Below are 44,930 nucleotides of genomic sequence, written 5' to 3' on the forward strand. Positions count from 1 at the left end.
CGACCTCCGCCATTTGCCAGGTCTCTTCCTGCTGCTTGCGTCCGAACTTTGAGCCTTTTTGCATCGCGCGGTTATTACGCGAATTGCGGACTTTACGCCCTTCCTGATACTGCACGGCCTGCTTAAAGCTGCGCTGTGCCGCCTCTTTATACACTTTGGCGCATTGGATCTTATCACCGCATAAAACAGTGTAAACGTCGGCTTCTTTACCGCTTTTCAGCCGTTGAAGCACTTCGTCTATCAGGCCGTCATCGACCAGAGGTTGGATTCTGTTTGGGATTTTCATGCGGCTTTATACCTTATTTCAGACGCTTTTCGTACTGATAATACGGGACAGTCATCGTGTTCCATCCGGGTCAAAATCATGACATAGCTCAGTAAGTGCGATGTTTTCTGGAATGGGTAACAAGGTTAACTGGAATCAGGGAAATTGTCCCGCAGGAATGCAGGTACAAAACAGCTGCAGGGCATGTGCGGTGCGGGCTCTTAGGGATTCACCTAATGACGCCGGTCGTTCCCGATGGCGCATTTAAGGCGGGCTGGCGCCGAAAGATGCGCCGCCGGGGCGCTATGGGGGCGGTAAAGCCAGAAAAAACAACGAGCCTTAACAAATGGTCATACTTCACCTCCGCGAATAGCACATAAAGTGCAACAATTATTCTTGCACTTAATTTAGCGCCTCCCTACAATCCCCGCGATAGTGTACTCGTAATTGATACATATTTTGTGGCGATGAGCGACACAAATGGCCTTCAGCCAGCCCGGACAAAGGAAGTGGCGCAGCGTCCCCCGCAGCGTCTTGTTCGGCGGCAACAACAACCAGCGGAATAAAAATAATGAGCCTGCAAAAACCTTGGGTTAACTTTCATCGGCGTTTGTTGGGGACGGCGCTGCTCGCGGCGCTGCTTGCCGGATGCGACAACGGCATCGCGCAAAATGCCGCCCCTCAGGCGCCTGCCGTCAGCGCAGCCGACGTGGTGGTCAAACCCGTCAGCCAGTGGGATAGCTTTAACGGCCGAATCGAAGCGGTAGAGAGCGTCCAGCTGCGTCCGCGCGTCTCCGGCTATATCGATAAAGTGAACTACACCGATGGCCAGGAAGTGAAAAAAGGCGAGGTGCTGTTCACCATCGACGACAGAACCTACCGCGCCGCGCTCGAACAGGCGCAGGCGGAGCTCTCGCGCAGCAAAACCCAGGCCAGCCTGGCCCGCAGCGAAGCCGGCCGTACCGACAAGCTGGTGAACACCAACGTGGTCTCCCGAGAAGAGTGGGAGCAGCGGCGTTCGGCCGCCGTTCAGGCGCAGGCCGATATGCGGGCGGCGCAGGCGGCGGTTGACGCGGCGCAGCTGAATCTTGATTTTACCAAAGTGACCGCGCCTATCGACGGCCGCGCCAGCCGCGCGCTGATCACCAGCGGCAACCTCGTCACCGCAGGCGACAGCGCCAGCGTGCTCACTACTCTGGTGTCGCAGAAGACGGTTTACGTCTACTTTGACGTGGATGAATCAACCTATCTCCACTACCAAAACCTTGCCCGCAGCGGGCAGGGGGCGTCCAGCAGTCATCTGGCCCTGCCGGTGGAAATTGGCCTGGTCGGAGAGGAGGGCTATCCCCATCAGGGCAAGGTGGATTTCCTCGACAATCAGCTCACCCCGAGTACCGGTACGATCCGCATGCGCGCGGTGCTGGATAACGCCCAGCGCCTGTTTACGCCGGGACTGTTCGCCCGTGTGCGCCTGCCGGGCAGCGCCGAATTCAACGCCATGCTGATTGACGACAAGGCGGTATTAACCGATCAGGATCGAAAATACGTTTATATCGTTGATAAAGATGGTAAAGCGCAGCGTCGGGATATCACGCCTGGCCGCCTGGCGGCGGGCCTGCGCATCGTGCAGCAGGGGCTCAACCCCGGCGATAAAGTCATCGTAGACGGCTTACAAAAAGTGTTTATGCCGGGCATGCCGGTTAACGCGAAAACCGTCGCCATGACCGCCAGCACCGCCCTTAACTGATCCCTTACCAGAGAATCCGTCGTATGGACTTTTCCCGCTTTTTTATCGACAGGCCGATTTTTGCCGCGGTGCTGTCGATTTTGATTTTCGTCACCGGATTGATCGCGATTCCGCTGCTACCGGTCAGCGAATATCCTGACGTCGTGCCGCCGAGCGTGCAGGTGCGCGCGGAGTATCCGGGCGCCAACCCGAAGGTTATCGCGGAAACCGTGGCCACGCCGCTGGAAGAAGCGATCAACGGCGTTGAAAACATGATGTACATGAAATCCGTCGCCGGTTCCGACGGCGTGCTGGTCACCACCGTGACCTTCCGCCCGGGCACCGATCCCGACCAGGCGCAGGTTCAGGTGCAAAACCGGGTATCGCAGGCCGAAGCCCGCCTGCCTGAGGACGTACGCCGCCTCGGGATCACCACCCAGAAGCAGTCCCCTACGCTAACGCTGGTGGTGCATCTGTTCTCGCCCGGTGGCAAGTACGATTCGCTGTATATGCGCAACTACGCCACGCTGAAGGTGAAGGATGAGCTGGCGCGCCTGCCCGGCGTCGGGCAGATTCAGATTTTTGGCTCCGGCGAATACGCCATGCGCGTCTGGCTGGACCCCAATAAGGTGGCGGCGCGCGGCCTGACCGCTTCTGACGTCGTCGCGGCGATGCAGGAGCAAAACGTACAGGTTTCCGCCGGCCAGCTCGGCGCCGAGCCGCTGCCGAAAGAGAGCGATTTCCTGATCTCGATTAACGCCCAGGGGCGCCTGCATACCGAGGAGGAGTTCGGCAATATCATCCTCAAAACGGCCCAGGACGGATCGGTGGTGCGCCTGCACGACGTGGCGCGCGTTGAGATGGGCTCCGGCAGCTACGCCCTGCGCTCGCAGCTGAATAATAAAGACGCGGTCGGGATTGGTATCTTCCAGTCGCCGGGGGCGAACGCCATCGACCTCTCTAACGCCGTACGCGCGAAGATGAGCGAGCTGTCGACGCGCTTCCCGGAGGATATGAAGTGGGCGGCGCCGTACGACCCAACGGTCTTCGTGCGCGACTCGATCCGCGCGGTGGTGCAAACCCTGCTGGAAGCGGTGGTGCTGGTCGTGCTGGTGGTGATTCTGTTCCTGCAAACCTGGCGCGCGTCGATCATCCCGCTGATTGCCGTGCCGGTGTCGGTGGTGGGGACGTTCAGCATCCTCTACCTGCTTGGTTTCTCGCTGAATACCCTGAGCCTGTTCGGGCTGGTGCTCGCCATCGGGATCGTGGTGGATGACGCCATCGTGGTGGTGGAGAACGTCGAGCGTAATATTGAAGAGGGGCTGGCTCCTCTGCAGGCGGCGCATCAGGCGATGCGCGAGGTTTCCGGGCCGATTATTGCTATCGCCCTGGTGCTGTGCGCGGTATTCGTACCGATGGCCTTCCTCTCCGGCGTCACCGGGCAGTTCTACAAGCAGTTTGCGGTAACTATCGCTATTTCGACGGTGATCTCGGCGATTAACTCGCTGACGCTCTCTCCGGCGCTGGCGGCGCTGCTGCTGAAGCCGCACGGCGCGCCGAAAGATATGCCGACCCGGCTTATCGACAGACTGTTCGGCTGGCTGTTCCGACCGTTTAACCGCTTCTTCAACCGCAGCTCCCACGGCTATCAGGGACTGGTAGCGAAAACCCTGGGCCGACGCGGGGCGGTGTTCCTGGTTTATGTGCTGCTGCTTTGCGCCGCCGGGGTGATGTTTAAAGCCGTGCCCGGTGGATTTATTCCGACCCAGGATAAGCTGTATCTGATTGGCGGCGTGAAGATGCCGGAAGGCGCTTCGCTGGCGCGAACCGACGCGATGATCCGCAAAATGAGCGAAATCGGCATGAACACCGAAGGCGTGGATTATGCGGTGGCGTTCCCGGGACTCAACGCGTTGCAGTTTACCAATACGCCGAACACAGGTACGGTCTTCTTCGGCCTGAAGCCGTTCGATCAGCGTACGCATACCGCGGCGGAAATTAACGCCGAGATTAACGCTAAAATCGCGCAGCTCCAGCAGGGGTTCGGCTTCTCGATCCTGCCGCCGCCGATTCTGGGACTGGGCCAGGGTTCCGGCTACTCGCTTTATATCCAGGACCGGGCCGGGCTGGGCTACGGCGCGCTGCAAACTGCGGTTAATACCATGTCGGGGGCGATTATGCAGACGCCGGGAATGCACTTCCCGATCTCCACCTATCAGGCCAACGTTCCGCAGCTGGATGTGCAGGTGGATCGCGATAAGGCCAAGGCTCAGGGCGTGTCGCTGACCGATCTGTTCGGGACGCTGCAGACCTATCTGGGATCGTCCTACGTGAACGATTTTAACCAGTTTGGCCGCACCTGGCGCGTGATGGCCCAGGCCGACGGGCCGTTCCGCGACAGCGTGGAGGATATCGGTAATTTACGCACCCGTAACAACCAGGGCGAGATGGTGCCGATCGGCAGCATGGTGAATATCACCACCACCTACGGGCCCGATCCGGTGATCCGCTACAACGGCTATCCGGCGGCGGATCTTATCGGTGATGCCGATCCCCGCGTGCTGTCGTCCGCTCAGGCAATGACGACGCTGGCCGGGATGTCTAAGCAGGTGCTGCCGAACGGGATGAATATTGAATGGACGGACCTCAGCTACCAGCAGGCCACTCAGGGCAACACGGCCATGATCGTCTTCCCGGTCGCGGTGCTGCTGGCGTTCCTGGTGCTGGCGGCGCTGTATGAAAGCTGGACGCTGCCGCTGGCGGTGATCCTGATCGTGCCGATGACCCTGCTATCCGCTCTGTTCGGGGTCTGGTTAACCGGCGGCGATAATAACGTGTTCGTGCAGGTGGGGCTGGTGGTGCTGATGGGGCTGGCCTGTAAGAACGCCATCCTGATCGTCGAGTTCGCCCGCGAGCTGGAGATGCAGGGGAAAGGGATTATCGAGGCCGCGCTGGAGGCCTGCCGCCTGCGTCTGCGCCCGATTGTGATGACCTCGATTGCCTTTATCGCCGGGACTATCCCGCTGATTCTGGGCCACGGAGCGGGGGCTGAGGTTCGCGGCGTTACCGGGATCACGGTGTTCTCCGGGATGCTAGGGGTGACGCTGTTCGGCCTGTTCCTGACGCCGGTGTTTTACGTTACGCTGCGTAAGTTCGTGACGCGCGGCAAGCCGGTAGCGGAGGTTCAGCCCTCCTGACCCAACCTTCATAGCATAAAAAAACCGCCTTCACTGAAGGCGGTTTTTTACTATTTAAGGGAGCCGGAGCGCCGGATTTAGTGCGCTTTTTTGGCGAGAGCGTCAGCTTCGGGCAGCGGCAGGCAGCCGCTGATATCGCCTTTTTTGACCTTTTCCAGCGCGCTCGCCACGGTATGGCGAGCCAGCACGTTCAGCGATGCCTGTTCGGCTTCGTCGGCGATGGACTTGAAGTACCAGCAGGCGTTGGCGCTGACCACGCAGCGGGCCGGGACGTCAGGGCGCGAAGCCCACAGCTTTTTGTCTTCAATCACGGAGACGTAGATATCGCGCAGGGTAATTTTATCAGCCGGGCGGCCAAGGTGGATGGATCCGTTGCGCCCCAGCGTCGAGACGATAATGCCGTCGCGCGTGAGGGGAACCATCAGTTTACGGATAAAGCTCGGATTGGCTTCCAGGCCATAGGCGAGGATCGCGCTGGTCGAACGTTCACCCAACTGCTCCGCCATCGCTACGCTGAGAACCATCTGCAAAGCTGTCGGGAAGCGGTAATCTAGCATTTCATCTTCCTGGGTCGCGGTGAATATTATTCTTTTTGGCACCGCAGAGGTGAGTGATCAATAAGCACAATATAACAAATAAGGCGACTTTTTAGAAGGAATCCCCGTCGGGGAGGGCACGTAAAGTCCATTTTCACCGTGGGCCTTTAGCGGGTGGGGTGTGTAAGCACACCCACTTTAGTTCCACGCACTTTTTGAGAGTTCCGGTTTATCAGCCATCAGCCGGTACTCTTCCGGCGTCAGGTTATTCAGGGACTCATGAGGTCGCTCGCTGTTATATTCCATCAACCAGCGCTCAGTAATTTCCCGTGCTTCATTCAGTGTTCTGAACAGATAAAAATCCAGGATTTCTGTCCGGTACGTCCGGTTAAAACGCTCGATAAAGGCATTCTGCGTTGGTTTTCCCGGCTTGATAAATTCCAGCATCACGCCATGCTCCTCTGCCCACTGTGCCAGTGCCAGAGAGACCAGTTCTGGTCCATTATCCATCCGCATCTTCAGTGGATAACCGCGGTTTGCCACTATCCTGTCCAGCACTCTGATCACCCGCTTCGCCGGGATATTCAGGTCGATTTCTATCGCCAGTGTTTCACGGTTAAAGTCATCCACTACATTAGAAGGTCCGGAAGCGTCTGCCGCAAATCAGCGCATCATGCATAAAATCGATGGACCAGCTCTGGTTTAACGTCTCCGGCGTGGCCAGTGGTGCCGGGTTACGCACTGGCAGACGCTGCTTTCCCCTGCGACGAAAATTCAGTTTCAGCAGGCAGTAAATCCGGTGAACGCGTTTATAGTTCCAGGTGTGCCCCTGCCTGCGCAGAAGCTGGAACAGCTTCTTAAAACCGTATCGCGGATAGCGCTCCGCCAGCTCAGTCAGTGCCTAGATCACCCGTTCATTGTGCCAGGTATCGGGCTCGTAAAAATAAACCGTCCTGCTCAGCGATAACGTCCTGCATGCCTGACGTACACTCATCGAAAACACCTCTTTCAGATAGCTGGCGAGTTCACGCTTTATCGCTGGTTTTAAAGCTTTTTTCGATGACATCTTTTAGTGCGCGATTTTCCAGACTCAGGTCGGCAAACATCTGTTTGAGGCGGCGGTTTTCGTCCCCAAGATCTTTTATCTTTTTGATATCAGAGGCTTCCATCCCACCGTACTTTGCTTTCCAGTTGTAGTACGAGGCTTCAGAAATTCCTGCTTCGCGGCAGACATCCTTGACGGCACGTCCGGCTTCAACAGACTTCAGGACAGCGATGATCTGGTGCTCAGTGAATCGGGCTTTACGCATGGCGATCTCCTCAGGGGACATAATCAGTATGTCGGAAGATCTCTAAAAGTGAATGGTTCGTTTAAGCGGGATACTTACAGCGGGGAAAGCATTGCGCGCAGTGGTGGCAAATAAAAAAATTTTGTTATCGTAAATATGCGCAAGAGACTAGTTTCTACAACTCGGGGTTGATATCTTACATGTCAAAAGGATATCAGATGAGGAGTGTATAAATGGCCAGGCCGTTACCACTGAGTAAAGATTTAATAGTGTGTGTTCCTAGCAATTACTCTAATACCTTGAGAGGCAAGTTTTTCGAGAACTTTTGTGCGGACATACTCCGCCGACAATCGTATAGAATTGATGGCATGGAAGTCAGAAAGTCTGGTATGGAAATTGATATTCAGGCTACTCATACGCCATCAAATGAAAAGTTGTATGTAGAGTGTAAGTTCATGCAGCAAAAAGTTGATTCATCAGTGGTTGATTTGGCGTTTTCTCAATCATTTAGATTGAAAGTTAAAAAGATCGCACTTTTTTCAATTTCTGATTTGGGTAAAGATGCTCAGTCAACGCTTGAGGATTATAGACTTGATGAACGCATAGATTATTCTTTTTTTGATAAAAAAGAAATTCTTTTATCTATACTTGCAACAGGTAAAATAGAGGATGTTCCAACTGATGATATTCCGGCAAAATATACAAGTGCAACTCTTTTAGTTCATCCTGAAATAGAAATGACTTGGCTATTGCAAGAAGTTGAAAATGGCAGCCCTATAAGATTAGTTCCATTCGTTATAAACAAAAACAATAAAATGCCAAGTGTTATCCGCATAAGTGATATAATAAAGGAACAAGGGCTTTTTGAAGGGTTGGAAGTAACTGATTTTTATATATTAACTGAGCCAGAACAAAAAAAAACGACTTCAAAATTATCTGAGGGCTATGAAAGGGAAATAGTAAGTGAAATAATACTTGCTGACGATTTTATGGATTATAAACCATGCCAGCCGAAAGACTTTGTTGGAAGGGAATATATACAGAAAGAAGTTTGGGATTACCTCGAGAGTGTTAGAGGTAATAGCTCACAAAGTAGAGTTCTGTCGCTTATAGGTGGTTCAGGAAACGGAAAGTCATCTTTAATAGCAAGGCTATCTTCCAGATTTAAAAACCAAAAATGGAAAAATAAATTCTTCCTTACTCCTGTCGATGTTCGCTCTGCTAGAGGCGGACGTTTTGTTGCAGAAGCAGTTGTAAAAGCTTTCAACAGTGCAATCAAAGAAGGTTTTATAGAATATGAAAAATCATTCATAATTGAAAGTGTGACAGATATTATAGGGTCTGAGAGCGTTCAGGAATGTTTAAAATATCTTTCTGAACATGATAAGGTACTGACCATTTTCTTTGACCAGTTCGAAGAAGTTTTTATGAAAGAGGAACTATTCGGCTTATTTAAAGAGTTTGAACGATTTGCACTCGATGTCTCTGCGTTACAAAGCAATTTAGTAGTCGGGTTTTCATGGAGGAATGGTATTACCTTAGGGGATGAAAATCCAGCATATTCAATGTGGAATCGTCTCAAAGACTATCGGGTTGAAAAGAAATTAGAGCCTTTCGATCTCAAAGACTCATCTAAATTAATTAGCAGTTTCGAGTTAAATACAGGGTTTAAATTAAATAAGCCTTTGCGTACGCGTCTTATTCAGCAGGCTCAAGGTTATCCATGGTTATTGAAGAAGCTTTGTATCCATGTATTTAAAAAGCTAAAAGGTGGTATCTCGCAGGATCAAATGCTTGTAAGTCAACTACAGATCTCAAATTTATTCCATGAGGATTTAGATAGGCCTGAAAAACAAAATTCATGTTTAAAATTTGTGGCAAAAAATTCTCCTGTTAGTCAATATGAAGTAACTAAAGAATTTGGGAGTGATACTGTTTTAGAGCTAATTTCAGATAGAATGGTGATTAAAACAGGTGAGAAGTTATCAGTGTACTGGGACGTTTTTCGAGATTATTTGAAAGGAAATGATCTTCCTGTTATTCCATGGTCATATATGCCATCAACCTCTCCGAAAATGATTTTATTAATTCTTGATGTTGTAAATTCATTCAAAACTCTTAGCTTGGATGAGTTGCAAACTAAGCTCGATTATAGTCGAGGAACATTAATAAATGTTTTAATGGACTTACAATATTTTGTTCTTATAGACAGAGATTCAAATGGCAATATAGTTTGCAGGCAGGCTATTACAAATGTGCCAGAGTTTCTTCGTGAACATTTTAAAAGTCATAGTGTTTTATTGGAATTGGCAGAGGGTATTGTTGATGCCGATTTAAGACGAGTTCCTCTCGATAAGTATGAATCCATAATATCCCAGACATATAAGAATAAAGATGGTGGCTATCCAAGATCTTATAGTTCACGATTACTGGCTTGGTTGCAATATACGGGGCTGATATCAGTTATCGGGCAATCTGCAGTTATATATGATGGTGAGTTGTTTTCCCCTGCTTTTGGAGTGATTGATCTCGCTAAAAGAGGTGCTCGTAATAGAAGAGGATCACTTTTCTTAGCTGCTACTACGCCGGAAAAAACACTCGAAGTTGCCGAGTATCTGTGTGCCAATAAAAAAATGAGCCATTCTTTTATCCAAGAGAATAAACATAGAAATGCAGTGCAGGATTTAATTGCCTTAGGGTTTTGTTCTCGACAAGATGATGGTGTAGTGATAAGTAATAAAATAGAAGTTATATTGGAAAATATCAGTCTCAAAAGGGCTTTGGCTAGGTTAGTCACTGAAGCTCCAGCTATTAAAATATTAAATGTCTATGTGAATAAATTTGGTGTTGATGATAAGAAAATGATGGGAGTAGCACTAGCAAAAGAGCTTGAGAGGAAGTGGACACCTGCATCTACTACTAGGTATACTTATGCATTAATGAGATACCGAAATTTCTCATTAGAAACTTTATAATTATAAGGTCATAGGGCGAAAGCCCTATGACCTTACTTTTACCCCCCACCATGACATCAATTCTCTGCGTTGTTCTAAATAAATAGAACGATTGTAAGCCCTCCGTACTTCATTTTTATCTATATGCGCTAAAGCAGATTCTATAATGTCTGAATTAAAACCAGCCTCGTTCAATGCTGTGCTAGATATAGAATGAAGTCCATGAGCAACAAGTTTCCCACCATAACCCATTCGCTTTAAAGCCGCATTAGCAGTCTGGCTATTCATTGGTTGTTTAGGGGCATTTCTGCTTGGGAATATATGCTCACGATGTGCACTAATAGGTTTCATTACCTCTAGAATATCTAATGCTTGAGGGGATAAAGGAACAATGTGCTCTCGCTTAGCCTTCATCCGTTCGGCAGGAATCGTCCAGAGCTTCGTATCGAGATCGATCTCTATCCATCGAGCACCAGAAGCCTCCGATGGCCACACAAGAGTAAGGAGCTGCCATTCAATCAGGCAACGAGTCGGAACAGAGAGATTCGACATCACCAGAGAACGCATTAGCTTTGGCAATTCTTCTGGCCGAAGAGTAGGCATGTTCTGCTTTTTGGGTTTATCAAAAGCCATACCAACACCTGATGCCGGATTAGCATCAATCAGGCCTGTGTTAACTGCATAAATCATTATTTCATTTATACGCTGCACCAGTCGGCGAACTGTCTCCAGAGCACCGCGCGCTTTTATGGACTCCAGTGCTTCAACAATCGTTCTGGCTTTAACATCCTGTACTGGTATTGCGCCGATCGCCGGGAACACGTCTTTATCTAATGATCGCCAAATGTCTTTCGCATAATCCTCTGTGACGCTCTTCCTTTTAATCTGGAACCAGTTGGCGGCCACAGTTGAGAAAATGCTATCCATCTCTATCTGACGTTGTTCTGACGCTTGCTCCTGCTGATGCTGTGGATCAATGTGGACTGACCCCACCCTGGTAGACGATCCTGCCCTATATACGCCGGTTTAATAAAAAACATATAACCTCAATGTATATGGCATTTAAAACAATGTGTTATGTCAATGTAAATTAAGCATCCTTACTGCGACAAAGACACCCGTTACATAACTAACGGTCTTCGCCACAATAATCTGGGTAGCTAGCTGCTACACATTACACACTGAATAGATATTATGAAATCACCTTATGAATTAACCGAAAAAGAATTTGAGTCTTTGGTACATATAGCCGAAAAGAAATATAGATCCCGAATTGAGAATTATATCCTTCGTCGCTCACTTGCAGTGGTATATGATTTCTTGGAAAAGTATAATCGTATATTCGCTTTGTTTGTTGTCCTGAGATTTGCTCAGTCTCATGCTCCCGGTGAACCTGATTTGCCACGGTGCTTTCAGAAAGATGACGAGAAGCTATCACCCGTGCCTTAGATTCCCTGAAAAGCCAGTTGAGAGCAGTACACAAACGCTCAGGTAGGGCTGGTGAGCCTGCACGATTTGCTTATGTCTGGGCCAGAGAACGTGATACCAGTGAACATCACCACTACCATGTTGTTTTGCTGTTCGACAGAGATATCTACGGCTATCTGGGGGATTATACTAAGAGTGTTGCAGATAATATGGGTACCCGGATACAGAAAGCCTGGTGTAGTGCGATTGGGCTTGATTATTTCGACTATGCTTATCTCCCGCACTTTCCGAAGAACCATAGCGCTTGGTTTTCCCGATCTGATACCTTGGCATTACGTCCTGATTATCATAACTTTCTGCTACGATTGGCATACTTGGCAAAAGAGTATAGTAAAGATTTCCATGATGGTAATCGAAACTTTGGTACAAGCTAGCACATAGTTTAACTATTTTATAAAAAAAGTAAGGAGCTTAAAGCTCCTTACTTTATCTGCACTTTAGTGCATGTCCGACATGACGCAGATGTGGCACAAAACTTCCCCTAATCAGCCGCGCGGATACCTTATACACCATTGATGTGGAACCTATAGACGTTTAGCAATTAGTACATTGGAGGCACATCATTATTATGTGTATCTATTATTTTCTTAATTCATTCATAGCCTATGTGAAAGATAATTTTCAACAAGACCACAATAAGCTCTCAAGTGCCCTTGAGCATTAACAATCATATATTCATCTAATAATCGTCTAATTTCAGCCTTAGTACGACGCCTTCCTGATTTGCATGAAAGTTTTGAACGCAACCACTTTATAACTTGCAATCTATTGCCTACATGCCGGGCCTTGTTAAGGTTGAGTACTGTATTTAGTTGTACCGAAAAAACTGCATCAGTTGAATATATTTTTCCTTGCCCACCGTACTGTATTATTGTGCTAATTCTATCCTGTGGGCAACTAGGGTTAAATTTCAGGGGGCTATTCCCTTTACGGCTATCGCAGGTCTGATTAACCCCTTTCTCCCCTTCATCTCCCTTGCAACAACCTAGCAAATTTGAATAATCAAGCTGAAGTGCTGGGTTGTCGGATTGGCATGCCCAATGTTCAACTTTCATATTATCTATTGCAATTCGACTCATGCAGTAAGCGCAAAGATGCCCCTGCTCCTTCAAAAGGGATAATTTTATCGCATGCTTTACCGGGGTAAAATCATGCCCGTCGTATACTCCACCTGCTGCACGATACATGGTAAGTGAACGAGGCTCATTTCCTTTATTTATACCTCTCATTCTTCATCCCACCCCTGAATTTCTATATCGAGTTTAGCACCAATAAATTCTGGGATCTCTCCATTGAGCTCTATTTCCATTTCAGAAATATTTGATTTCGCTTCTTCAAATTTTCCATTAGCTATTAGCAAAAATATTTTATCAATTCTTTCCTGAACTTCTGGAGAGCGATCTAAATCAGTAATCCCAGTTTTCATTATTTCATTGAGAACTTGGTTTGATGTCAGACCATAGGACTGTTTAGGTGATGAACAGTTGAATTTATTATTGTCATCTCTGCCGAGCATGAATATTTTATCGTATGTAACCTCACTAATAATTTGAGGTGAGTGTGTTGATACAATAAATTGACAGTTTGGAAAAACATTGCTTAACTTACTCAATATACTTCTTTGCCATTCCGGATGAAGGTGTAGATCTATTTCATCAATCAAGATGATCCCGGAAGAAAGTAAAGGGTTTTCTGATAAAGGGTTAAGTATTATCATTCTTCTACAGATGTCAAGAACCAATGCGAGTAAAGATTTTTCACCCTGAGATAGTTGAAGCACATTGATTTTTATATTATTTTTTTCAACTGAAATATGTAATGTTGGTTTTAGCTCAATTCTTAAGTATCTGAAATCACCCATGAAAATTGACACTGCATTATTTATTATTTGTTGTGTCCTTTTTGCACTGCTACTTTCTTTTCCTCCTTGACGAGCCTTGTTAATTAAATCATTCAATAAATCTCGAGGATCTTCATCCGATTCTGCTAGTTTTTCAAGAGAGTCAAGCATTGACAGATGAGCATGAGTAATGTTTTTATCTTCGTGCTTAACTAAATCATCGAGACGTTTATACCAGCGGAAGAATCCTTTAAAATCAGCTTTACCTGCAAGAGCATTAGTATAACCATCGAAACGATTAGGAATCTCTATAGAAGATGTTTCATCAAATTCCGCCACATCTTTTGAATGTATATCAGTCGCACGTGTTACACCATAGTAAGCTAAGATTGGTAGTTCGAATTGCTCATCTTTCTCGCAAGCTAGTTTGTATAAATTACCTAATTTAGTAAAGTCATTGTAATAACTTTTTTTATTTACAACACTTCCATCCTCAACTTCGCACAATTCGAGTTTTGAACTGTAATTTTTTCTCAGCTTAATTTCAGTAATAATTGAGCTATAACCATCATTGTTCTCAAGGGTTATATCAGACTTATCAATATCCTTACCTTTCCCACCTTTGTGTACTATCCGTTGTATAAGCCAACTAAGGCTTTGAGAGATAGCATCCAACACAGTAGTTTTACCTGCGCCGTTATTACCAACTAATACTTGGATTTTATTGCTGGTGAGGTTTAAGCTAAGGCGATCTACAATTCTAAAATTAAGAATGGATATGTGAGATAATTCAATGTGTTGCTGTCGAAACTGCTTTAATGCCAAATCAAGATATTCATTTGCCTTATTACTATTCTTCTCCAAAAATTTTCCGCTATTATAGTTGGAATATAATTCGTAGGACGCATTGATATCTCCCTTCTGAGAGTTAGATATGAGTTTGATAAATTTTTTATTTTTTATAGGTTCCATCTTCCTTCCTCAGTTTAATTATTTCTAAGATGATTTCTTGAGAATATTTCTTGGACATTCGGGTTCTGAACTCAGGTTCAATGTAAATGGCAAATGATAACAAGCCTTGAAGATAATAGGTCATTTCGGGTTCAAGTAAGCCTAATTTATATTTATGAATTAGAGAGGAAATAAATCTCTTACGCTCTCGCCCTACTGATAGTGTGCCTTTAGTGGTCAGTGTAATTCCTGTTATATGGCGATTATGGGCTCGAGAAGTAAATACTGTCTTACGTTCATTTAATGTTATTCTATTGTGATAGTTCTTATTGAGAAAAGTTCTTACTTCATCAGGTAAACTAAACAAAATGTTTTTATGTTGAGTGGAAAACGTAAGATCATCTGCATAACGAGAATAAATAATCTCGCGTTGCTCACAAAGGCTGCTGAATGTTTCGTCAAAGAGATACATTACGATATTAGAAATTAGTGGCGAACTAGGAGCTCCAACACTTAAAGAAAGCCTACCTGACTGGCTTTTAGCTTTATTCCAAAATAAACTTTTTGTTAGGACTCTTTCCTCGGCAATAGATAAAGTGTACCCATTCCATGCACATGCCATTAAGAGCAGATCTGGTGTGATACTGTTGAAGAAATCTGTAAAATCTAATTTGAGGATATATGGGTTATTAGAATGCAAGGCTGCATTATGTTTAATTCCCCAACCTTTTTTATAGGCTACGGCGCTCTTATGGATTAAAAAATTGGATTCCAAAATATCAATCAGACTATGTTGAAAAGTCTTCAGCTCACTTGATGGATGCGCGATGATTCTCTCCCCACCATTACGCTTGGGGATACTGTACACTTTATATCGGTTAGGCGCGTTAAAGAGGAAGCTATCAATTTGTCTGCGATTACGGGATTGTATTTCGGTCAGTTTCGCATAAAGGTTGAGGCGCATCCTAAGTCCTTGAATAATCATAGACACATGCAGAAAAAAATGTGGCAAACTGCATATCCAGTTTGCCACTGCCCTTTACTAAAGGATGCGGTAGTTGTTCTCCGCAGCCGCGAAGTTTACAAGCGGCTGCGGAGAACAACTACCGCAACCACGAAACTTAACAATAAGTTAGAGTCTGGCTAATCACCCGACTAGACGTAATCGTCTGAACGCTAAAGGACACCCCAAGTTTACTGTATTGGTTACTTCACATCAACGCCCCAATCTGTAGCAGGAATGAGGCCCTAGCCCTTCGTATCATCATTTGTTACTTGTGCTGCTTGTAACATCCGCTTCTAACACGAACCACATTGGCAAATTCGATTGTAATTTATCTACGAAACCTGCAGAGCAGGGTTGAGTCATTGCGCTTTAACCCGGAAAAAAACCAATGAAACTAGTCCAGCTGGAACCTTAACCCACAAGTTTGAACTCCTTTTTCTCGGCTTCAACAATACATCCGCTGTCGGCCTTGCTTACAAAACCAGCCTACCACTGCATCATCGGACGACGTTGCTCAAGGTAATCGCTTCGGTTGTAAGCTCGACGTACCTCATTTTTGTCTACATGAGCCAGTGCTGCTTCAATGACATCAGGCGGAAATCCTTCCTCATTGAGTGCCGTACTGGCGATAGAACGTAAGCCGTGTGAAACGAGTACGCCTCCTAAACCAGCGCGCTTGAGTGCTGCATTCACTGTCTGGCTGTTCATCGGCTGGGTTGGTTTGATGCGACTGGGAAAGATAAACTCTCGGCCACCACTGAGTGACTTCATCATTTCCAGAACAGAGAGGGACTCATCAGATAATGGAACCGTATGGTCCCGGTTCATCTTCATTCGAGCAGCAGGAATTTTCCACTCGTTGGCATCAAAATCGATCTCATCCCATCGAGCTTCAGCGGCTTCGGCAGGGCGGGTGATGGTGAGAAGTTGCCACATGAACAGGCATCTTGTGGACAAGCTTATACTTGCCGTACGCATAGTCTGCATTAATTGTGGAAGCTGATCCGGGTGGATGCTTGGCATGTTTTTCTTCTGCGGTTTCTAGAATGCTTTCCCGGTGTTTACGCTGGGAACCGCATCAATCAGGCCTGTATTCTGCGCATAAATCATGACTTCGTTAATACGCTGACAAAGGCGGCGCACAGTCTCTAATGCACCTCTGGCCTGAACCGGCTGAACTGCTTTAACCAGAGTATGAGCCTTAATCTCAGTCACACTGATATCACCGATTGCCGGGAAAACATCTTTCTCAAGCGAGCGCCAGATATCGTCGGCATAGTCCTCTGTTACGCTGGCTTTCTTCACATTCCACCAACGCTCGGCAACTAACAGGAAAGTGTTGGTTTTAGCCTCTTGAGAATTTCTTACCTGTTCTTTCTGATGTTCCTGAGGATCAATGTCTTTCGCCAACAAAACTCGAGATTCAGCTCTGAGTTTACGCGCATCAGAAAGTGAGACGGCAGGGTAGGCACCGAAGCTCTGTTTGGTTCGCTGTTTTGTCAGCGGTCGATAGTAACGGAACTGCCAGAGCTTACTACCACTGGACTTGATTAATAGAGTAAGCCCGTCACCATCATACAGCTGGTAATCGGCATCTTTAGGTTTGGCGGCTTTGATTTCCGTATCGGTTAACGGCTTGGTTTTTCTTGCCATGGGGGAGTCTCCATGCGTTTAGGCCCAACAAAAACAATAGAGCTTTTCGTTGGGCCTATCAATGGGCCTAAAAGGTTCGGATTTAATCAGTTCTCTTCGGACTTCGCGGGACAAATTGCAGACACAAAAAAGCCCGCAGGGCTTGCGCCGTGCGGGCTCTTAGGACTTCATCGGATGACTCTGGTAATCACCGATGGAGAATTTTGGTGGAGCTGGCGGGAGTTGAACCCGCGTCCGAAATTCCTACATCCTCGGCACTACATGCTTAGTCAGTCTTTACATTCGCCTGGCACCTGCGGACAGACACGCCACTACCAGACTAGCCTGATTAGTTTTAACGCTTCAACCCCAGGCAGGGTATTCACGCGATCTCTTTTGGGTTTGACCTCTCTTTGATCCCCGTCTTAAGAGCGGAAGCTAGGGAGAGAGGGCTCAGAGCAGGTTATTAAGCTGCTAAAGCGTAGTTTTCGTCGTTTGCGACTATTTTTTTGCGGCTTTTTACGAGGCCAACCGCCCCTCGGCATGCACCTTGGGTTTCGCGAATCCCGTCGAATCCAGAATCAGCCCCAATGTGTTAGAACAAGTATAACAGATTTATGAACAGGCTTACCAGCCCCCGTGCGGTGGTTTATGGCGCCAGGTTGGGTAAAAAAGCAGCATCAACAACGATATAGCACAAGGGCCAGCTTAGCTGGCCCTTAGAGGAGGAGATTAGCGTCCGGCGTGTTTCATAATGCGCGCTTTATCGACCGCCCATTCACGGTCTTTCAGATCGGTACGCTTGTCGTGTTGTTTCTTACCTTTCGCTACGCCGATTTTGACTTTGCACCAGGCGTTTTTCCAGTACAGCGACAGGGCAACGACGGTATAACCTTCCCGGTTAATACGACCGTATAGCGCATCGAGCTCGCGCTGATTCAGCAGCAGCTTACGGGTGCGCGTCGGGTCACAGACGTAGTGGGTCGAAGCCACGGCCATTGGCGTAAAGTTGGCACCAAACAGATAGGCTTCGCCGTCCTTCAGGATCACGTAGCTATCGCCGATGTTGGCTTTGCCGGCGCGCAGAGATTTGACTTCCCACCCTTGCAGGGCAAGACCCGCCTCGTATTCATCTTCGATAAAGTATTCATGACGGGCGCGTTTATTCAGCGCAATGGTGGCTGATCCAGGTTTGTGTGCTTTTTTCTTAGTCATAGTGTCCTGAAGTCATCGCTTATCTTATACATAGTTACCTCAATCCATCCTGCGAGGTGTAACGCGTTATCTTAGCACGAGTTGTGGCACAGCGTTTTTTTTAGCAGCAGATAAATGATATTATTTGCGCCGTGTTTAAATGTGGAACTTGCTATGCCTCAGATTAGCCGTACCGCGCTGGTGCCGTTCAGCGTGGAGCAGATGTATCAACTCGTAAACGATGTGAAGTCCTACCCTGATTTTTTGCCAGGCTGCACCGGTAGCCGCGTGCTGGAGTCCGGACCGACGCAGATGATGGCGGCGGTTGATGTGTCCAAGGCAGGCATCAGCAAGACTTTCACAACGCGGAATACGTTAACCAGCAACCAGAGCATCCTGATGAGTCTGGTCGATGGTCCGTTTAAATCGCTTATTGGCGGCTGGCGGTTTATTCCGCTGAGTCCGGATGCGTGCAAAATCGAATTCCACCTCGATTTTGAATTCACCAACAAGCTGATTGAAATGGCGTTTGGCCGCATTTTTAAAGAGCTGGCGCTCAATATGGTGCAGGCGTTTACCACCCGGGCGAAAGAGGTTTATCGTGTCGGCTAAAATCGTCGTTGAAGTCGCCTATGCTTTGCCTGAAAAGCAGTATTTGCAAAGCGTAAGGCTGGAGGAGGGGGCGACGGTCGAACAGGCGATTATTGCCAGCGGGCTTCTGGCGCTACGCGACGATATAAATCTGGCGAAAAACAAGGTGGGAATTTATAGCCGCCCGGCCAAACTGCACGATGAAGTCCATGATGGCGACCGGGTGGAGATTTACCGGCCGCTCATTGCCGACCCGAAAGAGCTACGGCGCCAGAGGGCAGAGAAAAAGAACGACGAGAAGTAGGGCTGGCTGGCATAAAAAAAGCGCTCATTGAGCGCTTTTTGCGTTTCCGGAGCGGTATGGCTACCGCCGCCTGTGCATTACTCTTTGGTCAGAGCCGGTTTGTTATCAATGTTGGTTAACACACCGCTGTTGTTAAAGGTCAGAGTGAGGGTCTGCTGGGTAATGTTTTCATGCCCAGGCTGCTGACGGAAAACGTAGAACCAGGTGTTAGTGCCAAACGGATCCGACATCATTGGAGTACCCAGAGCATAAGCAACCTGCTGTTGCGTCATGCCGACACGAATTTTTGCTACATCGTTAGGTGCCAGATAGTTACCCTGGTTGATGTCAGGACGGTAAACCACTCGTTCCAGAGTGGAACAGCCTGCGGTCAACATAAGAAGAACCGCTGCGGCAGCAGTCAGCGTTTTACAGCGCATAGTGATTTGATTCCTTTTCGGGCCCGAGCAGTACGTGGCTCATCTGTAATATGCCGATAATAATAGACCTTTGCCCAGTTGGAAACCTTCGACTGCAGGTCTTGCGGCAATTTGCTGTTCACTATGACTCTGCGGAAATCAAAAAGTTTATGCCGCGAGCAACTCTTTCGCGTTCGCCAGCGTGTTGCGCGTGACTTCGCTACCGCCCAGCAGGCGGGCCAGCTCCTGCAGACGCGCGCGTTTATCCAGCGGATGCATGTGGGTTTCGGTCATCTCACCATCGGTCTCTTTGCAGACGATGAAGTGGTGATGACCGCAGCCAGCTACCTGCGGCAGGTGGGTGACGCACATTACCTGGGTCGATTCCCCCAGCTGGCGCAGCAGCTTGCCGACCACGGCGGCCGTCGGGCCGCTGATGCCGACATCGACTTCATCGAAAATCAGGGCCGGCGTTTCCATCTTCCGTGCGGTAATGACCTGAATCGCCAGCGCAATACGGGATAGCTCGCCGCCGGAGGCCACTTTAGCAATAGGCTGCAGCGGCTGGCCGGGGTTGGTGGTCACGCGAAACTCGATGCGATCCGCGCCTTCGGCAGTCAGATGACGCTCATCAAAGACGATGTCGATGGCAAACACCCCGTGAGGCATGGAAAGTGAGTGCATACTCTCAGTGATCAGCCGGGTCAGCTCATCGGCGCTGCGCTGCCGCGCGGCGTGCAGCTGCCGGGCCGTTTCCAGCGCCAGCTGGTGATGTTCAACCACCGTCTGGCTGAGCGACTCCAGCGAGCCTGCGCTGTCGTCCAGCAGGCGCTGTTCTTCTAACAGCGCCTGATAGAACGCCGGCAGCTCTTCCGGCGTAATTTGATGCTTGCGGGCGAGGGAAATCTGCCGCGAGATACGCTGCTCCAGTTCGAACAGGCGGTTCGGGTCGAGATCCAGACGGTCGTTATAATGGCGCAGCTCGTCGGTTGCCTCGCTTAGCTGAATTGACGCTTCTTCCAGCATATCCAGCACGCTGGATAGCTTGCTGTCCATGCCGATCAGCTCGCCCACCAGCTGCTTAGCTGCGTAGAGCTGGCTTTGCAGGTTCGCTTCTTCGCCGTCCGCCATCACCGTCAGCGCATGCTGACAGGTGCTCAGCAGCTGGCCGCTGTTGGCAAGACGCCTGTACTCTTCGTCGATTTGTTCGAATTCACCCTGCTGCGGGCAGAACTCGTTTAGCTCTTTTAGCTGATACTGCAGCAGGTCGGCGCGAGCGGCGCGTTCCTGACTCTGCTGCTGATGCTGCGCCAGCTCGCGGCAGCTCTGGTGCCACTGGCGATAATGCCCGCCCATGAGCTGAGTAAGCGCATACTCACCGGTATAACCATCGAGCAGCGTTTTTTGGTGTTCTGGCTTGGTTAGCAGCTGGTGCGCGTGCTGGCCGTGGATCTGGATAAGCAGCTGACCGAGCTCGCGAAGCTGGGAGAGGGGAACGGCGGTACCGTTAATGAAGCCGCGCGAACGGCCGTCGGTGCTGATGACGCGGCGAAGTAAACACTCACGTCCGCTTTCCAGCTGGTTCTCTTCCAGCCAGCGCTGCGCCGCGGGCGTATCTTTTAACGCGAAGCGCGCGCACAGGTCTGCGCGGCTGGCGCCTCTTCGCACCATATCAGCTTCCGCTCTGCCGCCAAGGCACAGCCCAAGCGCATCGATGGCTATCGATTTCCCCGCACCGGTTTCCCCGGTGATGGCGGTCATGCCGCTGTGAAAATCGATCTCCAGTTCACGAACGATAGCAAAATTACTGATGGTGAGTTGCGCCAACATAGCTGCCTTCCTGTATGAAAAACCATTACTGTGTTTTCGTACAGTATAGACTGGTTTTTTATCCAGTAAAGAGGCAGATTATAAAATCAGAATAATTTTTTCGACCATCCGAGCTTGGTGCTCAATGTATTGAAATAGCTGTAATCTTTCGGGTGAATAAGATTCAGGTGGTAGTCGCAGCGATGGATTAAGACATCTTCACCGTCCTGAATCGGCAGGGCTATCTGGCTGTCGCAGCTGATCTCAAGGTCGCTGCAGCGCTGGGAAAAGCGCAGGCGAATGGTGCTGTCGCCGTTAATGACCAGCGGGCGGGCCGAGAGCGTATGCGGGAACATCGGCACCAGGGTGATGGCATCGAGCGAAGGCGTCAGAATGGGGCCTCCGGCGGACAGCGAGTAGGCTGTTGAGCCCGTCGGGGTGGAGATAATCAGGCCGTCGGAGCGCTGGGAGAAGGCAAAAACCTCGTCGATATAGACCTCGAACTCGATCATGTGCGCGACCTTGCCCGGATGCAGAACCACTTCGTTAATTGCCGTGCTAATGCGTTTCTGACAATCCTGCTGGCATACCTGGGCTTCCAGAAGAAAGCGTTTTTCGGCGATATAGTGGCCTTCAAGCACGTCGGCAAGCTGCTGCAGCGCGTTATCCGGGTCGAGGTCGGTCAGAAAACCGAGATTGCCGCGGTTGATGCCGATGACCTGAATATCATACCGCGCCAGGGTGCGCGCGGCGCCGAGCATGTTGCCATCACCGCCAACGACGACCGCCAGATCCGCCTGTTGGCCAATTTCCGCCAGCGTTCCCGTTTTGACGTTGCTAAGCTGTAGCTCATGGGCGATCTGTTGTTCGACCAGAACTTCGTAGCCTTTACTGCACAGCCAGCGCCAGAGCATTTCATGTGTGGTCAGCGCGGTCGGGTGACGAGGGTGCCCCACAATGCCTATACACTTGAAATGGTTCTTCATGTTCTGGATGTCCTTGCGTTAAATGAATGATGACAATCTGACTGCTTCCCTTGAAACCCGGAAACTGATCCCCATAATAAGCGAAGTTAGCGAGATGAATGCGAAAAAAACGCGGAGAAATTCATGAGTAGTAAAGAACAGAAAACGCCTGACGGGCAAGCCCCGGAAGAAATTATCACGGAACAGCACGAGAACGTTGAGGCGGTTGAGCCTGAGGTTTCTGCTGACCAGGTGGATCCGCGCGATGAAAAAATTGCGAATCTGGAAGCGCAGTTGGTTGAAGCCCAGACTCGTGAACGCGAAGGTGTCCTGCGCGTAAAAGCGGAAATGGAAAACCTGCGTCGTCGCACCGAGCTCGACGTGGAAAAGGCGCATAAATTCGCTCTGGAGAAGTTCGTAAACGAACTGCTGCCGGTGATCGATAGCCTGGACCGCGCGCTGGAAGTGGCCGATAAAGCCAACCCGGACATGGCTTCAATGGTTGAAGGTATTGAGCTGACGCTGAAGTCGATGCTGGACGTTGTCCATAAATTCGGCGTGGAAGTGATTGCCGATACCAACGTGCCGCTGGATCCTAACGTTCATCAGGCTATCGCGATGGTTGAGTCTGAAGACGTGGCGGCGGGCAACGTGCTGGGCGTAATGCAAAAAGGCTACACCCTGAACGGCCGTACTATTCGCGCAGCGATGGTGACCGTGGCGAAGGCGAAGTAATTCGCTTGAAAACGGCCGCCTGCCGGTGGCCGTTTTTTTACTCTCTGCTTATCTGCTTTGCCGCCAGTTCGGCAGCAAAAAACGGCGAACCGAGTTTCACCGCTCCATCGGGCGGGCGATTATTCCGCCGCGCTTTCACGAATAGGTTTCACCGGCATCACCTTCACCTGCTTAATCATATTGTCCTGAACGTCGAGAATATCGATGTCGTACTGCTCGATGCGCACGCGGGTGCCGGGAGCCGGGATCTCTTCCAGCGCTTCGAGAATAATGCCGTTAATCGTTCGGGCTTCGTCTTCCGGCAGATGCCAGTTAAACGCCTTATTGATTTCGCGAACGTTGGCGCTGCCGTCAATAATCACCGAGCCGTCGTTTAGCGGGGTCACTTCCTCCGCCAGGGTGGGCGACATCGAGGTGGTGAAGTCGCCGACAATCTCTTCCAGAATATCTTCAACCGTCACCAGGCCCTGGATATCGCCATACTCATCGACCACCAGTCCCACCTTCTTCTTATTGCGCTGGAACTTCACCAGCTGCGTGCTCAGCGGCGTGCCTTCCGGCACGAAGTAAATCTCGTCCGCGGCGCGGAGCATCACCTCTTTGGTGAACTCTTTTTTCTCGGTCATCAGGCGATAGGCTTCCCTGACGCGCAGCATGCTGATGGCATCATCCAGCGAACCGCGGTAGAGCACAATGCGGCCATGCGGCGAGTGGGTGAGCTGGCGGACGATGGATTTCCAGTCATCGTTAATATCGATACCGATGATCTCATTACGTGGAACCATAATATCGTCCACGCTGACCTTCTCGAGGTCCAGCACCGAGAGCAGCATGTCCTGATTGCGGCGGGAGATTTGCGTGCGCGATTCATTTACGATGGTGCGCAGCTCATCTTTGCTCAGCGCTCCGCTGATAATGATATCGGTTTTGATGCCCATCATTCGCATCAGAAGGCGGGTGATGGTGTTCAGCAGCCACACCAGCGGCATCATCAGCACCTGCAGCGGCGCCAGTAAGAAGCTGCTCGGGTAGGCGACTTTCTCCGGATACAGCGCGGCGATAGTTTTGGGTAGGACCTCGGCAAATACCAGCACCACGAAGGTCAGAACGCCGGTGGCGATCGCCACCCCGGCATCGCCGTACAGGCGCATACCCACGATAGTCCCCAGAGCAGAGGCGAGGATATTGACCAGGTTGTTGCCGATCAGCACCAGGCTGATTAGGCGATCGGGTTTGCGCAGCAGCTTTTCGACGCGCCTGGCCTGACGATTGCCCTGCTTCGCCATATGACGCAGACGGTAGCGGTTTAGCGTCATCATGCCGGTCTCAGAGCCGGAGAAATAGGCTGAAATGATCACCATGATAATCAAGGTCACGATTAGCGTGGTGGTAGAAATGTGTTCCAGGAGGGACTCCTTAAAGCCTGTCCCACCGGGCGATTACCGGCCCGATCCGGCAGAGCCCGGAACCTTCGCGTACTCAGAGTACGCGGCGGTTGCTCAGCGCTGCCGGCGTTCAGATGACCTGTCGTAATGCTGCCCGGTGTGGTTGCTCGTAGTCTGGATTTAGCTAATAAACTGCTGAAGGACGCGGCTGCCAAAATAAGCCAGCGTCAGTAGCCCTGCGCCGGTGACGTTAAACCAGACGACCCGGCGACCGCGCCAGCCTTCATGGTAGTGTCCCCATAGCAGAACGATATAAACGAACCACGCCACGATCGACAGCACGGCTTTATCAATATTTTCCGTACTAAACAGGTTGTGCATGTAGAACAGCCCGGTGCACAGCGTCAGCGTCAGCAGCACCACGCCGACCTGGGTGATATGAAACATTTTACGCTCAATGCTCATCAGCGGCGGCATTTCGTGACTAAAAGCCAGCTTTTTGTTTTTCAGCTGGTAGTCAATCCAGGCCAGCTGCAGGGCATACAGGGCGGCAATGATCAGCGTTGCGTAAGAGAAGAGCGACAGGCCAATGTGCACCAGCATGCCCGGGGTTGTTTCCAGGTGCGTGATGTATTCGTTTGGAACGAAGGTGGCGAAGGCCAGATTAATCAGCGCAAAAGCGTAGACGATGGGCAGCAGCAGCCAGCCTCGGTTGCGTGAGGCGACGATGGTCATCACCGTACAGATCATCAGGCTGACCAGCGAGCCGACGTTGAGTAAGCTGAGATTTTGCCCGCTACCGCCGCCGGGGAAAATGCGTGACTCCAGCGCAAAAGCATGACAAATCAACGCAATAGTTGCGGAAAGTATCGCCATCCGCCGCCAGCTGCTGTTCTTTTGCAGCAGGCCGGGGACGATCAGCGCCAGGCTGACGGAATAGGCGACAAGCGAGAGTAGAGCAAAAACAGGCATATGGGCGTCGACTGTTGACTAAACAAGAAAGAGAAGCAGTATAGCGTTACGCGACGTCTGCTCCAACCGTTGCATCACATCCCGGTACATGTCGTGTTATACTGCTGCAAATTTGTATTTGTGGTGTCGCTGCGGCGACCGACAGTTTCCACCTCAGGCGAGAGACAATGTTTGATAATTTAACCGATCGTTTGTCGCGTTCGCTGCGCAACATCAGCGGCCGCGGACGCCTTACCGAAGACAACATTAAAGAAACCCTGCGCGAAGTGCGCATGGCGCTGCTGGAGGCGGACGTTGCTCTGCCCGTCGTGCGTGATTTCATCAGCCGCGTAAAAGAGAGCGCGGTGGGTCATGAAGTTAACAAAAGCCTGACCCCGGGCCAGGAATTCGTCAAGATTGTGCGCAACGAGCTGGTTGCGGCGATGGGCGAAGAGAACCAGGCTCTGGATTTAGCCGCTCAGCCGCCGGCCGTTGTGCTGATGGCGGGCCTGCAGGGTGCGGGTAAAACCACCAGCGTCGCGAAGCTGGGTAAATTCCTGCGCGAGAAGCACAAGAAGAAGGTGCTGGTTGTCTCCGCGGACGTTTATCGCCCGGCGGCGATTAAACAGCTGGAAACGCTGGCCGAGCAGGTGAGCGTTGATTTCTTCCCGTCCGACGTCGGCCAGAAACCGATCGATATCGTTAATGCCGCGCTGAAAGAAGCGAAGCTGAAGTTTTACGACGTGCTGCTGGTGGATACCGCCGGCCGTCTGCACGTCGACGAAGCGATGATGGACGAAATCAAGCAGGTTCACGCTGCCCTTAACCCGGTAGAGACCCTGTTTGTCGTCGATGCGATGACCGGCCAGGATGCGGCGAACACGGCGAAAGCGTTTAACGAAGCGCTGCCGCTGACCGGCGTTGTGCTGACCAAAGTGGACGGCGACGCCCGCGGCGGCGCGGCGCTGTCGATTCGTCATATCACCGGTAAACCGATTAAATTCCTCGGCGTCGGCGAAAAAACCGAAGCCCTTGAGCCGTTCCACCCGGATCGTATTGCCTCCCGTATCCTCGGCATGGGCGACGTGCTGTCGCTGATCGAAGATATCGAGAGCAAGGTTGACCGCGCGCAGGCTGAAAAGCTGGCCTCCAAGCTGAAGAAGGGCGACGGCTTTGACCTCACCGACTTCCTCGAGCAGCTGCGCCAGATGAAGAATATGGGCGGCATGGCTAGCCTGATGGGCAAGCTGCCGGGCATGGGGCAGGTCCCGGACAACGTTAAGTCGCAGATGGACGATAAAGTGCTGGTGCGGATGGAAGCGATCATCAACTCGATGACGCTGAAAGAGCGCGCCAAGCCTGAGATCATCAAAGGTTCGCGCAAGCGCCGCATCGCCGCGGGCTGCGGGCTGCAGGTGCAGGACGTTAACCGTCTTCTCAAGCAGTTCGACGATATGCAGCGCATGATGAAGAAGATGAAGTCGAAAGGCGGCATGATGAAGATGATGCGCGGTATGAAAGGCATGATGCCGCCGGGCTTCCCCGGTCGTTAATACGCGTTATCATTCAAGCCGCAGATGCGTTGGCTGCGTTCGCTCACCCCGGTCACGTACTTGTGTACGCTCCCGGGGATTTACTCACTTGCCGCCTGCCTGCAACTCGAATTATTTAGCGTATTGCAGTTTTGAATTGATTTTTGCACAGAAATCAGTAAAATTTTCGGGCTTTTAATATGACACCCGGGCCCCGTTCCTCGATGGGGCCCGGGTGTTCTATTCACACAAGAGGATGTTATGGTAACTATTCGTTTAGCTCGTCACGGCGCTAAAAAGCGTCCGTTCTACCAGGTTGTTGTCACCGACAGCCGTAATGCACGCAACGGTCGCTTCATCGAGCGCGTTGGTTTCTTCAACCCGATCGCTTCCGCGAAAGAAGAAGAAACTCGTCTGGATCTGGATCGTATCGCTCACTGGGTTGGCCAGGGCGCTACCGTTTCCGATCGCGTAGCTACGCTGATCAAAGCAGCGAACAAAGCAGCTTAATCTGTCACGGTGGTCATGATGAGCAAGCAACACACCGCACAAGCACCTGTTGATCCGATCGTATTGGGCAAAATGGGTTCTTCCTACGGTATCCGTGGTTGGCTCAGAGTGTTTTCCTCCACCGAAGACGCCGAAAGCATTTTTGACTATCAGCCCTGGTTAATCCAGAAGGCGGGTCAGTGGCAGGCCGTTGAGCTGGAAAGCTGGCGCCACCACAATCAGGATATCGTCATCAAGCTGAAGGGCATTGACGATCGCGATGCTGCGAATCTGCTGACTAATTGCGAAATTATCGTGGATTCCTCGCAGCTGCCGAAGCTGGGAGAGGGCGACTATTACTGGAAAGACCTGATGGGCTGCCAGGTAGTCACCACTGAAGGCTATGGCCTGGGTAAAGTCATCGATATGATGGAAACCGGGTCAAATGACGTTCTCGTCATCAAAGCAAACCTGAAAGATGCGTTTGGCATCAAGGAGCGGCTGGTTCCGTTCCTCGATGGGCAGGTTATCAAGAAAGTCGATCTCGCTACTCGTACAATCGAAGTAGATTGGGATCCTGGTTTTTAAATTCTCCGGATAAACGGTAAAAGACGGCGCTATGTGGATTGGCATAATTAGCCTGTTTCCTGAAATGTTCCGCGCAATTACCGATTACGGGGTAACTGGCCGGGCAGTAAAAAATGGCCTGCTGAGCATCCAGAGCTGGAGTCCTCGTGACTTCGCGCATGACCGGCACCGTACCGTGGACGATCGTCCTTACGGCGGCGGACCGGGGATGTTAATGATGGTGCAACCCTTGCGGGACGCCATCCATACAGCAAAAGCCGCGGCAGGTGAAGGCGCTAAGGTGATATATCTGTCGCCTCAGGGACGCAAGCTTGATCAAGCGGGCGTCAGCGAACTGGCAACAAATCAGAAGCTGATTTTGGTGTGCGGTCGCTACGAAGGGATAGACGAGCGCGTAATTCAGACCGAAATTGATGAAGAATGGTCAATCGGCGATTACGTTCTCAGCGGTGGTGAGTTACCAGCAATGACGCTGATTGATTCCGTTTCCCGGTTCATTCCGGGGGTTCTGGGTCATGAAGCTTCGGCAACGGAAGATTCCTTTGCCGACGGTTTGCTGGACTGCCCACACTATACCCGCCCTGAAGTGTTAGAAGAGATGGAAGTACCGCCGGTATTGCTGTCGGGAAACCATGCTGAGATACGTCGCTGGCGTTTGAAACAGTCGCTGGGCCGTACCTGGCTTAGAAGACCTGAACTTTTGGAAAACCTGGCTCTGACTGAAGAGCAAGCAAAGTTGCTGGCGCAGTTCAAAACTGAACACGCAAAACAGCAGCATAAACATGATGGGATGGCGTAAGCCCCCGATATCAGTTTACCCAGGATAAGAGATTAAATTATGAGCAACATTATTAAGCAAATTGAACAAGAACAGATGAAGCAGGACGTACCTTCCTTCCGTCCGGGTGATACCGTGGAAGTGAAAGTATGGGTTGTTGAAGGTTCCAAAAAACGTCTGCAGGCATTCGAGGGCGTGGTTATCGCTATTCGTAACCGCGGTCTGCACTCTGCATTCACTGTTCGCAAAATTTCCAACGGCGAAGGCGTTGAGCGTGTCTTCCAGACTCACTCTCCGGTAGTTGACAGCATTGCTGTTAAACGTCGTGGTGCTGTACGTAAAGCTAAACTGTACTATCTGCGTGAGCGTACCGGTAAGTCTGCTCGTATCAAAGAGCGTCTTAACTAAGATTCGCTTTCGCGACATCCTGATAAAAAGGGCTGGCCTGATAGGCTGGCCCTTTTTTTATCTTTGTTTTAACTATCTTGATGTAAATCATTTACAATATCGCCCTCACGATGGAGGGGCGGTGGCCGGCAATATTTATCGACAGTCAGCACATCAACGGCGGGCCGCGTGGCTGGCGCTGTTTTCGATCCTGCTGATCGTCGTCGCGCCGCTGATCTCTATCTCATTGCAAAAAGATCCGATGGGCGCGATGCCCGGGATGCACCACGCGATGATGATGGCGGAAACGCCTCACGCCATGACGATGTCCCATTCTGCTCCACAGGCGTCTGCGCCTTCGCATCCTATGCCGGCTGACCACGCCGAGGCCTGCGGCTACTGCGTGCTGTTAGCCCACGTGCCGGGCCTGCTGCTGGCGCTGGCGCTGCTTATCACCTTCATCCTGCGTCGGCTGCGTATCTTTACGGCTCGCCCGGTGCAGAAGCATTGGCACTACTTCCCCTGGCTCTATCCCGATACCCGCGCGCCGCCGCGCCAGTCTGCTGTTTCCTGTTGATAAAAAAATAATGTGCGCACCGCGCAACGTTCTCTTTTTGCTTTCGGAAAGGAAAAGTATGACAACCTGCACCTCGCGCGCGGCATGGCTGAACCTGCTGCGACGTCTTCATTTTTATATTGGTCTGTTTATCGGGCCGTTTATCTTCGTGGCTGCGCTAACCGGTACGCTGTATGTCGCCACGCCGCAGCTGGAGAACTGGCTGTATCACGACGCGCTGAGCGCGACAGCCGGTGGGGAGAAGCAGCCGCTGAGCGCCCAAATAGCGGTCGCGGAGGGGCTGACTCAGGGGAGTCTTCGCCTGCAGGCGGTGCGACCGGCCATTGCCGACGGCGAGACGACGCGGGTGATGTTCGCCGACCCGCAGCTGGGAGAATCTGAATCCCGGGCGCTGTTTATCGATCCGGTGACCTTACGGGTTAAAGGCGATATGACGGTCTATGGCACCAGCGGTATTTTGCCCCTGCGCCAGTGGATTGATTACGCGCACAGGTCGCTGCTGGCAGGTAATATCGGCCGGCTGTATAGCGAGCTGGCGGCATCCTGGATGTGGGTTGCCGCGCTGGGGGGCATTGCGCTGTGGGCAATGACCCGGCCCCGTCGGCGTATCAATAACCGCCAGCAAAATACGCGCCGGCTGCATGCTTCTCTCGGCTGGGTGCTGCTGGCGGGAATGCTGCTGTTCTCCGCGACCGGCTTAACCTGGTCGCAGTGGGCCGGGGATAATGTCGATAAGATGCGCGCCGCTTTCGGCTGGCTGACGCCGCAGGTCAACGCCCGCCTGCATGCCACGCTGCCGATGGCTCATGATGCCCATGCTGAGCATCATATGGGGAATATGGCGATGCCCGAAACTATGCCGCCTCTGAAGGGCGAGCAGTTTGATCGGGTGCTGACGCTCGCGCGTAGCGCAGGTCTCGATGCCAGCAAGCTTGAGATTCGTCCACCGAAGGGGGCGGAGTTCGCCTGGACGGTGAACGAAATAGACCGAAGCTGGCCGACCCAGGTTGACGCGGTGGCGATTGATGGCGAACGGATGCAGGTTGTTGACCGTACGCGCTTTGCCGATTTCCCGCTGATGGCGAAACTCACCCGCTGGGGCGTCGATTTCCACATGGGGATCCTCTTTGGCCTGGCTAATCAGCTGCTGCTGATCGCCTTTGGCTCGGCGCTGTGCGTGATGATTGTCGTTGGGTATCGCTTATGGTGGATTCGCCGTCCGCCGAAGGCGGCGTTTAACCCGGCAAGTACGCTGGTGCAGGCATGGCTTAATCTGGCATGGCCAGCCCGTACGCTTACGCTGGTGGTTGCCGTCCTGCTGGGGCTGGGGCTGCCGCTGATGGGCGCCAGCCTGCTGCTGTGTATTGCCGTTGACTATCTGCGCTGGCGTGCGGCCACGGCCGTGACGCTCGCCAGTTCAGTAGACTAAGGGAACTAAGGCGTGCTGATAACAACCGTAACCCGGCGGTTTTCGGCACGTCCTTTTGCCGTATCGTTACTGACAATAGGATATTTTTTGCCCAGTCCGCGGGTCGTTAAATTGCCGCGCGGGATGCCGGCGCCTTCCGCCCAGGCGTCCGCGACGCTGTTTGCTCGTTTCAGCGACAGCATCTCGTTGTAGCCATCTTCGCCATAGTTATCCGTATGACCATCTAAACGACTGTGCATAATCCCGGTTGAGGCGAGGCGGGAAGCCATGCTGTGAATTTGCTGCCGGCTATCGGCGCGCAGGTGGTAGTCGTTTTTATCAAACAGGATGGAGTCAGATAGGCCGAGGGACCAGTCGCCGTTACTTTCCGTAAAGCCATAGGATTTCATCGCCGCAACCTGCTGCTGAGAGAATTTTCCTTGCGGAGCCTGACAGCCGGTGAGAAAAACCGCGACCAGCAGGGCGGGAGCAAAATATTTCCTGAGCATGATGATTCCTTTTATTTTTGTACTTGCTGCAAACGTTGATTTTTCATCCGATACATATTTTGATCGGCAAACTCTTGCAGATTTTCGGCAGAAGTATGCTCCCACGCCAGCGCGTAACCAATACTGAGCGACAGGGTAGCGGTATGGCCGTTGTGCAGATTGAACGGCTGGAGAAACTGTGCCGAGAGTAAAGCGCACTGCGCCTGGACTTCGGCCTCTGTGTGAACGTTGCGCAGCAGAATCGCAAATTCGTCGCCGCCTAGTCGCCACGCCTGATGCTCGGTGCCGGCAAACGTCATCAGCCGGCTGGCTACTTCGATTAAGACCTTATCGCCCGTCGCGTGCCCCCAGTTATCGTTGATGAGCTTGAAGTTGTCGCCATCAAGGAACAGGAGCGCGGAGCTACGGTGGGTAACGTCGTCGTTCATGAGTTTGTTGATGACGTTGCGAAACGCCGCGCGGTTGGCAAGCCCGGTCAGCGGATCGTGCAGAGAGCTGCGCAGGAGCTGGGCGTTTTTGGCCTGTAGCTGCCGCTGCCAGTCCTCCATCTCGCCGAGCAGGCTATTAAAGTCCTGGGCGAAAAGATGAAACTCTTCAATGTGCTCTTCGGGAACGCGACGCGAGAAGTGACGGTTTTCCCGGATATCGTGCACCACTTCGGTAATGCTCTGCAGCGCGGTGACGATGCCGCGGTGCAGAGAGTGGGTCAGCAGCAGGGCGATAAAGGACGCCAGCAGGATGCTGCTGGTCAGGACGATAATCGAAATGCCGAGGAAGTGGCTTATCAACCGGTCCAGCGCCGTCAGGCGAAGCTCGCCGATAATTTTCCCTTCATGCCAGATGGGCTGCGTGGTCGGCAGTGGGAAAAGCCACCTGCTGATAAGGCCGCTGAGTTTTTCCTGGCTTACCAGATCGTGGTTATGCCAGAGGGCAAAATGCTTTTTCTGGCTATCAAGCACCAGCGCTTCGGAAAACTGTCCCTGCTTCCCCAGCGTCGCCAGCGTATCTTCTGCCGCCGCGCTATCGCCAAACACCAGCGCTGCTTCAAGGCTGCGGCTCATCGTCGCGGCAGTCAGCTCCAGATTCTTCTGCGCGTATTGTTTCAGCGTGAATACGGAGGCGGTGCTGAGCAGCAGCCAGACCAAAGTCATCGATATGATTACGCTTATCATGCTGATACGGCGTAACGCTCTTTTGAAGGTGGGGCGCGGGCCCTGAGGATAATCCTTATTCATGTGCGTTTTTCCGGGCAAGCATCAGTACATCTGGATTGACCCGCACACCGCTGTGCGTCAGGACATCAAGATTAACGGAGAATTTGACCCTGTCGTCATTGATGATCAGGCAAAAAGCACTGCCAATAGCGCAATCGGTATTCTGTTCCGCAATAAGTAATAGGGGCCTTGGCCGGTATTTAGAGGTGAATTCGGACTGCTGTAACGGCGATTCGCTGCCAAAATAAAAACCATCACAAACCGTATTCAACGCTTCTTCTGTACTGTGAACAACCACCGGCTGGTAGGGTAAAGCCTCAGGCGATTGCTGGGTCAGGCTGTGGGTATAGCGTGACGTAGAGAAAATACACAGTCTGGGCGGGGCGGATAGTTCTGGCCAGCGGGTATACGTCACGATCCCCGAAACAATGGCTCGCACATTTGTCGACTGCCCGGCGGCAAAAGCGGGATAGCTCACGATGAATAACAAAGAAATCAAAAAAAGACGGTGCAACTGTTTCATTAACGGATCCGTCTGGTTCGTCATAGTACGTGAATTGCAGTGCGCTGATGCCTGGCCGAAGGATAGCATTGTTGGTGAAAACCGTCATTAGCCGTCGCCCGTGCAATGCGTTAATTTTGGCCAGGATTTTTCGTAAAGAAAAGGCGGCCCGGCGGATAAGTTTTTGGCGGCTAATGTGGGTGGTGTTAAGTTAACTTTACGGTTATTGATGGATAAAAGGCCATTTATTTTGCCGGTGTAACGTAAAATTTACGGAATATGGATTGAAATCTTTACTTTGTGTGGTATCGTTACGTCCTCCTCAGTGAGGAAAACACTATCGCAAACGAGCTACACAGGATCGCAATCATGCAAAAAGACGCGCTGAATAACGTACATATTACCGATGAACAGGTTTTACTGACCCCGGACCAGCTGAAAGCTGAGTTTCCTCTGAATATCGAGCAGGAAGCGCAAATCGCGCAGTCTCGCCAGACAATTTCTGAGATCATTGCCGGCCGCGATCCGCGTCTGCTGGTCGTCTGCGGTCCTTGCTCAATTCACGATCCGGAAGCGGCAATTGAGTACGCTCATCGTTTTAAAGCACTTGCCGCTGAGGTCAGCGATAGCCTCTACCTGGTAATGCGCGTCTATTTTGAAAAACCCCGTACCACCGTCGGTTGGAAAGGGCTGATTAACGATCCGCACATGGATGGCTCGTTTGATGTTGAAGGCGGTCTGAAGATTGCGCGTCGACTGCTGGTTGAGCTGGTAAATATGGGGCTGCCGCTGGCGACCGAAGCGCTGGACCCAAACAGCCCGCAGTACCTTGGCGATCTGTTCAGCTGGTCCGCGATCGGCGCACGTACCACCGAATCCCAGACGCACCGCGAAATGGCATCCGGCCTGTCGATGCCGGTCGGCTTTAAAAATGGTACCGACGGTAGCCTGGCGACGGCGATTAACGCCATGCGTGCCGCAGCGATGCCGCACCGCTTTGTTGGGATTAACCAGGCGGGTCAGGTCTGCCTGCTGCAAACCCAGGGCAACCCGGATGGTCACGTCATTCTGCGCGGCGGTAAAGCGCCAAACTACGGCCCGGAAGATGTTGAGCAATGCGAAAAAGAGATGACTCAGGCGGGACTGAAACCGTCGCTGATGGTAGATTGCAGTCATGGTAATTCCAATAAAGACTACCGCCGTCAGCCAGCGGTGGCAGAATCCGTCGTCGCGCAGATCAAGGATGGCAACCGTTCCATTATTGGTCTGATGATTGAGAGTAATATCCACGAAGGTAACCAGTCCTCTGAGCAGCCGCGTTGTGATATGAAATACGGCGTATCCGTCACCGATGCTTGCATCAGCTGGGAAACCACCGATGCGTTGCTCCGCGAACTTGATAAGGATCTGCGCGGCCATCTGGCGGCTCGTCTGGCGTAAGAGGATTGTATGGTTGCTGAACTGACCGCGTTGCGCGATCAAATTGATGAAGTTGATAAGGCGCTGCTGGGCCTGCTGGCCAGGCGCCTGGAGCTGGTGGCGGAAGTTGGCGAGGTCAAGAGCAAATACGGCCTGCCTATTTACGTCCCGGAACGGGAGTCGGCGATGCTGGCCTCCCGTCGCGAAGAGGCGGCCGTGCTTGGCGTGCCGCCGGATCTGATTGAAGACGTGCTGCGCCGAGTGATGCGCGAGTCCTATTCCAGCGAAAACGACAAAGGCTTTAAAACGCTCTGCCCGAACCTGCGCCCGGTGGTGATTGTCGGCGGCGGCGGGCAGATGGGGCGCCTGTTCGAGAAAATGCTGACGCTTTCTGGCTACCAGGTACGTATTCTGGAGAAAGAAGACTGGCCGCGGGCGACGGAGATTGTCGCCGACGCCGGGATGGTGATCGTCAGCGTACCCATTCACGCAACGGTTGAAACGATTGCCCGGCTTCCTTCGCTGCCGGCAGACTGCATTTTGGTTGACCTGGCGTCAGTTAAAGCGGAACCGCTGCAGGCGATGCTGGCGGCGCATAATGGCCCGGTGCTGGGCCTGCATCCGATGTTCGGCCCGGACAGCGGCAGCCTCGCTAAGCAGGTGGTAGTCTACTGCGACGGCCGTCAGCCGGAAGCCTATCAGTGGTTCCTTGAGCAAATTCAGGTTTGGGGCGCTCGTCTGCATCGTATCAGCGCCGTCGAGCACGATCAGAATATGGCGTTTATTCAGGCTCTGCGCCACTTTGCGACCTTTGCCTACGGTCTGCACCTGGCGGAGGAGAACGTTCGCCTGGAGCAGCTGCTGGCGCTGTCATCACCGATCTACCGGCTTGAGCTGGCGATGGTGGGTCGGCTGTTTGCCCAGGATCCGCAGCTTTACGCCGACATTATTATGTCGTCGGAGAGTAACCTGGCGCTGATTAAGCGCTACTACCAGCGTTTTGGTGAGGCGATTGGCCTGCTGGAGCAGGGGGATAAACAGGCGTTTATCGACAGCTTCCGCAAAGTTGAGCACTGGTTTGGCGATTATGCCCAGCGCTTCCAGAGCGAAAGCCGTACGCTGCTCCGCCAGGCGAATGATAATCGGCAGTAGCTGAAAACCGTATATAATCAAAGCCAGAGGGGCAACCCGCTGGCTTTTTTTATAGGGATGAAAACGATGGCTGAACCGCAACCGCTGTTTGATTACGCCGGACACCTGCCGGAATGCCCGACCTGGAACGACGCTGAGCAAGCCTTGTACTGGGCCGATATTATGGAGTGCGAAATTCACCGCTACGACGTCCGCAGCGGGGAGCATCAGGTCCTGCAATTTCCTGAAGAGGTCGGCTGCTTTGCTCTGCGCGAGAAGGGCGGCTTTATCGTGGCGCTGCGTAGCGCTATCTGGTTAACCGATGCGCACGGCCTGCTGCGGCGCAAAATCTGCGATAACCCAAGCAACCCGCAGCTGGCTCGTTTTAATGACGGCGGGACGGATCGCGACGGACGCTTTTACGCCGGAACCTTCTGGGCGCCGGGAGATTATAACGGTGCGCTGCTGGTGCGTATCGATAGCGATCTTACCCCGCGGGTCATCCAGTGCGATATCCACGGCGCTAACGGCCTGGCCTTTAGCGAGGATCGGCGCTGGATGTATACCTCGGATACGCCGAACGCCGTTATCTACCGTACGCCGCTGGATAATCAGGGCGAGCCGGGCACGCGCGAGGTTTTCCGTCGCTTTCAGCCGGGGGAAGGCATTCCTGACGGCGCGGCTATCGATGTGGAAGGGTGCTACTGGAGCGCGATGTTTGACGGCTGGCGTATAGCGCGCTTCTCGCCAACCGGTGAACAGCTGGCCGAGTATCGTCTGCCGGTACGCTGCCCGACGATGGTCTGTTTTGGCGGTGCGGATATGCGTACGCTGTTTATCACCACTACCCGGGAAAATATGGCTGCGGATGAAGTTGAGAAATACCCGCTCTCCGGGGCTATCTTCACCCTGCCGGTTGCGGTGGCAGGGATGAAGAAGCGGGCCTTTATCGAGCGTTAGATTGGCTCAACGGGAACCACGTTTTCGCCAGGATAGCAGCCCAGAACTTTCATTGACCGGGTGATCTCCGCCAGCTCCTTGAGCGCCTTGCGCATGGGGATTGATTCCAGGTTCGCCTGGATATCCAGATAAAACATCTCTTCCCACGGATTGCCGTAGATTGGGCGTGACTCCAGCTTGGTCATGATCAGGTTGTGGTTGCGCAGTACCAGCAGCGCTTCGACCAGCGCACCCGCCTGCTGGCCGGTCGCAATGAGCAGGGTGGTTTTTGCCGGAACCTGATCGGAAACATTCACCGCTTTGCGCGCCAGTACCAGGAAGCGGGTGATATTTTGCGTTTGGTTTGCCTCGCAGTGTTCAAGCACCTGCAGTCCGTACAGCGCACCGCCGGCTTCGCTGCCCAGTGCCGCGATGGTTGGCGATTTGGCCTGCGCGACTTTCTCCATCGCCGCCGAGGTACTTTCGGTATATTCGATTTTCCAGTGCGGGTAGCGGCTTAGATACTGGCTACACTGCTGGAACGGCTGCGGATGGCTGTAGACGGTGGTAATTTGCTGCGGATCGGTAGAGGCGGCAACCAGAACGCAGTGATCGATAGGGATCGTTAGTTCGCCAACGATCGACAGACTGGTGTGCTGCAGCAGATCGTAGACGTCGTTGATCCCGCCAGAGCTGGTATTTTCGATTGGCACTACCGCGTAGTCAGCCTGACCGGTCTCAACCTGGTTGAAGATATCGGCAAACCTGGCGCAGCCGCTTTCGATGAACTGTTCAAAATGGCGGGCCGCGTATTGTCGTGCGGCAAGGTGAGAGTATGACCCTTTTGGCCCCAGAAAAGCCACGCGTGCTGAATGTGGGTTGATCTTATTCAGATGCTGCTGCAGCAGGGTTTGCTGGGTGAGAACGGAATCCTCGATGATCAGCTGGAACAGCCGGGTGATGTAGTGCGCATCCAGATGGTGGGCTTTACCCAGCGTCATCAGGCGGTCCAGCAGGTCACGCTCACGGTCGATATCGCGTACCGGGCGATGCGACGCCAGCTTTGCCTTCCCGACTTCGACAGCCAGCCCACGGCGTTCTGCCAGCAGCGCGAGCAGCTTTTCATCCAGGGCGCTTATCTTATCGCGCAGGGCCAGTAATGGGTTTTCCTCGGTCATATGTGTTGCCTTTCTTGTTATTGGTGTAGATACCCTAAATCGTTCGAGCTACCGACGGCGCGCGTGCAACCTGAAAAATAGCGGGCATAAATAAAAAAGGCCTCCCTGTGGGAGGCCTTGTAGTTCGTCTTCGCATTCTTTATCACACGACGAATTGCCTCCCGGTTAGGGGAAGGTAAAAAAGAATGCGAAGAAGAACGGCAGTAGTTTCAAGATAAATTCCTTTAATCGGCTGGGATTACAGTACCCGGACTGTTTTCATCCTGTCAATAAAAAACGCGCCCGAAGGCGCGTGGCGTTACACAATATTAAGTTAAGGACAGTAAAGTTCAGGATTACTCTTCTTCTTCCACAAAGCCTGCCTCTTTCACCGATGTTGCGGCGCGGCGGGCTTCCCCTTTGTGTTGCACTTTGTTCAGCTGCCGTTCCAGCTTGTTGATTAATTCGTTGATCGCGGCGTACATATCTTCACTTCTCGCGCTGGCAACCAGATGACCATTTGGCGTATTGATGGTTGCGTCAGCGACAAAACCTTGCGGCTCCTTGGAGAGAATGATGTGCGGGTTGATTAAGTGGGTTTGCCATTTATCCAATTTGGCGAGACGGTCTGCGACATGCTGGCGAATAGCCGGAGTAATTTCCATTTGTTTACTGGTAATGTTCATTGTCATAAATTTTACCTCTTGTCTTTCCCGTCTTGGTGAACTCAGCATACCTCGCCCAATGTCAAAATGCGTGATCTAAATCACATTTTAATGTCACTTTTTGTCAACAAATGCAATTTGTGAGGCAGGGCAGGAACGGGGGAGATTTTACTTGTCGAACCGCAGAAAGAGAGTCATATTTGATGGGATGACCTGACGCTAAAACGCTTCAGCTTATAAGTCAGATGAATAAAAAAACGGCAGCCCTGGGGCTGCCGTTTTGCTTACATCAAAAGCGATCAGGTATTTTTACTGTTAGCCGCGATAATTTTGGCCACCTTATCTGCCTGCGCATTCATTTGCATCTGGCGATAGGCGTTTTCCATTTTCGGCAATGCATCGCGGGTAGCCTGCGCATCAGGATAGCTGCGCAGCATGCCATCAACGCGGTTTACGACGGCAACCCACGCGCCGCGGTCGGTATAGTAATCAACCACCGACAGTTCGTACTTCGCCAGACGATCCTTCAGGAACACCATACGTTTGTAGGCGTCGGTCGAATACTGGCTGTTCGGATAGCCGCGCACCAGCTTCGAGAAGTCATTGAAGGCATCGCGTGCGTGCTGGGGGTCGCGATCGGAGCGATCGACACCGAAGAATCCTTGCAGCGCACTATCATCCAGAGCCATATTTGTCAGACCACGCATATAAATGACGTAATCAATGTTAGGATGGGTCGGGTTCAGACGAACAAAGCGGTCGATGGCCGCCTGAGCTAACGGCAGATCGGCATTTTTGTAGTACGCATAAATCAGGTCCAGCTGTACCTGTTGGGAATAAGGGCCGAACGGATAGCGATTATCCAACGCTTCCAGTTGCGTTATCGCCTGTTTCCAGTTACCGTCCTGCAGTTTTTGCTGGGCAGTCGCGTAGATTTCATTCGGCGGATTATCAGGCACCTCTTCCTTTGAGCCGGAGCAACCCACCAAAGCCAGGCTCAGTGTGGCAGCTGCCACCAGGTATTTCATGCGCGTCATGACGTTTTGACTTCCTCAAAATGTTTATGCGGGAGAATCTCTGTTCCTGCTCCCGATTAAGACCAGCTACAATAGCACACTATATTATACGGCAAAGCCGTAAAACCCAACGTTAAACGAAGAAGCTGTATATGGCACAACGAGTACAACTCACCGCAACGGTGTCCGAAAATCAACTCGGGCAACGCTTAGATCAGGCTTTGGCCGAAATGTTCCCGGATTATTCGCGTTCGCGCATAAAAGAATGGATCCTTGACCAGCGAGTGCTGGTAAACGGCACTGTCAGCGACAAGCCGAAAGAAAAAGTTTTAGGGGGAGAAAGCGTCTCTATCGATGTTGAAATCGAAGAAGATGTGCGCTTCGAACCGCAGGATATTCCGCTCAATATCGTCTACGAGGATGACGACATCCTCGTGATCAATAAACCGCGCGGCCTGGTCGTCCATCCAGGAGCGGGCAATCCTGACGGTACTGTGCTGAATGCGCTGCTGCACTACTATCCGGCGATTGCCGATGTTCCGCGTGCGGGCATTGTCCACCGACTGGATAAGGACACCACCGGCCTGATGGTTGTGGCGAAAACTATCCCGGCGCAAACGCGTCTGGTGGAATCACTGCAGCTGCGCGAAATTACCCGCGAATACGAAGCGGTAGCGATTGGTCACATGACGTCTGGCGGTACGGTAGAAGAACCGATTAGTCGTCACCCGACCAAGCGTACGCATATGGCGGTGCACCCGATGGGTAAACCGGCGGTAACGCATTACCGCATTATGGAGCATTTCCGTATTCATACGCGCCTGCGCCTGCGTCTGGAAACCGGTCGTACTCACCAGATCCGCGTACACATGGCGCATATCACCCATCCGCTGGTCGGCGATCAGGTATACGGCGGCCGTCCACGTCCGCCGAAAGGGGCGTCAGAGGAGTTCATTACCGCACTGCGCCAGTTCGATCGTCAGGCTCTGCACGCCACCATGCTGCGTCTGTATCACCCGGTTAGCGGTATTGAGATGGAATGGCATGCGCCGATCCCTCAGGATATGGTTGAGCTGATCGATGCCATGCGCGCCGATTATGAAGAGCATAAGGATCGTATTGACTGGCTATGACTAAACTGATTGTACCGCAGTGGCCAATGCCGGAAAGCGTGGCGGCCTGTAGCTCCACGCGCGTTGGCGGCGTGAGCCTGCCTCCGTATGGCTCGCTCAATCTGGGCGCCCATTGCGGAGACAATCTGCCGGACGTTGAGGAAAACCGCCGGCGGATGTTTGCCGCAGGCGGGCTCCCCGCGTATCCGGTGTGGCTCGAACAGGTTCACGGTACTGCGGTGCTGAAACTCGACGGCGGGCCGTATGCGTCAAAACGCGCGGATGCGTCATACTGTAATACGCCGGGCACCGTTTGCGCCGTGATGACCGCTGACTGCCTGCCGGTGCTTTTTTGCAACCGTGCCGGCACTGAAGTGGCGGCGGCTCACGCTGGCTGGCGCGGATTATGCGACGGCGTGCTGGAGGAAACGGTCGCCTGCTTCGCCGATAAACCGGAGAATATCCTGGCGTGGCTCGGGCCGGCTATCGGTCCCGAGGCTTTTGAAGTCGGTGCGGAAGTTCGTGAAGCCTTTATGAGCAAAGACGCAAAGGCCGACAGCGCTTTTCGTCCGGCTGGTGAGAAATACTTTGCCGATATCTATCAGCTGGCTCGTCAGCGCCTGGCCAACGTCGGCGTGGCGCAAATCTTCGGCGGCGATCGCTGCACGCTAAGCGAAAAGGATGATTTTTTCTCTTATCGCCGTGATAAGACGACGGGTCGTATGGCTAGTTTTATCTGGCTGATATAACCTGGTGTATCAAGACGGTCCGGAAGGCAGACTTATTTTTCGCATAGTTCAGGTCTTTAACCTTGAATAATTGAGGGATGACCTCATTTAATCTCCAGTAGCAAATTTGACCTGTTATGGGAGGAGTTATGCGTCTGGACCGTCTTACCAATAAATTCCAGCTTGCTCTTGCCGATGCCCAGTCGCTCGCGTTAGGGCACGACAACCAATTCATCGAACCTCTTCATCTAATGAGCGCCTTGCTTAATCAGGAAGGGGGATCGGTACGTCCTTTATTAACTTCTGCGGGTATTAACGCCGGCGAGTTAAGCACCAGTATTACTCAGGCCTTGAGCCGTTTACCGCAGGTGGAAGGCACCGGCGGCGACGTGCAGCCATCCCAGGATTTGGTGCGTATTCTGAACCTTTGCGACAAGCTGGCGCAAAAGCGGAAGGACAACTTTATTTCGTCGGAACTGTTCGTTCTGGCGGCGCTTGAATCACGCGGTACGCTAACCGATCTTTTGAAATCCGCCGGTGCAACAACCGCCAATGTGACTCAGGCGATTGAACAAATGCGTGGAGGTGAAAGCGTGAACGATCAGGGTGCCGAAGACCAACGTCAGGCATTGAAAAAATTTACAGTCGATCTGACCGAGCGTGCTGAACAGGGCAAGCTGGATCCGGTCATTGGTCGTGATGAAGAGATTCGCCGTACTATTCAGGTACTGCAGCGGCGAACTAAAAATAACCCGGTGCTTATCGGTGAGCCTGGTGTCGGTAAAACGGCCATTGTTGAAGGTCTGGCGCAGCGTATCGTCAATGGCGAAGTGCCGGAAGGGCTAAAAGGCCGCCGGGTACTGGCGCTGGATATGGGCGCGCTGGTGGCTGGAGCCAAGTATCGTGGCGAGTTTGAAGAGCGTCTGAAAGGCGTGCTGAACGATCTCTCGAAGCAGGAAGGCAACGTCATTCTGTTTATCGATGAGCTGCACACTATGGTCGGGGCGGGGAAAGCGGACGGCGCGATGGATGCAGGCAATATGCTGAAGCCCGCGCTGGCGCGCGGTGAACTGCACTGCGTCGGCGCGACCACTCTTGATGAGTATCGGCAATATATTGAAAAAGATGCAGCCCTGGAGCGGCGTTTCCAGAAAGTCTTCGTGGCCGAACCTTCGGTGGAAGACACCATTGCGATTCTGCGCGGCTTAAAAGAGCGCTATGAGCTGCATCACCATGTGCAGATCACCGATCCGGCTATCGTCGCGGCCGCAACCTTGTCGCATCGCTACATTGCCGACCGACAGCTGCCGGACAAAGCGATTGACCTGATTGATGAAGCCGCTTCAAGTATTCGTATGCAGATTGACTCGAAGCCGGAAGAACTCGACCGACTCGACAGACGTATTATTCAGCTCAAGCTGGAGCAGCAGGCGCTGAAGAAAGAAGCCGACGAGGCAAGCCTGAAGCGTCTGGATATGCTGAATGAAGAGCTGGCGGATAAAGAACGTCAGTATTCCGTATTAGAAGAAGAGTGGAAGGCGGAAAAAGCGTCGCTCTCCGGAACCCAGACGATTAAAGCTGAGCTGGAACAGGCAAAAATTGCCATCGAGCAGGCGCGACGCGTCGGCGACCTGGCCCGGATGTCTGAACTGCAGTACGGCAAAATCCCGGAGCTGGAAAAACAGCTGGCAGCGGCTACGCAGTCTGAAGGTAAAACGATGCGTCTGTTGCGTAATAAAGTGACGGATGCGGAAATTGCGGAAGTGCTGGCGCGCTGGACCGGTATTCCGGTAGCGCGAATGATGGAAGGCGAGCGTGAAAAACTGCTGCGTATGGAGCAGGAGCTGCATAGCCGGGTGATTGGTCAGAACGAGGCGGTTGAAGCGGTATCGAACGCGATTCGCCGTAGCCGTGCCGGCTTGTCCGACCCTAACCGTCCTATCGGTTCGTTCCTGTTCCTTGGGCCGACCGGTGTCGGTAAAACCGAGCTGTGTAAAACGCTGGCGAATTTTATGTTCGATAGCGATGACGCGATGGTGCGTATCGATATGTCCGAGTTTATGGAGAAACACTCCGTCTCGCGGCTGGTGGGTGCGCCTCCGGGATACGTCGGTTATGAAGAGGGCGGCTATCTGACGGAAGCCGTGCGCCGTCGTCCTTATTCGGTAATTTTGCTGGATGAAGTCGAAAAAGCGCATCCTGATGTGTTCAACATTCTGCTGCAGGTGCTGGATGACGGGCGTTTGACGGACGGGCAGGGGAGAACGGTCGATTTCCGTAATACGGTCGTCATTATGACCTCTAACCTTGGATCCGACCTGATTCAGGAACGGTTTGGTGAGCTGGATTATAGTCATATGAAAGATGTGATTATGGGCGTTGTCAGCCAAAGCTTCCGTCCGGAATTCATCAACCGTATAGATGAGGTCGTGGTATTCCACCCGCTGGGTGAAAAACACATTGCCTCTATTGCTCAGATCCAGCTGCAGCGTCTGTACAAACGTCTGGAAGAGCGCGGCTATGAAGTGCGCATGTCAGATGAGGCGCTGAAGCTGCTGAGTGCGAACGGTTACGATCCGGTGTATGGCGCGCGGCCGTTAAAACGAGCCATCCAGCAGCAGATCGAAAACCCGCTGGCGCAGCAAATCCTTTCCGGTGAACTTATTCCCGGTAAAGAAGTGCAGCTGGTGGTGAAAGATGATCGGATAGTGGCAGTGCAGTAAATCACAAAACGACAAAAACGGGCCCAATGGGCTCGTTTTTGTTTAAAAACCAGGCAAGAATTAAAGTCTGAACGTGGTTTTGTGTGAAAAGTAATCGAACGCATCATTTTTTTGAATTTATACTTGTCACCTCAGAATTACCGCCTATAATGCGCCTCCACTGACACGGAACAACGGCCAGCACGCCGCCGGGTCAGCAGGCTTCAGCGCTGAATATCAGCCGCGAAAGCCGACGGAGAAAAGCAAAATAAACGCTTGACTCTGAATGAGGAAAACGTAATATACGGGACCTCGCGACAGAGCGCTAAAGCGCGTCGCAGCTGCTCTTTAACAATTTATCAGACAATCTGTGTGGGCACTCAAAGTGACATGGATTCTTAACGTCCTCGGACGAAAAATGAATACCAAGTCTCTGAGTGAACATACGTAATTCATTACGAAGTTTAATTCATGAGCATCAAACTTAAATTGAAGAGTTTGATCATGGCTCAGATTGAACGCTGGCGGCAGGCCTAACACATGCAAGTCGAACGGTAGCACAGAGAGCTTGCTCTCGGGTGACGAGTGGCGGACGGGTGAGTAATGTCTGGGAAACTGCCTGATGGAGGGGGATAACTACTGGAAACGGTAGCTAATACCGCATAACGTCGCGAGACCAAAGTGGGGGACCTTCGGGCCTCATGCCATCAGATGTGCCCAGATGGGATTAGCTTGTAGGTGAGGTAACGGCTCACCTAGGCGACGATCCCTAGCTGGTCTGAGAGGATGACCAGCCACACTGGAACTGAGACACGGTCCAGACTCCTACGGGAGGCAGCAGTGGGGAATATTGCACAATGG

At 52.0% G+C, this 44,930-nt stretch carries 40 protein-coding genes, 1 rRNA gene, 1 other RNA gene, 2 pseudogenes and 1 other annotated feature (1 of these 45 cut by a window edge); of the genes and pseudogenes, 22 read left to right on the plus strand and 22 right to left on the minus strand.

Annotation, left to right across the window (positions count from 1 at the left end; all coding sequences use genetic code 11):
* Positions 1 to 286, minus strand: the beginning of a protein-coding gene (locus QFI97_RS07560; RefSeq protein WP_331833899.1) for a PA4780 family RIO1-like protein kinase. The gene continues 569 nt to the left of window position 1, outside the view; the window shows 286 of its 855 coding nt (coding positions 1–286); its start codon is at positions 284 to 286; its stop codon lies beyond the left edge, outside the window.
* A 550-nt stretch (positions 287 to 836) separates the two neighbouring features.
* Here QFI97_RS07560 and oqxA point away from each other — a divergent pair.
* Positions 837 to 2,012 carry a multidrug efflux RND transporter periplasmic adaptor subunit OqxA gene (gene oqxA, locus QFI97_RS07565; protein WP_095098194.1) on the plus strand — a complete coding sequence of 392 codons (1,176 nt, stop codon included), beginning with the start codon at positions 837 to 839 and terminating at the stop codon, positions 2,010 to 2,012.
* Positions 2,013 to 2,035: 23 nt separating this feature from the next.
* Positions 2,036 to 5,188, plus strand: a complete 3,153-nt coding sequence (gene oqxB, locus QFI97_RS07570) for a multidrug efflux RND transporter permease subunit OqxB (protein ID WP_346430840.1) — start codon at positions 2,036 to 2,038, stop codon at positions 5,186 to 5,188.
* Between the two features lie 77 nt (positions 5,189 to 5,265).
* Here oqxB and oqxR read toward each other — a convergent pair whose 3' ends face one another.
* Both oqxR and QFI97_RS07580 read right to left on the minus strand, forming a co-directional pair.
* A complete protein-coding gene (gene oqxR / locus QFI97_RS07575) occupies positions 5,266 to 5,745 on the minus strand; it encodes an efflux pump transcriptional repressor OqxR (RefSeq protein ID WP_331833892.1) in 480 nt (159 codons plus the stop codon).
* 177 nt (positions 5,746 to 5,922) lie between these two features.
* Positions 5,923 to 7,034 (minus strand): annotated as a pseudogene (locus tag QFI97_RS07580) (IS3 family transposase).
* A 212-nt stretch (positions 7,035 to 7,246) separates the two neighbouring features.
* Here QFI97_RS07580 and QFI97_RS07585 point away from each other — a divergent pair.
* Positions 7,247 to 9,988 (plus strand): nSTAND1 domain-containing NTPase, encoded by a 2,742-nt coding sequence (locus QFI97_RS07585; protein ID WP_346430841.1) that lies wholly within the window; start codon positions 7,247 to 7,249, stop codon positions 9,986 to 9,988.
* A gap of 24 nt (positions 9,989 to 10,012) precedes the next feature.
* Here the strand turns inward: QFI97_RS07585 and QFI97_RS07590 are convergent, their stop codons facing one another.
* Positions 10,013 to 10,960 carry an integrase domain-containing protein gene (locus QFI97_RS07590; protein WP_346430842.1) on the minus strand — a complete coding sequence of 316 codons (948 nt, stop codon included), beginning with the start codon at positions 10,958 to 10,960 and terminating at the stop codon, positions 10,013 to 10,015.
* A 201-nt stretch (positions 10,961 to 11,161) separates the two neighbouring features.
* Between QFI97_RS07590 and QFI97_RS23580 the strand changes: the two genes are divergently transcribed.
* Positions 11,162 to 11,416, plus strand: coding sequence for a YagK/YfjJ domain-containing protein (locus QFI97_RS23580; protein WP_499843337.1), 255 nt, complete (start codon positions 11,162 to 11,164; stop codon positions 11,414 to 11,416).
* A gap of 17 nt (positions 11,417 to 11,433) precedes the next feature.
* The gene (locus QFI97_RS07595) at positions 11,434 to 11,829 is read left to right on the plus strand and encodes an inovirus Gp2 family protein (RefSeq protein ID WP_346430843.1); all 396 of its coding nucleotides are present in this window, start codon (positions 11,434 to 11,436) and stop codon (positions 11,827 to 11,829) included.
* A 222-nt stretch (positions 11,830 to 12,051) separates the two neighbouring features.
* Here the strand turns inward: QFI97_RS07595 and QFI97_RS07600 are convergent, their stop codons facing one another.
* The 6 genes and pseudogenes from QFI97_RS07600 to smpB all read right to left on the minus strand — a co-directional run bounded on the left by QFI97_RS07600 (position 12,052) and on the right by smpB (position 18,099).
* Positions 12,052 to 12,684, minus strand: a complete 633-nt coding sequence (locus QFI97_RS07600; protein WP_164096922.1) for a retron system putative HNH endonuclease — start codon at positions 12,682 to 12,684, stop codon at positions 12,052 to 12,054.
* Entirely contained in the window at positions 12,681 to 14,267 is a 1,587-nt protein-coding gene (locus QFI97_RS07605) for an AAA family ATPase (RefSeq protein ID WP_346430844.1), read from the minus strand. The genes QFI97_RS07600 and QFI97_RS07605 overlap by 4 nt, the downstream gene beginning before the upstream one ends.
* On the minus strand, positions 14,248 to 15,210 hold the full coding sequence (locus QFI97_RS07610) for a retron St85 family RNA-directed DNA polymerase (RefSeq protein WP_346430845.1): 963 nt from the start codon (positions 15,208 to 15,210) through the stop codon (positions 14,248 to 14,250). The genes QFI97_RS07605 and QFI97_RS07610 overlap by 20 nt, the downstream gene beginning before the upstream one ends.
* Positions 15,211 to 15,663: 453 nt before the next feature.
* Positions 15,664 to 16,905, minus strand: a pseudogene (locus QFI97_RS07615) (integrase).
* A 204-nt stretch (positions 16,906 to 17,109) separates the two neighbouring features.
* Positions 17,110 to 17,473: a transfer-messenger RNA gene (ssrA, locus tag QFI97_RS07620) on the minus strand.
* 143 nt (positions 17,474 to 17,616) lie between these two features.
* A complete protein-coding gene (smpB, locus tag QFI97_RS07625) occupies positions 17,617 to 18,099 on the minus strand; it encodes an SsrA-binding protein SmpB (RefSeq protein ID WP_045855711.1) in 483 nt (160 codons plus the stop codon).
* Positions 18,100 to 18,252: 153 nt separating this feature from the next.
* Between smpB and QFI97_RS07630 the strand changes: the two genes are divergently transcribed.
* Both QFI97_RS07630 and QFI97_RS07635 read left to right on the plus strand, forming a co-directional pair.
* The gene (locus QFI97_RS07630; RefSeq protein WP_198389073.1) at positions 18,253 to 18,690 is read left to right on the plus strand and encodes a type II toxin-antitoxin system RatA family toxin; all 438 of its coding nucleotides are present in this window, start codon (positions 18,253 to 18,255) and stop codon (positions 18,688 to 18,690) included.
* Positions 18,680 to 18,973 (plus strand): RnfH family protein, encoded by a 294-nt coding sequence (locus QFI97_RS07635; RefSeq protein ID WP_095105683.1) that lies wholly within the window; start codon positions 18,680 to 18,682, stop codon positions 18,971 to 18,973. Before QFI97_RS07630 ends, QFI97_RS07635 begins: the two co-directional genes overlap by 11 nt.
* Positions 18,974 to 19,050: 77 nt before the next feature.
* Here the strand turns inward: QFI97_RS07635 and bamE are convergent, their stop codons facing one another.
* The 3 genes from bamE to nadK all read right to left on the minus strand — a co-directional run bounded on the left by bamE (position 19,051) and on the right by nadK (position 22,166).
* A complete protein-coding gene (bamE, locus tag QFI97_RS07640) occupies positions 19,051 to 19,392 on the minus strand; it encodes an outer membrane protein assembly factor BamE (protein WP_095105682.1) in 342 nt (113 codons plus the stop codon).
* A gap of 147 nt (positions 19,393 to 19,539) precedes the next feature.
* A complete protein-coding gene (gene recN, locus QFI97_RS07645; protein WP_095105681.1) occupies positions 19,540 to 21,201 on the minus strand; it encodes a DNA repair protein RecN in 1,662 nt (553 codons plus the stop codon).
* Positions 21,202 to 21,287: 86 nt separating this feature from the next.
* Positions 21,288 to 22,166: an NAD(+) kinase gene (gene nadK, locus QFI97_RS07650; RefSeq protein ID WP_041146796.1), complete on the minus strand. Its 879-nt coding sequence runs from the start codon at positions 22,164 to 22,166 to the stop codon at positions 21,288 to 21,290.
* A 123-nt stretch (positions 22,167 to 22,289) separates the two neighbouring features.
* Between nadK and grpE the strand changes: the two genes are divergently transcribed.
* Positions 22,290 to 22,880, plus strand: a complete 591-nt coding sequence (grpE, locus tag QFI97_RS07655) for a nucleotide exchange factor GrpE (protein ID WP_095105679.1) — start codon at positions 22,290 to 22,292, stop codon at positions 22,878 to 22,880.
* Positions 22,881 to 22,999: 119 nt separating this feature from the next.
* On the opposite strand, the gene QFI97_RS07660 is transcribed toward grpE, so the two are convergent.
* Both QFI97_RS07660 and QFI97_RS07665 read right to left on the minus strand, forming a co-directional pair.
* Positions 23,000 to 24,286 (minus strand): HlyC/CorC family transporter, encoded by a 1,287-nt coding sequence (locus tag QFI97_RS07660; RefSeq protein WP_346430867.1) that lies wholly within the window; start codon positions 24,284 to 24,286, stop codon positions 23,000 to 23,002.
* Positions 24,287 to 24,445: 159 nt separating this feature from the next.
* Positions 24,446 to 25,237, minus strand: a complete 792-nt coding sequence (locus QFI97_RS07665) for a cytochrome C assembly family protein (RefSeq protein ID WP_095105675.1) — start codon at positions 25,235 to 25,237, stop codon at positions 24,446 to 24,448.
* 167 nt (positions 25,238 to 25,404) lie between these two features.
* Here QFI97_RS07665 and ffh point away from each other — a divergent pair, with 167 nt between their 5' ends.
* The 7 genes from ffh to QFI97_RS07700 all read left to right on the plus strand — a co-directional run bounded on the left by ffh (position 25,405) and on the right by QFI97_RS07700 (position 30,996).
* Positions 25,405 to 26,769 (plus strand): signal recognition particle protein, encoded by a 1,365-nt coding sequence (ffh, locus tag QFI97_RS07670; RefSeq protein WP_346430846.1) that lies wholly within the window; start codon positions 25,405 to 25,407, stop codon positions 26,767 to 26,769.
* Between the two features lie 240 nt (positions 26,770 to 27,009).
* Positions 27,010 to 27,258 (plus strand): 30S ribosomal protein S16, encoded by a 249-nt coding sequence (rpsP, locus tag QFI97_RS07675; RefSeq protein ID WP_041146791.1) that lies wholly within the window; start codon positions 27,010 to 27,012, stop codon positions 27,256 to 27,258.
* Between the two features lie 18 nt (positions 27,259 to 27,276).
* On the plus strand, positions 27,277 to 27,825 hold the full coding sequence (rimM, locus tag QFI97_RS07680; protein WP_095105670.1) for a ribosome maturation factor RimM: 549 nt from the start codon (positions 27,277 to 27,279) through the stop codon (positions 27,823 to 27,825).
* A 31-nt stretch (positions 27,826 to 27,856) separates the two neighbouring features.
* Positions 27,857 to 28,624 carry a tRNA (guanosine(37)-N1)-methyltransferase TrmD gene (trmD, locus tag QFI97_RS07685; RefSeq protein WP_095105668.1) on the plus strand — a complete coding sequence of 256 codons (768 nt, stop codon included), beginning with the start codon at positions 27,857 to 27,859 and terminating at the stop codon, positions 28,622 to 28,624.
* A 39-nt stretch (positions 28,625 to 28,663) separates the two neighbouring features.
* The gene (rplS, locus tag QFI97_RS07690; RefSeq protein WP_006178051.1) at positions 28,664 to 29,011 is read left to right on the plus strand and encodes a 50S ribosomal protein L19; all 348 of its coding nucleotides are present in this window, start codon (positions 28,664 to 28,666) and stop codon (positions 29,009 to 29,011) included.
* Between the two features lie 121 nt (positions 29,012 to 29,132).
* Positions 29,133 to 29,567: a DUF2946 domain-containing protein gene (locus QFI97_RS07695; RefSeq protein WP_346430847.1), complete on the plus strand. Its 435-nt coding sequence runs from the start codon at positions 29,133 to 29,135 to the stop codon at positions 29,565 to 29,567.
* Between the two features lie 58 nt (positions 29,568 to 29,625).
* Entirely contained in the window at positions 29,626 to 30,996 is a 1,371-nt protein-coding gene (locus tag QFI97_RS07700) for a PepSY-associated TM helix domain-containing protein (RefSeq protein WP_346430848.1), read from the plus strand.
* Between the two features lie 5 nt (positions 30,997 to 31,001).
* Here QFI97_RS07700 and QFI97_RS07705 read toward each other — a convergent pair whose 3' ends face one another.
* Genes QFI97_RS07705 through yfiR form a run of 3 tightly spaced genes read right to left on the minus strand, consistent with a single transcriptional unit; the run spans position 31,002 to position 33,221 of the window.
* On the minus strand, positions 31,002 to 31,484 hold the full coding sequence (locus QFI97_RS07705; RefSeq protein WP_346430849.1) for an OmpA family protein: 483 nt from the start codon (positions 31,482 to 31,484) through the stop codon (positions 31,002 to 31,004).
* Positions 31,485 to 31,495: 11 nt separating this feature from the next.
* Complete coding sequence (dgcN, locus tag QFI97_RS07710; RefSeq protein WP_095105660.1) at positions 31,496 to 32,719, minus strand: diguanylate cyclase DgcN/YfiN; 1,224 nt, start codon at positions 32,717 to 32,719, stop codon at positions 31,496 to 31,498.
* A complete protein-coding gene (gene yfiR, locus QFI97_RS07715; RefSeq protein WP_095105687.1) occupies positions 32,712 to 33,221 on the minus strand; it encodes a regulatory sequestration protein YfiR in 510 nt (169 codons plus the stop codon). Before yfiR ends, dgcN begins: the two co-directional genes overlap by 8 nt.
* A 348-nt stretch (positions 33,222 to 33,569) precedes the next feature.
* Here yfiR and aroF point away from each other — a divergent pair, with 348 nt between their 5' ends.
* The 3 genes from aroF to QFI97_RS07730 all read left to right on the plus strand — a co-directional run bounded on the left by aroF (position 33,570) and on the right by QFI97_RS07730 (position 36,710).
* A complete protein-coding gene (gene aroF / locus QFI97_RS07720; RefSeq protein ID WP_095105658.1) occupies positions 33,570 to 34,640 on the plus strand; it encodes a 3-deoxy-7-phosphoheptulonate synthase AroF in 1,071 nt (356 codons plus the stop codon).
* Positions 34,641 to 34,649: 9 nt separating this feature from the next.
* On the plus strand, positions 34,650 to 35,771 hold the full coding sequence (gene tyrA / locus QFI97_RS07725) for a bifunctional chorismate mutase/prephenate dehydrogenase (protein ID WP_346430850.1): 1,122 nt from the start codon (positions 34,650 to 34,652) through the stop codon (positions 35,769 to 35,771).
* Between the two features lie 66 nt (positions 35,772 to 35,837).
* Complete coding sequence (locus tag QFI97_RS07730; RefSeq protein WP_095105686.1) at positions 35,838 to 36,710, plus strand: SMP-30/gluconolactonase/LRE family protein; 873 nt, start codon at positions 35,838 to 35,840, stop codon at positions 36,708 to 36,710.
* On the opposite strand, the gene pheA is transcribed toward QFI97_RS07730, so the two are convergent.
* From pheA to bamD, 4 genes are all read right to left on the minus strand, one after another.
* On the minus strand, positions 36,707 to 37,867 hold the full coding sequence (pheA, locus tag QFI97_RS07735) for a bifunctional chorismate mutase/prephenate dehydratase (RefSeq protein ID WP_095105654.1): 1,161 nt from the start codon (positions 37,865 to 37,867) through the stop codon (positions 36,707 to 36,709). The two genes, QFI97_RS07730 and pheA, sit on opposite strands and share 4 nt — an antisense overlap.
* A 90-nt stretch (positions 37,868 to 37,957) precedes the next feature.
* Positions 37,958 to 38,081, minus strand: a sequence feature (Phe leader region).
* The gene (pheL, locus tag QFI97_RS07740; RefSeq protein WP_121497579.1) at positions 38,033 to 38,080 is read right to left on the minus strand and encodes a pheA operon leader peptide PheL; all 48 of its coding nucleotides are present in this window, start codon (positions 38,078 to 38,080) and stop codon (positions 38,033 to 38,035) included. It overlaps the preceding feature by 48 nt.
* Before the next feature lie 121 nt (positions 38,082 to 38,202).
* Positions 38,203 to 38,538 (minus strand): ribosome-associated translation inhibitor RaiA, encoded by a 336-nt coding sequence (gene raiA / locus QFI97_RS07745; protein WP_045855684.1) that lies wholly within the window; start codon positions 38,536 to 38,538, stop codon positions 38,203 to 38,205.
* A 272-nt stretch (positions 38,539 to 38,810) separates the two neighbouring features.
* Positions 38,811 to 39,548 (minus strand): outer membrane protein assembly factor BamD, encoded by a 738-nt coding sequence (gene bamD, locus QFI97_RS07750; RefSeq protein WP_095105652.1) that lies wholly within the window; start codon positions 39,546 to 39,548, stop codon positions 38,811 to 38,813.
* A gap of 131 nt (positions 39,549 to 39,679) precedes the next feature.
* Between bamD and rluD the strand changes: the two genes are divergently transcribed.
* The 4 genes from rluD to QFI97_RS07770 all read left to right on the plus strand — a co-directional run.
* Positions 39,680 to 40,660 (plus strand): 23S rRNA pseudouridine(1911/1915/1917) synthase RluD, encoded by a 981-nt coding sequence (rluD, locus tag QFI97_RS07755; RefSeq protein ID WP_095105650.1) that lies wholly within the window; start codon positions 39,680 to 39,682, stop codon positions 40,658 to 40,660.
* Positions 40,657 to 41,388, plus strand: coding sequence for a purine nucleoside phosphorylase YfiH (gene yfiH, locus QFI97_RS07760; protein ID WP_346430851.1), 732 nt, complete (start codon positions 40,657 to 40,659; stop codon positions 41,386 to 41,388). Before rluD ends, yfiH begins: the two co-directional genes overlap by 4 nt.
* A 128-nt stretch (positions 41,389 to 41,516) precedes the next feature.
* The gene (gene clpB / locus QFI97_RS07765; RefSeq protein ID WP_095105646.1) at positions 41,517 to 44,090 is read left to right on the plus strand and encodes an ATP-dependent chaperone ClpB; all 2,574 of its coding nucleotides are present in this window, start codon (positions 41,517 to 41,519) and stop codon (positions 44,088 to 44,090) included.
* Between the two features lie 465 nt (positions 44,091 to 44,555).
* Positions 44,556 to 44,930: ribosomal RNA gene (locus tag QFI97_RS07770) — 16S ribosomal RNA — on the plus strand; the annotation flags it as partial.

Source organism: Klebsiella scottii (assembly GCF_036561945.1).
In the GTDB taxonomy this organism is placed as follows: Bacteria; Pseudomonadota; Gammaproteobacteria; order Enterobacterales; family Enterobacteriaceae; genus Klebsiella; species Klebsiella scottii.

What these genes read in the sequence shown, in the direction of transcription:
- oqxA (WP_095098194.1), top strand. Translation starts at nt 837, where the DNA reads ATGAGCCTGCAAAAACCTTGGGTTAACTTTCATCGGCGTTTGTTGGGG.
- oqxB (WP_346430840.1), top strand. Translation starts at nt 2,036, where the DNA reads ATGGACTTTTCCCGCTTTTTTATCGACAGGCCGATTTTTGCCGCGGTG.
- oqxR (WP_331833892.1), bottom strand. Translation starts at nt 5,745, where the DNA reads ATGCTAGATTACCGCTTCCCGACAGCTTTGCAGATGGTTCTCAGCGTA.
- QFI97_RS07585 (WP_346430841.1), top strand. Translation starts at nt 7,247, where the DNA reads ATGGCCAGGCCGTTACCACTGAGTAAAGATTTAATAGTGTGTGTTCCT.
- QFI97_RS23580 (WP_499843337.1), top strand. Translation starts at nt 11,162, where the DNA reads ATGAAATCACCTTATGAATTAACCGAAAAAGAATTTGAGTCTTTGGTA.
- QFI97_RS07600 (WP_164096922.1), bottom strand. Translation starts at nt 12,684, where the DNA reads ATGAGAGGTATAAATAAAGGAAATGAGCCTCGTTCACTTACCATGTAT.
- QFI97_RS07605 (WP_346430844.1), bottom strand. Translation starts at nt 14,267, where the DNA reads ATGGAACCTATAAAAAATAAAAAATTTATCAAACTCATATCTAACTCT.
- QFI97_RS07610 (WP_346430845.1), bottom strand. Translation starts at nt 15,210, where the DNA reads ATGCGCCTCAACCTTTATGCGAAACTGACCGAAATACAATCCCGTAAT.
- smpB (WP_045855711.1), bottom strand. Translation starts at nt 18,099, where the DNA reads ATGACTAAGAAAAAAGCACACAAACCTGGATCAGCCACCATTGCGCTG.
- QFI97_RS07630 (WP_198389073.1), top strand. Translation starts at nt 18,253, where the DNA reads ATGCCTCAGATTAGCCGTACCGCGCTGGTGCCGTTCAGCGTGGAGCAG.
- bamE (WP_095105682.1), bottom strand. Translation starts at nt 19,392, where the DNA reads ATGCGCTGTAAAACGCTGACTGCTGCCGCAGCGGTTCTTCTTATGTTG.
- recN (WP_095105681.1), bottom strand. Translation starts at nt 21,201, where the DNA reads ATGTTGGCGCAACTCACCATCAGTAATTTTGCTATCGTTCGTGAACTG.
- nadK (WP_041146796.1), bottom strand. Translation starts at nt 22,166, where the DNA reads ATGAAGAACCATTTCAAGTGTATAGGCATTGTGGGGCACCCTCGTCAC.
- grpE (WP_095105679.1), top strand. Translation starts at nt 22,290, where the DNA reads ATGAGTAGTAAAGAACAGAAAACGCCTGACGGGCAAGCCCCGGAAGAA.
- QFI97_RS07665 (WP_095105675.1), bottom strand. Translation starts at nt 25,237, where the DNA reads ATGCCTGTTTTTGCTCTACTCTCGCTTGTCGCCTATTCCGTCAGCCTG.
- ffh (WP_346430846.1), top strand. Translation starts at nt 25,405, where the DNA reads ATGTTTGATAATTTAACCGATCGTTTGTCGCGTTCGCTGCGCAACATC.
- rpsP (WP_041146791.1), top strand. Translation starts at nt 27,010, where the DNA reads ATGGTAACTATTCGTTTAGCTCGTCACGGCGCTAAAAAGCGTCCGTTC.
- rimM (WP_095105670.1), top strand. Translation starts at nt 27,277, where the DNA reads ATGAGCAAGCAACACACCGCACAAGCACCTGTTGATCCGATCGTATTG.
- trmD (WP_095105668.1), top strand. Translation starts at nt 27,857, where the DNA reads ATGTGGATTGGCATAATTAGCCTGTTTCCTGAAATGTTCCGCGCAATT.
- rplS (WP_006178051.1), top strand. Translation starts at nt 28,664, where the DNA reads ATGAGCAACATTATTAAGCAAATTGAACAAGAACAGATGAAGCAGGAC.
- QFI97_RS07700 (WP_346430848.1), top strand. Translation starts at nt 29,626, where the DNA reads ATGACAACCTGCACCTCGCGCGCGGCATGGCTGAACCTGCTGCGACGT.
- QFI97_RS07705 (WP_346430849.1), bottom strand. Translation starts at nt 31,484, where the DNA reads ATGCTCAGGAAATATTTTGCTCCCGCCCTGCTGGTCGCGGTTTTTCTC.
- dgcN (WP_095105660.1), bottom strand. Translation starts at nt 32,719, where the DNA reads ATGAATAAGGATTATCCTCAGGGCCCGCGCCCCACCTTCAAAAGAGCG.
- yfiR (WP_095105687.1), bottom strand. Translation starts at nt 33,221, where the DNA reads ATGAAACAGTTGCACCGTCTTTTTTTGATTTCTTTGTTATTCATCGTG.
- aroF (WP_095105658.1), top strand. Translation starts at nt 33,570, where the DNA reads ATGCAAAAAGACGCGCTGAATAACGTACATATTACCGATGAACAGGTT.
- tyrA (WP_346430850.1), top strand. Translation starts at nt 34,650, where the DNA reads ATGGTTGCTGAACTGACCGCGTTGCGCGATCAAATTGATGAAGTTGAT.
- QFI97_RS07730 (WP_095105686.1), top strand. Translation starts at nt 35,838, where the DNA reads ATGGCTGAACCGCAACCGCTGTTTGATTACGCCGGACACCTGCCGGAA.
- pheA (WP_095105654.1), bottom strand. Translation starts at nt 37,867, where the DNA reads ATGACCGAGGAAAACCCATTACTGGCCCTGCGCGATAAGATAAGCGCC.
- raiA (WP_045855684.1), bottom strand. Translation starts at nt 38,538, where the DNA reads ATGACAATGAACATTACCAGTAAACAAATGGAAATTACTCCGGCTATT.
- bamD (WP_095105652.1), bottom strand. Translation starts at nt 39,548, where the DNA reads ATGACGCGCATGAAATACCTGGTGGCAGCTGCCACACTGAGCCTGGCT.
- rluD (WP_095105650.1), top strand. Translation starts at nt 39,680, where the DNA reads ATGGCACAACGAGTACAACTCACCGCAACGGTGTCCGAAAATCAACTC.
- yfiH (WP_346430851.1), top strand. Translation starts at nt 40,657, where the DNA reads ATGACTAAACTGATTGTACCGCAGTGGCCAATGCCGGAAAGCGTGGCG.
- clpB (WP_095105646.1), top strand. Translation starts at nt 41,517, where the DNA reads ATGCGTCTGGACCGTCTTACCAATAAATTCCAGCTTGCTCTTGCCGAT.